The 57,671-nt window shown below is 47.4% G+C and carries 52 protein-coding genes and 1 tRNA gene (1 of these 53 running past the window's edge); 39 read left to right on the top strand and 14 right to left on the bottom strand.

Annotated elements, in window-relative coordinates; translation table 11 throughout:
- Positions 1–2,137, bottom strand: partial view of a DUF3857 domain-containing transglutaminase family protein gene (locus tag MHM94_RS17970; RefSeq protein ID WP_235420113.1) — the 5' portion only. The gene continues 827 nt to the left of window position 1, outside the view; only the first 2,137 of its 2,964 coding nucleotides appear in the window; it begins with the start codon at positions 2,135–2,137; the stop codon falls past the left edge of the window.
- A gap of 127 nt (positions 2,138–2,264) precedes the next feature.
- Here MHM94_RS17970 and MHM94_RS17965 point away from each other — a divergent pair, with 127 nt between their 5' ends.
- On the top strand, positions 2,265–5,711 hold the full coding sequence (locus MHM94_RS17965) for a PAS domain-containing hybrid sensor histidine kinase/response regulator (protein WP_235420114.1): 3,447 nt from the start codon (positions 2,265–2,267) through the stop codon (positions 5,709–5,711).
- A gap of 188 nt (positions 5,712–5,899) precedes the next feature.
- Here the strand turns inward: MHM94_RS17965 and MHM94_RS17960 are convergent, their stop codons facing one another.
- Together MHM94_RS17960 and MHM94_RS17955 are read right to left on the bottom strand one after the other, a co-directional pair.
- A complete protein-coding gene (locus MHM94_RS17960) occupies positions 5,900–6,556 on the bottom strand; it encodes a response regulator transcription factor (RefSeq protein ID WP_235420115.1) in 657 nt (218 codons plus the stop codon).
- Positions 6,557–6,686: 130 nt separating this feature from the next.
- A complete protein-coding gene (locus MHM94_RS17955; protein WP_235420116.1) occupies positions 6,687–8,966 on the bottom strand; it encodes a TonB-dependent receptor in 2,280 nt (759 codons plus the stop codon).
- A 285-nt stretch (positions 8,967–9,251) separates the two neighbouring features.
- Here MHM94_RS17955 and MHM94_RS17950 point away from each other — a divergent pair, with 285 nt between their 5' ends.
- The 6 genes from MHM94_RS17950 to MHM94_RS17925 all read left to right on the top strand — a co-directional run bounded on the left by MHM94_RS17950 (position 9,252) and on the right by MHM94_RS17925 (position 14,747).
- Positions 9,252–10,556 (top strand): SLC13 family permease, encoded by a 1,305-nt coding sequence (locus MHM94_RS17950; RefSeq protein ID WP_235420117.1) that lies wholly within the window; start codon positions 9,252–9,254, stop codon positions 10,554–10,556.
- Positions 10,557–10,568: 12 nt separating this feature from the next.
- A complete protein-coding gene (locus MHM94_RS17945; RefSeq protein WP_235420118.1) occupies positions 10,569–11,747 on the top strand; it encodes a homoserine O-acetyltransferase in 1,179 nt (392 codons plus the stop codon).
- A gap of 2 nt (positions 11,748–11,749) precedes the next feature.
- Positions 11,750–12,508 (top strand): 3-hydroxybutyrate dehydrogenase, encoded by a 759-nt coding sequence (locus MHM94_RS17940; protein ID WP_235420119.1) that lies wholly within the window; start codon positions 11,750–11,752, stop codon positions 12,506–12,508.
- An 8-nt stretch (positions 12,509–12,516) separates the two neighbouring features.
- Positions 12,517–13,215 carry a CoA transferase subunit A gene (locus tag MHM94_RS17935; RefSeq protein ID WP_022944325.1) on the top strand — a complete coding sequence of 233 codons (699 nt, stop codon included), beginning with the start codon at positions 12,517–12,519 and terminating at the stop codon, positions 13,213–13,215.
- Between the two features lie 4 nt (positions 13,216–13,219).
- Complete coding sequence (locus tag MHM94_RS17930; protein WP_235420120.1) at positions 13,220–13,879, top strand: CoA transferase subunit B; 660 nt, start codon at positions 13,220–13,222, stop codon at positions 13,877–13,879.
- Between the two features lie 79 nt (positions 13,880–13,958).
- Positions 13,959–14,747 (top strand): TIGR00266 family protein, encoded by a 789-nt coding sequence (locus MHM94_RS17925; RefSeq protein WP_235420121.1) that lies wholly within the window; start codon positions 13,959–13,961, stop codon positions 14,745–14,747.
- 13 nt (positions 14,748–14,760) lie between these two features.
- Here the strand turns inward: MHM94_RS17925 and MHM94_RS17920 are convergent, their stop codons facing one another.
- On the bottom strand, positions 14,761–15,222 hold the full coding sequence (locus MHM94_RS17920; RefSeq protein ID WP_235420123.1) for an EVE domain-containing protein: 462 nt from the start codon (positions 15,220–15,222) through the stop codon (positions 14,761–14,763).
- A gap of 84 nt (positions 15,223–15,306) precedes the next feature.
- Here MHM94_RS17920 and tesB point away from each other — a divergent pair, with 84 nt between their 5' ends.
- A complete protein-coding gene (gene tesB / locus MHM94_RS17915) occupies positions 15,307–16,164 on the top strand; it encodes an acyl-CoA thioesterase II (RefSeq protein ID WP_022944321.1) in 858 nt (285 codons plus the stop codon).
- 262 nt (positions 16,165–16,426) lie between these two features.
- On the opposite strand, the gene MHM94_RS17910 is transcribed toward tesB, so the two are convergent.
- Both MHM94_RS17910 and plsB read right to left on the bottom strand, forming a co-directional pair.
- On the bottom strand, positions 16,427–17,836 hold the full coding sequence (locus tag MHM94_RS17910; RefSeq protein ID WP_235420125.1) for a S41 family peptidase: 1,410 nt from the start codon (positions 17,834–17,836) through the stop codon (positions 16,427–16,429).
- Positions 17,837–18,284: 448 nt separating this feature from the next.
- Positions 18,285–20,723: a glycerol-3-phosphate 1-O-acyltransferase PlsB gene (gene plsB, locus MHM94_RS17905; protein ID WP_235420127.1), complete on the bottom strand. Its 2,439-nt coding sequence runs from the start codon at positions 20,721–20,723 to the stop codon at positions 18,285–18,287.
- 633 nt (positions 20,724–21,356) lie between these two features.
- Here plsB and rpsJ point away from each other — a divergent pair.
- From rpsJ to MHM94_RS17835, 14 genes are all read left to right on the top strand, one after another.
- Positions 21,357–21,668 carry a 30S ribosomal protein S10 gene (gene rpsJ, locus MHM94_RS17900; RefSeq protein WP_010376390.1) on the top strand — a complete coding sequence of 104 codons (312 nt, stop codon included), beginning with the start codon at positions 21,357–21,359 and terminating at the stop codon, positions 21,666–21,668.
- A gap of 27 nt (positions 21,669–21,695) precedes the next feature.
- The gene (gene rplC / locus MHM94_RS17895) at positions 21,696–22,331 is read left to right on the top strand and encodes a 50S ribosomal protein L3 (RefSeq protein WP_022944317.1); all 636 of its coding nucleotides are present in this window, start codon (positions 21,696–21,698) and stop codon (positions 22,329–22,331) included.
- 17 nt (positions 22,332–22,348) lie between these two features.
- Entirely contained in the window at positions 22,349–22,954 is a 606-nt protein-coding gene (gene rplD, locus MHM94_RS17890) for a 50S ribosomal protein L4 (RefSeq protein ID WP_022944316.1), read from the top strand.
- Positions 22,951–23,253, top strand: coding sequence for a 50S ribosomal protein L23 (gene rplW, locus MHM94_RS17885; protein WP_022944315.1), 303 nt, complete (start codon positions 22,951–22,953; stop codon positions 23,251–23,253). The genes rplD and rplW overlap by 4 nt, the downstream gene beginning before the upstream one ends.
- Before the next feature lie 17 nt (positions 23,254–23,270).
- Positions 23,271–24,095: a 50S ribosomal protein L2 gene (gene rplB, locus MHM94_RS17880; RefSeq protein ID WP_022944314.1), complete on the top strand. Its 825-nt coding sequence runs from the start codon at positions 23,271–23,273 to the stop codon at positions 24,093–24,095.
- Positions 24,096–24,111: 16 nt separating this feature from the next.
- Positions 24,112–24,390 carry a 30S ribosomal protein S19 gene (rpsS, locus tag MHM94_RS17875; RefSeq protein ID WP_010367084.1) on the top strand — a complete coding sequence of 93 codons (279 nt, stop codon included), beginning with the start codon at positions 24,112–24,114 and terminating at the stop codon, positions 24,388–24,390.
- Positions 24,391–24,400: 10 nt separating this feature from the next.
- A complete protein-coding gene (gene rplV, locus MHM94_RS17870; protein WP_022944313.1) occupies positions 24,401–24,733 on the top strand; it encodes a 50S ribosomal protein L22 in 333 nt (110 codons plus the stop codon).
- Between the two features lie 12 nt (positions 24,734–24,745).
- On the top strand, positions 24,746–25,447 hold the full coding sequence (rpsC, locus tag MHM94_RS17865; RefSeq protein WP_022944312.1) for a 30S ribosomal protein S3: 702 nt from the start codon (positions 24,746–24,748) through the stop codon (positions 25,445–25,447).
- Positions 25,448–25,459: 12 nt separating this feature from the next.
- A complete protein-coding gene (gene rplP, locus MHM94_RS17860) occupies positions 25,460–25,873 on the top strand; it encodes a 50S ribosomal protein L16 (protein ID WP_022944311.1) in 414 nt (137 codons plus the stop codon).
- A complete protein-coding gene (gene rpmC / locus MHM94_RS17855) occupies positions 25,873–26,064 on the top strand; it encodes a 50S ribosomal protein L29 (RefSeq protein ID WP_022944310.1) in 192 nt (63 codons plus the stop codon). The genes rplP and rpmC overlap by 1 nt, the downstream gene beginning before the upstream one ends.
- A complete protein-coding gene (gene rpsQ, locus MHM94_RS17850) occupies positions 26,064–26,321 on the top strand; it encodes a 30S ribosomal protein S17 (RefSeq protein ID WP_022944309.1) in 258 nt (85 codons plus the stop codon). Before rpmC ends, rpsQ begins: the two co-directional genes overlap by 1 nt.
- A 137-nt stretch (positions 26,322–26,458) precedes the next feature.
- Complete coding sequence (locus MHM94_RS17845) at positions 26,459–27,052, top strand: hypothetical protein (RefSeq protein ID WP_235420129.1); 594 nt, start codon at positions 26,459–26,461, stop codon at positions 27,050–27,052.
- Between the two features lie 101 nt (positions 27,053–27,153).
- Positions 27,154–28,035: a hypothetical protein gene (locus MHM94_RS17840; protein ID WP_235420131.1), complete on the top strand. Its 882-nt coding sequence runs from the start codon at positions 27,154–27,156 to the stop codon at positions 28,033–28,035.
- Positions 28,036–28,104: 69 nt separating this feature from the next.
- The gene (locus tag MHM94_RS17835) at positions 28,105–28,932 is read left to right on the top strand and encodes an arylamine N-acetyltransferase (RefSeq protein WP_235420133.1); all 828 of its coding nucleotides are present in this window, start codon (positions 28,105–28,107) and stop codon (positions 28,930–28,932) included.
- 17 nt (positions 28,933–28,949) lie between these two features.
- Here the strand turns inward: MHM94_RS17835 and acnA are convergent, their stop codons facing one another.
- Both acnA and MHM94_RS17825 read right to left on the bottom strand, forming a co-directional pair.
- Positions 28,950–31,688 (bottom strand): aconitate hydratase AcnA, encoded by a 2,739-nt coding sequence (gene acnA / locus MHM94_RS17830; RefSeq protein WP_022944305.1) that lies wholly within the window; start codon positions 31,686–31,688, stop codon positions 28,950–28,952.
- A gap of 142 nt (positions 31,689–31,830) precedes the next feature.
- A complete protein-coding gene (locus MHM94_RS17825; RefSeq protein WP_045979796.1) occupies positions 31,831–32,181 on the bottom strand; it encodes an RNA-binding S4 domain-containing protein in 351 nt (116 codons plus the stop codon).
- Between the two features lie 243 nt (positions 32,182–32,424).
- Here MHM94_RS17825 and MHM94_RS17820 point away from each other — a divergent pair, with 243 nt between their 5' ends.
- Both MHM94_RS17820 and MHM94_RS17815 read left to right on the top strand, forming a co-directional pair.
- Complete coding sequence (locus tag MHM94_RS17820) at positions 32,425–32,727, top strand: hypothetical protein (RefSeq protein WP_022944303.1); 303 nt, start codon at positions 32,425–32,427, stop codon at positions 32,725–32,727.
- 96 nt (positions 32,728–32,823) lie between these two features.
- Positions 32,824–33,471: a hypothetical protein gene (locus MHM94_RS17815; protein WP_235420134.1), complete on the top strand. Its 648-nt coding sequence runs from the start codon at positions 32,824–32,826 to the stop codon at positions 33,469–33,471.
- A gap of 8 nt (positions 33,472–33,479) precedes the next feature.
- Here MHM94_RS17815 and cysQ read toward each other — a convergent pair whose 3' ends face one another.
- From cysQ to cysG, 6 genes are read right to left on the bottom strand one after another with little or no spacing between them, the layout of a single operon-like run.
- Positions 33,480–34,250: a 3'(2'),5'-bisphosphate nucleotidase CysQ gene (gene cysQ / locus MHM94_RS17810; RefSeq protein WP_235420136.1), complete on the bottom strand. Its 771-nt coding sequence runs from the start codon at positions 34,248–34,250 to the stop codon at positions 33,480–33,482.
- A gap of 3 nt (positions 34,251–34,253) precedes the next feature.
- Entirely contained in the window at positions 34,254–34,850 is a 597-nt protein-coding gene (gene cysC, locus MHM94_RS17805) for an adenylyl-sulfate kinase (RefSeq protein ID WP_022944300.1), read from the bottom strand.
- 15 nt (positions 34,851–34,865) lie between these two features.
- The gene (locus MHM94_RS17800) at positions 34,866–36,584 is read right to left on the bottom strand and encodes an SLC13 family permease (RefSeq protein ID WP_235420137.1); all 1,719 of its coding nucleotides are present in this window, start codon (positions 36,582–36,584) and stop codon (positions 34,866–34,868) included.
- A 3-nt stretch (positions 36,585–36,587) separates the two neighbouring features.
- Entirely contained in the window at positions 36,588–38,009 is a 1,422-nt protein-coding gene (cysN, locus tag MHM94_RS17795; RefSeq protein ID WP_151173562.1) for a sulfate adenylyltransferase subunit CysN, read from the bottom strand.
- Positions 38,009–38,908 (bottom strand): sulfate adenylyltransferase subunit CysD, encoded by a 900-nt coding sequence (gene cysD / locus MHM94_RS17790; protein WP_045979801.1) that lies wholly within the window; start codon positions 38,906–38,908, stop codon positions 38,009–38,011. Before cysD ends, cysN begins: the two co-directional genes overlap by 1 nt.
- A 46-nt stretch (positions 38,909–38,954) precedes the next feature.
- Positions 38,955–40,376: a siroheme synthase CysG gene (gene cysG, locus MHM94_RS17785; protein ID WP_235420139.1), complete on the bottom strand. Its 1,422-nt coding sequence runs from the start codon at positions 40,374–40,376 to the stop codon at positions 38,955–38,957.
- 255 nt (positions 40,377–40,631) lie between these two features.
- Between cysG and deoC the strand changes: the two genes are divergently transcribed.
- The 15 genes from deoC to MHM94_RS17710 all read left to right on the top strand — a co-directional run.
- Positions 40,632–41,363, top strand: a complete 732-nt coding sequence (gene deoC / locus MHM94_RS17780; protein WP_235420141.1) for a deoxyribose-phosphate aldolase — start codon at positions 40,632–40,634, stop codon at positions 41,361–41,363.
- The gene (locus tag MHM94_RS17775; RefSeq protein ID WP_235420142.1) at positions 41,360–41,869 is read left to right on the top strand and encodes a hypothetical protein; all 510 of its coding nucleotides are present in this window, start codon (positions 41,360–41,362) and stop codon (positions 41,867–41,869) included. The genes deoC and MHM94_RS17775 overlap by 4 nt, the downstream gene beginning before the upstream one ends.
- 92 nt (positions 41,870–41,961) lie before the next feature.
- Positions 41,962–42,038: transfer RNA gene (locus MHM94_RS17770), tRNA-Trp, on the top strand.
- A gap of 122 nt (positions 42,039–42,160) precedes the next feature.
- Entirely contained in the window at positions 42,161–42,538 is a 378-nt protein-coding gene (gene secE / locus MHM94_RS17765) for a preprotein translocase subunit SecE (RefSeq protein WP_235420144.1), read from the top strand.
- A 4-nt stretch (positions 42,539–42,542) separates the two neighbouring features.
- A complete protein-coding gene (gene nusG / locus MHM94_RS17760; RefSeq protein WP_022944292.1) occupies positions 42,543–43,100 on the top strand; it encodes a transcription termination/antitermination protein NusG in 558 nt (185 codons plus the stop codon).
- A gap of 179 nt (positions 43,101–43,279) precedes the next feature.
- A complete protein-coding gene (rplK, locus tag MHM94_RS17755; RefSeq protein WP_022944291.1) occupies positions 43,280–43,708 on the top strand; it encodes a 50S ribosomal protein L11 in 429 nt (142 codons plus the stop codon).
- A 4-nt stretch (positions 43,709–43,712) separates the two neighbouring features.
- Positions 43,713–44,417 (top strand): 50S ribosomal protein L1, encoded by a 705-nt coding sequence (gene rplA / locus MHM94_RS17750; protein ID WP_022944290.1) that lies wholly within the window; start codon positions 43,713–43,715, stop codon positions 44,415–44,417.
- Positions 44,418–44,701: 284 nt separating this feature from the next.
- Positions 44,702–45,196 (top strand): 50S ribosomal protein L10, encoded by a 495-nt coding sequence (gene rplJ / locus MHM94_RS17745; protein WP_022944289.1) that lies wholly within the window; start codon positions 44,702–44,704, stop codon positions 45,194–45,196.
- Between the two features lie 81 nt (positions 45,197–45,277).
- Complete coding sequence (gene rplL / locus MHM94_RS17740) at positions 45,278–45,640, top strand: 50S ribosomal protein L7/L12 (RefSeq protein WP_022944288.1); 363 nt, start codon at positions 45,278–45,280, stop codon at positions 45,638–45,640.
- A 274-nt stretch (positions 45,641–45,914) separates the two neighbouring features.
- Positions 45,915–49,940, top strand: coding sequence for a DNA-directed RNA polymerase subunit beta (gene rpoB, locus MHM94_RS17735; RefSeq protein ID WP_053911724.1), 4,026 nt, complete (start codon positions 45,915–45,917; stop codon positions 49,938–49,940).
- Between the two features lie 88 nt (positions 49,941–50,028).
- Positions 50,029–54,207, top strand: coding sequence for a DNA-directed RNA polymerase subunit beta' (gene rpoC / locus MHM94_RS17730; protein ID WP_022944286.1), 4,179 nt, complete (start codon positions 50,029–50,031; stop codon positions 54,205–54,207).
- Between the two features lie 191 nt (positions 54,208–54,398).
- On the top strand, positions 54,399–54,773 hold the full coding sequence (gene rpsL / locus MHM94_RS17725) for a 30S ribosomal protein S12 (RefSeq protein WP_022944285.1): 375 nt from the start codon (positions 54,399–54,401) through the stop codon (positions 54,771–54,773).
- A 98-nt stretch (positions 54,774–54,871) separates the two neighbouring features.
- Complete coding sequence (rpsG, locus tag MHM94_RS17720) at positions 54,872–55,342, top strand: 30S ribosomal protein S7 (protein WP_022944284.1); 471 nt, start codon at positions 54,872–54,874, stop codon at positions 55,340–55,342.
- A gap of 27 nt (positions 55,343–55,369) precedes the next feature.
- Positions 55,370–57,487 carry an elongation factor G gene (gene fusA / locus MHM94_RS17715; protein ID WP_022944283.1) on the top strand — a complete coding sequence of 706 codons (2,118 nt, stop codon included), beginning with the start codon at positions 55,370–55,372 and terminating at the stop codon, positions 57,485–57,487.
- Positions 57,488–57,544: 57 nt separating this feature from the next.
- Positions 57,545–57,671 (top strand): GTP-binding protein (locus MHM94_RS17710; protein WP_228553369.1); only part of this gene is annotated, 127 nt, incomplete at its 3' end.

Below are 57,671 nucleotides of genomic sequence, written 5' to 3'. Positions count from 1 at the left end.
GCGAGTAAAGGCAAAATTTCACAGTCGAAACAGGGTAGTAACGTTGTTCGGAGAATGTCGGTCGCTTGCCTGCTTCAACGCGCCACAGGGTAACAAAGGCGGTGATAACAACTAAAGCAAGAATGCAATAGCCTATAACGGCGTAGCCGAGTAATAGGAAATTATCCTGCTCGGCTTCATTTACATGGCTGTAAGCTTGGCGGATACCATATTGGGTGGCATCGAGAAGTTGCTCTCGTGCGTCAAGGTAGGCCTGCATTTCTGCAACTGGCACATGGTCTGTTTTGCTGCGGAACTGATATGTAAGAGTCAGTGTATTTGAGCTAAAGCGCACTTGCGAAGCCAATGAAAAATAAGGGTTATCAATAGAGCTCTTACTATTATTAAAGTACCAGTCACGCTCATTTAACTTTACCTCTATGGTGTAATTAACGTTATAAGGGTGCTGCAGATAGAGCGGGCTGATACGGGTTTTAGTATCGGGTTGATAGATTGCATTTTGAATATCATCAGCGTAAAAGTAAGCTGTCTGGCCATTCTCCTCATCACTCCAAAAGTCGTCAATTTGATAAAATTCAGTGACTTCGATTGCGCCCTTTTGCGGGTGCTCGCGAACTTGCGGTAGCCGGGTGTGCTGGGTGCCAGCAAAGTAGTCTTGGTAGTAATTGGTATAGTTTTCTTGGAGTGTTTGCAATGCCGTGGTTGCCAGCTCTTGGCGTTTACTGATGGCATCGGCGTCGCTGAATATGCTTTGCACACTGAATAGTGCCAATGGTTCGCTGGTATTAGGAAGCTCGTAGCGCTCGGTGATGTCACGGTGAATACGCTCTACCGGTTTGTGCATGCTGGTGAGAGTATTTTGCGAGGGTTTGACGATTAACGCATAACCAAAGTCGGGCTCACTCAATGCTAACAGTGAGCCAGTTTGATAACTGGTGGTCGGGTCAAGCCAGTAGCGCTCGTCATCGTGCTCCAGCGTAACCAAAACGTGGTTGAAGCGTGCCGATGAGGGGGATGTCTCGGCTAAGCCTTTATCTAATTGCGTGTTTACAAGCGCAGGGTGAGACTCCACTCCCAGTGCGCGCAGTATACTTATTAATAGTACGGTTTTGTCTTTGCAATCGCCATAGCGGTTTTGCAGAGTTTCTTGGGCAGGAGTTGGCAGGTGAGAGTTGCTGCCCATTTCCAAGCCTAAATAGCGAATTTCATCTTGTGTATACTTTAATGCTGCACCAATCTGCGCTGGCAAAGTAGGGTGCTGTTGGCGTATTTGTTCAGCAATGGCAGTGATATCATCGCCTGTGGAGAGCGCCTGCTGATACATTGGCAACGCCCAGTCTACGACCTCTTGCCAACGATTAAACTCGCTAAAAAATACCATATGATAAGGGTCGTGCCATAACGGTGTTTGCGAGTCATAGCGCTGCATGTCTGGGGAAGTGATATACAGACTATACTCTTTGCCGTTCGCCGTATCTGTTACGTTTATCTGGGCATCGCCATTGTTTTGTTGAATATGTAATGGTTGTGGTTTTTGCCAATCGATACGGATATATTGCTCGGCGACCGGCACACTCCAGTCTAATTGCGCTGAATAGCTAAAGCGGCCTTGGTAGATAGGATTACGACCAATGCGCGTGAAAGCATAATCCAAAGAGTCACCTGGACGCACATCATCAACAATAATATTCAGTGTTTGCGTACCATCATAAATTAGTTGCTCCGCTTCAGTTTCTCGCTGCAACACTTTTAATTGAGCTGTAGGGATTTTATCTATTACTTGCCCATCGCGTATCACTCGAAGGTGGTTCAGCTCAATGCGCTGGTAGCTGGGATCATAATCCAAGTTCAGCTGAGAGATGTTCTCGACACCGCTTTGGTTGGTGGCGTGCATAACATAGCGGATGTAGTGGCTGACGGCATCGGGGTTATCGCTTGGAATCTGAATCTGATCTTCCAACAGGCGATAGTAAGTGCCATCAGAGAGTTGCTCTGTGGGAATTGTTTCTGCAACCAAAGGGGGCAGTTTAGTTGGTGCAACCCAATCAGCTGCAGGCGTTATCTGATAGTTGGCTAAGGCCGTATTAGGGGTAAGGGTGCAGGCTAATAGCCAACATAAAAGCAGTATTCTTATCATTATAATTTCTCAGTTGCATACATCCATGATGCTAGGTGGGTAGCCTGCAGGGGTAGCACTAAAGTCAGTGATGTTTTTATAAGCAGATATCGTTATGCTATCAGAAAATAATAAAAAATGATCTCTGATGTTTTCGATTGGTGTTATTAGCCTGATTGCTTTGGCGTACCTAGGCGTGCTTTTTGCTGTTGCTTGGTATGCCGATAAGCACACAACGAATCACTCGAGTGGTTGGATTTATGGCCTTTCGTTGGGGGTGTATTGTACCTCTTGGGCTTTTTATGGCACCACTGCTCAGGCCGCTAACAATGGTTGGTGGTTAGCACCGACCTACGCCGGCACCATTTTGTTGTTCACCTTTGGTTGGGCCATCTACCGCCGTATTGCTCATGTTTGTCGGCAGCAACAGCTGACTTCCTTGGCCGATTTTCTTGCCACCCGTTATGGTCAGTCGTCGCAGCTCTCCGGGTTAGTGTCATTGATCTCGGTAATAGCCATCGTGCCTTATATTGCGCTGCAACTTAACGCAACCAGTGCCAGTATCGCTATGCTCACCGATAGGCCGATACAAGGTGGTTATTTTTGGCAAGATAGCACCTTCTTCATTACCGCCTTGTTGGCGCTTTTTGCCATCTTATTCGGTGCTCGCCGGGTACGTCCCAGTGAGCATAACCCCGGGTTGATGGCTTCTATTGCTTTTGAGTCGGTGGTTAAACTGTTGGCTTTTTTAGGAGTGGGGCTGTTTATTTGTTTTGAGATTTTCGATTCTCCACACGCCCTGTATTCGGCCGCTCAGCAGCAAAACATTTCAGCCCAGGTTGCAGCGACAGCAAGCCCTACCTACGTGTATTGGGTACATGTAGGTCTGGGTTTTTTAGCAACCCTGTGCTTACCTCGTCAGTTTCATACCGCCTTTATTGAGCACGACAACGAACATCAACTCGTTACTGCTCGCTGGTTATTTCCGATTTATTTGTTGTTGATTAATCTGTTTATTCTGCCCATCGCCTACGCTGGCTTAGTTTATTTTCAAGATCAGAGTGTGGGCTATGACACCTTTGTGTTAGCACTGCCTATTGCAGTGCAGTCGCCAAGTTTCTCATTGCTGGCCTTTCTAGGTGGGTTTTCTGCTGCGACCAGTATGGTGATTGTCTCTACCATTGTTTTGTCGATTATGATCACCAACGACTTCATCAACCAATTCTTATTACGGCGCTCACAACTAAGTTCATCTCATCGCGGTCTCTCGAAGTTTAAGCTACTGCAAGCACGGCGGGCCGTGATTGTCGCGGTGTTGTTACTAAGCTACGCCAGTCACCGAGTATTGGCGGAGGGCAATACTCTAGCCAATATGGGCCTGATGTCATTCACGCTCGTTGCGCAGTTTGCGCCAGCGATGATTATCGGCTTGTGGTGGTCTAAAGCGTCATGTCGTGGAGCGCAGTGGGGGATTATCGCGGGTTTTGCAATTTGGTTTTACACCTTGCTGTTACCCAATTTGTACGCCGCATTGTTTGGCGAGGCATTGTGGCTATCAACTGGGCCCTGGGGCATAGAGTGGTTGGCGCCGCGAGATTTATTTGCATTGGGGCTCGATGAGCTTAGCCAGGCGGTATTGTTATCTCTTGGGGTGAATACGCTGGTATACATTAGTGTGCCTTTACTGAGTTCAGCGCAGCTTGCCGAGCGCTTACAAAGTAATAAATTTATCATCACAGCAAGCCCACAGCGTAGCGGGCATATTGCCCTAAGTTATCAAGACTTGGCGCTGCTGTTGCAGCGCTTTAGTGAGCCAGAACGAGCTAAAGCACTGGTAAGCCATTATTTCCCTGCAAGCTCCAGTCGCTGGAAAGAACAAGCCCCAGAACATATTGAGCAACGAGTTGAACGCGAGATGTCGGCGTTAGTTGGAGGCGCATCAGCACGGCTTATACTCGATGTGGCCAAGGATGAGAAACGTCAGCCTTTTGAGCAAGTCGCCGATTTCGTTGACGAAGCCTCCCAAGTACTGCGATTTAACCGTGATTTACTGCAAGCGACTATCGAAAACATCGAGCAGGGGATCAGTGTGGTTGATAGTGACCTTAAGTTGGTTGCATGGAACCAAGGTTATCAAAGTATGTTTTCGTATCCTGACGACTCACTGGTCGTTGGTCGCCCGGTTGCAGAGTTGATCCGTTTTAATGCCGAGCGTGGACTATTCGCCTATCAAGATATTGATACTGAGGTTGAGAAGCGCATAGCCCACTTGCGTCGCGGCAGCGCCTACAAGTATCGACGTCAGCACAATGATGGACGGGTATTTGAAATGCAGGGTAACCCATTACCCGGTGGCGGCTTTGTGACCACGTACACCGATATTACCGATTTTATAAACCAGCAGCGTGAGCTTGAGCAAGCCAACTTAAATCTAGAAGAAAAAATTGCAGCGCGCACCCAGCAACTGGTGGCGACTAATCATGCCCTAGCAGAGGCAAAACGCGAGGCCGAGCAAGCCACCGAGAGCAAAACGCGTTTCTTTGCTGCCGCCAGCCATGACTTGCTGCAACCGTTCAATGCCGCAAGTTTGTTCTGCTCGTTGATGAGTGAAAAAGCCAGCAATACAGAGCTGAGCGAGCTAGCCAATAATATACGCAGCTCATTGGCAAGTGCGGAAGACCTGTTATCAAGCATATTGCAGCTAACCAAGCTAGAGTCCGGCTCTTTTAAGGTTAATAGTAGTGATTTCTCTCTTTCGAGCTTGCTGCAACCTTTGGCCAATGAATACGGTGCTCTAGCCCGAGACAAAGGGCTCGCCTTTCAAATGCAAGGCGCTGAAGTAATGCTCAAGACTGATAAAGCCTTGCTTAAACGGGTATTGGGCAATTTGCTTAGCAATGCCATTCGTTACACTGAGCAGGGTGAAATACGGTTACTGTGCGAAAGTCATCAAGGCCAGCTGTCGATTATGGTGGAAGATACTGGCTCCGGTATTGCTCAGCAAGATCAAGAACTTATTTTTGAGGAATTTAAACAACTGCAAGGCAAAGAGCAGGCGCAGGGGTTAGGCTTGGGCCTTGCTATTAGTAAGCGCATTTGCTCGGTATTAGCCATTAACCTCACACTCGGCTCGCAACTTGGTAAGGGCACGCAATTTACTCTTACCTTACCTTGTTTTGAGCTGACTGGCTTAGAGACCTCCTCCCCGGTGGAGACGCGGCATGTCGATAACCAGCTTGAAGGGCTGCGTATTTGGCTATTAGATAATGATGACAATGTACTCAGTGCGCTCTCGCAAGTGCTAGAGAACTGGGGCTGCAAAGTACAAGTGGCGCGTAATCAAGCGCAGCTGCGTGATGTGCAAGCTCATAGCGAAGCCGATATTTTAATTGCTGACTATCAACTTGACGATGGTGTCACCGGCTTAGAGGTGATCAGTGCGCTGAATTTAACGACTATGGCTATTGTGATTAACACCGCTAATCACGATGAGAATATTCGTGAGCAAGTGAGCGATTGCGGTTATCCACTGCTCTACAAACCACTGAAAACGCCCGCGCTTAAACGGATGCTGAAACGTTTAAAGCCGAAATAGCTTTTGCATAGCGTATCTTCAACGGGAGTTAAGGTTGTATTGGAAAAGGGGGTCTAATGGGTTTTGATATGGCTATAGAGGATAATTTCGCGTCATTTTTTTTACGCTTTATTAGCTCGCATTTAGATTATGACTAAAGAAACTGTGCGTCAGCTTAAAGAGTATGGAAGCTGACGATTACACTATGATTAGTTCTCCATATTATCTGCCACAGTGGCCATTTGCTTAAATAAGATACCCGCTTGAGTGCGGTTGTACACATTAAGTTTTTTTAGGATTGCTGAGACATGTTGCTTGATGGTGGTTTCTTGAATCGACATCGCATAGGCGATTTGTTTATTCAGCATGCCATCGGCAATCATACTCAATACTCGATATTGTTGCGGGGTTAGCTTCTCTAAGTTACGAGCAAACTGGGCTTGTTCGGTATTACTTTCGGTGCAAACATCGGCTTGTGGTGGCAGCCAGTTTTCCCCCTCAATTACTTGGGCAATAGCTTCACTGATGACATCCAAAGACGACGACTTGGGAATATAAGCACTGGCACCAATTGCCATGGCTTGTTCAATAATCTGTGCTTGCTCGTTGGCAGAAACCATAATCACCAAAATATCTGGGTATTGATTACGCAGCCGGGCAAGACCCTCCAGCCCCTGGGCTCCGGGAATCGTTAAATCCAGAAACACCAGTTCTATTTCCGGGTGCTCTGTTAAAGCGCTAAACAGTGCATCAAGGTCGCTGGCCTCTAAAATAGGCTCATCAGCCATGGCTTGCGCTGCGGCTTGCTTTAAGGCGCTGCGAAATAACGGGTGGTCATCGGCAATAATTGCTTGCACACTGGACATCCTATATAAACTCCGTGTTCCTCGTTATAGGGGATTTTTCCTTCCGCAGCAAGAGCATACGGTGAGTGACTAAGAATAAAAAGGTGGCCATATGACCGGGGGAAGGCCGGCCACCTATACTAGCTGAACATTAGAAGCGATAGCCAACGGTTAACGATACAGTGCGAGGGTCACCATAGTAACCGATCAATGTATTATCACCGCCTAAGCCTGGCGTGTATTTACTCACATCACTGGGGTCAGTGGGATCAGGCGTAACAAATTGATAGCCGCCAATCATGTACTCTTCGTCAGTTAAGTTCTTTGCATGCAGACCCACTCGCCACTGGCCGTCTGGGCTATACCAGTTAACGCTTAGATTGAGCAAGCCATAGCTGTCTTGGCTTAGCAGACTGTCTTCTTCGAACAGCACGTAATCACCACGATGGTAATAGTTACCGTTTATGACCCAGTCGCCATGTTCGCTGTAAAGGCGGTAAGTCGCGCCTAAATTAAAGGTTAAGTCTGGGGTGTTAGAAATACTAAAGCGGTCTGACTTATCAAACACTTCACCAGTCTCTGGGTCCGTGTCGAGTACTTCTTCAAAGTCAGCATCAATATAGCCCAGTGAGGCATCAAAACTCAGTGCATCGGTGGCTACATAGTTAAGCTCGAGCTCCACACCGTTTGCAGACGATTTACCAATATTTCCTAAGCGCTGATTTAAATCGGCAGAGGTGTCTCCTGGGAGTACCGAAATGTATTGACGATCTTCATGATCTAAGGTGAATAAGGTGACATTGGCACGCAGGTTATTGTTCCATTCGCTTTTCATACCGAGCTCAAAGGAGTCAACAATCTCCGGGTTGGCGGCTGGCTCGGCGGTGCTGGCACGAGGGTTAAAGGTGCCCGATTTAAAGCCCTGCGCATAGCTGGCAAAGAACATAATATCGTTATTGTATTGATACTCTACGCCTACCCGGGGAGTAAACCGTGACCAATCTTTGTCATCATCGAGCACTGTCGGCACCAACTGACCTTCTGGGCGCACATAGCCTGGGATCCAGCCAGACTCAGGGTACACAGTGTCAAACACCAGGCCGTTGTTAACAATGGCTTCTTTACTGTCGCGGGTGTAGCGCGCTCCGAGGGTCATTGACCACTGTTCACTTAAATCCACACTGCCTTGAATATAAGCTGCTTTGCTGGTGGAGTTGTTGCAACCACTCACCTCACGAGTGAGCCCCGGTGCTCCTAAGCTTTGTCCGAGTACTTCCAAAATGGCCTGGAATTGCCCGCAAGACTCACCATCGAAGTAATAGAGACCGGAAACAAGCTTGTAATTGTCGCCCTCGTGATTGAGCTGCAATTCATGGGTAGTTTGCTCGTCATCATAGATGGCCGGCACGTCAAAAATGCGCACTGAGGTATTATCAAAGTCGATATTGGTCGGCGAGTAGCTATCGCGCTGCGCACCAATGTACTTTAATGAAGTGCTGTTATTGAGATACCAGCGTGCGGTAAGGCTGTAACCTTCTAATTCAACCTTATTCCATGTTGGTAAGCTGGTGTAAGAATCATAAACGCTATCTGGCACTGGAGCATCGGTGAGCAGGCTTGGCAGTAAGCGGTAGCCCCCTTTGGAGTTCGACTCATCGTCGGTTTTATCCCAAGCGAGGCGGAAGAACAAATCGTCGCTAGGGCGGTACTCTAAGGTCACCCGAGCTGCGGTTAGGTCTTTATTGTAGTTCTCACGGTCTTGGTCGGGCTGCGCTGAGGTTAAGAACTCCCCGAAACCATCGCGGTTTAAGGTGGCAAAGCCATAGCCTAGATAAAGCGTGTCATCCACTAAAGGCAGTTGCCCGGTGATCTTCAAGTCGCGCTGATTATAGCTGCCTACCGTACCTTCAACATCAAAGGTCATATCGCCAGTCATTTCTTTGGTAACGTATTTTATCGCTCCGCCAATGGTATTTTTACCGTAAAGTGTGCCTTGGGGGCCGCGTAATACTTCAATTTGTTGTACATCAAGGAGATCTAAAACGGCACCTTGTGGGCGGGCCACGTACACATCATCGATATAAATACCGACCCCAGGTTCATAACCCCACAGCGGGTCTTGCTGGCCGACGCCACGAATAAATGCGGTAATCGTTGAGTTAGTGCCGCGACTCGCTTGTAAGGTGGTATTGGGTGAGAATTGTTGCACTTCTGTCATTACCGAAATGCCGTTTTCTAATAACTCGGTCTCACCGATGGAGGTAACCGCCACCGGCACCTCTTGTAAGTTTTCCACCGATTTACGCGCAGTCACCTCAATGCGTTCCAACTCCGCTTTTTCGCCACCACCGCCAGCCAGTGCTGCGGTGCTTGTGAGTGCGGTACTAATGGCTAAGGCGATGCTTGAATGCCTTAAAGTTAGTGTGTTCATCCTGTGTCCCCTGTTGTTGTCGTTATGGGTGGCTGTGCTCACCCTATGGGTTGTTGGCAAAATGTCAATTAACTGTGAATGTAGGGGAAAAACATCTCCTTGGGGTTAGTACCTTAGTACTAATGCGTTTCTAGGCCTTATAGATCAAGGCCTGGCGTCTTTCTATAACCTTAGTACTATGTATTTTATGGCACACTCTAGCCAGACTGGGACTAGCTTTGTTAACACATCTAGGTGCTATGCTGGATGCAGTTAATAGAAAAATAATAACGAAGGAGCGCATTTATGCTCAGTATGGTTGGCCTAATCGGTGGCTTAGTTTTACTTATAATTCTGACTTTGCGTGGCATGAACTTGTTTATCGCCGCGCCTTTGTGTGCGCTGCTTGTTGCTCTAAGTGGCAATATGGCGTTGTTTCCAAGCAGTAGTGTTGAGCTGGATTTTGTCAGCACCTACATGGGTGGCTTCGCAGGGTTTTTAAGCGCCTGGTTTTTCATGTTCTTATTGGGTTCGTTATTCGGTAAGTTTATGGAAGACAGCGGTGCCGCCGACAGCGTTGCCCGTGCCATAGTGAATAAACTGGGTATGAAGCACGCGGTCTTGGCCGTGGTTATTGCCTGTGCGGTATTAACCTACGGCGGCGTCAGTGTATTTATCGTCGCCTTTTCGGTTTATCCAATGGCTCTTAGCTTGTTTAAAGATGCCGACTTACCACGACGCTTTATTCCCGCTACGCTCGCGTTTGGCTCGGTGACCTTTACCATGACCTCGGCGGGTTCACCAGAGATCCAAAACTGGATCCCCATTAAGTACCTCGGCACCTCACCCTACGCCGCATGGGAAGTCAGTTTAGTGATTGCCGTGTTTATGGCCATTACTGGCTACTGGTGGCTGAAACGGATGATCACCAAAGCGGTAAATAATGGCGAGCGCTTTGAAAGTCGTGATGATGACCCGGAAATACCAGAGCGTGACTATCCGCACCCCATTACCGGTGTTATTCCCTTGCTAGTGGTGCTCGCGCTGTCTTTTAGCTTGCACGATGTCCTACAGCAAAGTGCTTTGATAGTGGCATTACTCGGCGGTGTACTCGCACTGCTGATTATCAACTTTAAACACTTTCACAATCTCAGTGGTGCTATCAACTTAGGCACGACCGGCGCGCTGGTGGCTATCGGTAATACCAGTGCCGTGGTTGGTTTTGGTGCGGTGGCGAAAAACACCGAGGCCTTCCAATTGGCGGTCGAAGTCATGACTAATATGCCAGGTAATGAGTTATTAGGTGCAGCTGTGGCAGTAAGCGTTATTGCTGGGCTGACCGGTTCAGCCTCCGGTGGGCAGGCCATCGCCTTACCTTTAGTCGCTCCTCATTACCTTGATGCTGGCGTCAATCCTGAACAATTACACCGGGTGGTGGCAATCAGTTCAGGGGCGCTCGATACCCTGCCGCATAATGGCTATGTGGTCACCACCATCCGCGCAATTTGTAAAGAAACCCATCAACGCGCGTACTGGTCAATGGCGGCACTGACAGCGGTGATCCCATTAATTGGCGTGGCGCTAGCGCTGGCCTTATTTATCTTGTTTTAAGGAGTGAACACCATGTCCATGCTAAAAGTCATTGGCGTTGTTTTAATTATTGCGAGCCATTGGGCGAGTGCGCAAAGCGACCCTATGCTAGTGGAAAAGCAGCGCTTTGCCTTTACAAACTACACCACTGAATCGGGCGAGACCCTGCCCGAGGTGCAGGTCGGTTGGGAAAGCTATGGCACCCTTAACGAAGCCAAAGACAACGTTATTCTGATCACCCACTTTTTCTCCGGGACGTCTCATGCTGCGGGTAAATACAGTGTTGATGATGCCCAGCCCGGGTATTGGGATGCGATTATCGGCCCAGGCAAGGCCATTGATACCAACAAATATTATGTGATTAGCTCTGACACCTTGGTAAACGCCAATTGGCATAACGAACAGGTGATCACCACCGGTCCGGCGTCTATCAACCCTAAAACCGGAAAGCCCTATGGTTTAGACTTCCCGGTGGTAACCATTGGCGATTTTGTGGAAGTACAAAAGCGCCTGCTGGATAGCTTGGGGATCGAAAAATTACACGCCGTTATAGGTGCATCAATGGGCTCATTTCAAGCCTTAGAGTGGTCGGTGCGCTACCCCGATATGGTCGAGCGGTTGGTGCATGTCATTGGCGCTGCGAAAATGGATGCTTGGACGGTCCCTGCATTAGAGAAGTGGGCATTGCCTATTCGTCTTGACGCCAATTGGAACAACGGCAATTACTACGACGGAGAACGCCCACTGGCTGGGGTGACGGCCACCATGTTGAATATCACCCAAGATGCCATGCATCCAAAAATTTACCAAGCGAGCTTCCCTAATTTTACAGTGCAGGATGAAGGTGCCAAGCAAGATATTCGTACTTTACCGGCCATTAGCCAAACCTTACATCAACGTGCCGCTGCCCGCGCTCAGACCCAAGATGCAAACCATATCTTGTACTTAGTTCGCGCCTCTCAGCTCTACAGTGCCGGTATGCAAGAAGACTTAAGCGCTGCTGCACAGAAAATCAAAGCAGATATCTTATTGATGCCGGCGAGCAATGACTTACTGCTGCGCCCCGGCTCAGTACGGGCGTTTGCGCAGCTGCTAAAAGCACAAGGGAAAAACGTAAAAATAGAAGAAATAGACGGTATTTGGGGGCACCTTGACGGTATTTTTTCGATTCAAACAAAAGCGCCTGTCATTGCCGAGTTTTTAGCGGAGTAACCATGAATAAGCGAATTTTAATTACCGGCGCGGCCAGTGGCATTGGTCGCTACGTAGCCGAACACCTTGGCAACCAAGGGCATGAAATATTACTTACCGACCTGGACGGTGAACGCGCAAAGACTGAGGCTAATCGACTCAAAGAGCAGGGCATTCGAGCCCAAGGACTTGCTTTGAATGTGGCAGACTTACCAGCGTTAGAGCACTTTATCGCCAATCAGCCAGCAATTGATGTGCTAATTAATAATGCGGGCATTCAGCATGTGGAGCGCTTAGAGGATTACCCTTTAGATAAATGGCAGCTCCTGCAAGATGTGTTGCTTAATGGCCCAGCGATGCTCACCAAAGCGGTGTTGCCGGCAATGCGCGAACAAAATTTTGGCCGCATCATTAATATTGGCTCTATTCACGCTCAAGTGGCGTCCAAGTATAAGTCGGCGTATGTCGCTGCCAAGCATGGTTTGATTGGCCTTGGCAAAGTGTTGGCATTGGAAACAGGAGATGTGGATATTACCGTCAACACCATTTGTCCTGCCTATGTGAAAACACCGCTGGTGGAGGCGCAAATCGCTAGCCAAGCTAAGCAACATGGCATTTCCGAGCAGCAAGTGATCGATACCATTATGCTCGCGCCGATGCCGAAAAAGGCCTTTATTGGTTTAGATGAAATAGCCCATACCGTTGATTTTTTAATGGCCGACGCGGCGCGCAATATCACCGCTCAAGCCATCGCCCTTGATGGCGGTTGGACCGCGCAATAGGAGAGCACATGGCAGGTTTTAATAAAGTTGTAAGCAGCTACCAAGAAGCAATGGCAGGGTTAGAAAATGACATGACCGTGATTGCCGGTGGTTTTGGTTTATGTGGGATTCCCGAGGGCCTGATAAAAGCAATTAAAGAAAGAGGCACAACTGGACTCACTGTGGTTTCCAATAACTGTGGCATTGATGGTTTTGGCTTGGGTATTTTGCTGGAAGACCGACAAATTAAAAAAATGGTGGCCTCCTATGTGGGTGAGAATGCACTGTTCGAGCAGCAATTGCTCAGCGGTGAATTGGCTGTGGAATTAACGCCGCAGGGCACCCTAGCGGAGAAGATGCGCGCCGGTGGCGCCGGCATTCCCGCCTTTTTCACCGCCACTGGGGTGGGCACTGTGGTGGCCGAAGGTAAAGAGATTAAGCAATTTAACGGCCGTGACTATGTGCTGGAGCCGAGTATTGTCGGTGATTTTGCCATTGTTAAAGCATGGAAGGCAGACCGCTATGGCAATTGTGTGTACCGCCATACGGCGATGAACTTCAACCCTATGGCGGCAACGGCAGGTAAAATCACCGTGGTTGAAGCGGAAGAAATTGTTGAGCCGGGTGAGCTGCAGCCCAGTGAGATCCACACTCCAGGTATTTATGTGCAGCGGGTGATCAAAGGGCAATTTGAAAAGCGCATTGAAAAACGCACGGTAAGAGGATAACAGCATGGCATTAACGCGAGAACAAATGGCGCAGCGTGTGGCTCAGGAATTACGCGATGGCTACTATGTAAACTTAGGCATAGGTATTCCTACCTTGGTTGCCAACTATGTGCCACAAGGCATTGATGTGATGCTGCAATCGGAAAATGGCTTACTGGGAATGGGTGAGTACCCAACAGAAGAGACGGTCGATGCCGATATGATAAACGCGGGTAAAGAAACGGTGACTGCGCGCACCGGCGCGGCTATTTTTAATTCCGCTGAAAGCTTTGCTATGATCCGAGGTGGCCATGTCGATTTAACCGTGCTCGGAGCCTTTGAAGTGGACCAAAATGGCAATATTGCTAGCTGGATGATCCCCAAGAAGTTGGTTAAGGGCATGGGTGGTGCCATGGACTTAGTTGCCGGTGCTAAAAACATTATTTGTACTATGACCCATGCCAGCAAGCATGGTGACTCGAAATTGCTAAAGCAATGCGCGCTTCCCCTAACCGGTGTAGGTTGTATAAACAAGGTGATCACCGATTTAGCGCTACTAGAAATAAAAGATGGAGCCTTTCATCTGCTAGAGCGCGCACCGGGTGTGAGCGTGGAAGAAATCAAAGCCAAAACTCAAGGTCAGTTAGTCTGTCCCGATGAAGTGCCAGAGATGGCCTTGGCGTAAAACTTACTTACATTTTCATGGCTGCATAAGGCGGTATTTTGCGGCATGCTAAAGCAGTTAATGCAAAGGAGAAAGTGCAATGCAATGTCATGAAATTGATTACGAAATTATCGGCGAATCGATGCAAATGGTGGAGGTCGAACTGGATCCCAGTGAAACAGTTATCGCCGAAGCGGGCGCCATGAATTACCTCGAAGAAGGGATCAGCTACGAGGCGAAAATGGGCGATGGTTCGCAGGTAAACCAGGGCTTTATGAGTAAGCTGTTCAGTGCGGGTAAGCGCATGATCAGTGGTGAGTCCTTGTTTATGACCCACTTTACCAACCAAGGAGAGGGCAAAAAACGTGTGGCTTTCGCGGCGCCTTTCCCTGGCTCGATTATCCCTTTAAATATGGCCGAACTAGGCGAGCAAGTGTACTTGCAAAAGGATTCGTTCCTGTGTGCGGCGATGGGCACCGAGGTGAATATCGCCTTTCAGCGCCGCCTAGGAGCAGGCTTTTTTGGTGGTGAAGGGTTTATCTTACAGCACCTCAAAGGTGATGGTATGGCCTTTGCCCATGCCGGGGGCACGGTAATTGAGAAGCGTCTAAATGGCGAAACCCTGCGCTTAGACACCGGTTGTGTAGTCGGCTTTAGCGGCGATATCGACTTTGATATTGAGCGCGTGAAAGGACTTAGGTCAATGTTCTTCGGCGGCGAGGGGCTATTTTTAGCCACGCTGCGAGGCCATGGCACGGTGTGGGTGCAAAGCTTACCATTCTCCCGACTTGCCGACCGCGTGCTAGAGCATGCCCCGAGAGCGGGCGGTTCGCGCCAAGGTGAAGGCTCTATCTTAGGTGGCCTTGGCGATCTTATTGACGGTGACTAAGGGCTCAGCTGGATTACGGTTTGGCAAGGCCGCACAGGTATTGCCATTCTTGTTCGCTCACCGGCATGACCGATAAACGCCCCGACTTTTTTAAAGCCAGCTCGGCGATAGCGGGGTCTGCCTTAATTGCTTTTAAGGTTATCGGCTGCTGAAAGCTTTGCCGGTATTGCACATCGACACTAAACCAGCGTGGTGACTCTGGTGTGGCCTCAGGGTCATAATAATCACTACTGGCATCGAACTGCGTGGGGTCTGCATAGGGACCTCGTGTCACTTCACCGATACCGACAATCGCGGGCACCTTGCAACTAGAGTGATAGATAAAGACCTTGTCACCCACTTGCATGCCATCGCGGATAAAATTACGGGCTTGGTAATTGCGTACCCCATCCCATACTGTAGTGCCGTTTTCGGCGGCTTGTAAGTCTGCCAGCGAAAACGCGTCGGGCTCTGTTTTTAATAACCAGTAAGCCATGCTCTATCCTGTGCTGAACTAGGTAATCAGGTTCATTGTATAGTATTATCATTGTATTAGCTGCAATGTGGTAATGAGGACGCAATGAGCCAAGCATTAGATAAATTACTTTCCTTACTCAAGTTAGAAGAAATCGAACTCGGTCTTTATCGCGGTGCCAGCCAAGACCTTGGCTTTAAAGCGGTATTTGGTGGCCAAGTAATGGGCCAAGCGCTGTCGGCTGCGAAGGAAACTTTGCCAGAGGGGCGCGTTGTTCACTCATTGCACTCGTACTTTCTGCGCCCTGGCGATGCCTCTCGCCCCATTGTTTACGATGTCGAAAATATTCGCGATGGTCGAAGTCTAAGTACGCGGCGCGTCAGCGCTATTCAGTATGGTAAGCCCATTTTCTACATGACGGCGTCATTCTCCGGTGAATCTCAAGGGCTTGAACACCAAAGCGCCATGCCGGATGTGCCAGCACCTGAGGGGCTGCGCCCAGCACTTGAATTTTATCAGGAGCACGCTCATCAGATCCCCGAGCCAATCCGCAATAAATTTATCAGTGAAAAGCCTATTGAAATGCGCCCGGTGAACTTCCAAAACCCCTTTAAGCCAGAAGTTTCTGAGCCAGTGAAGCACATTTGGTTTAAAGCCAATGGCGAGATGCCAGATGACCAGCGTATTCACAATTATCTGCTAGCCTACGCTTCTGACTTCGAGTTTCTACCTACGGCGCTCCAGCCCCATGGTAAATCATTTATGCACCCGAGCATGCAAGTGGCGACCATCGATCACGCCATGTGGTTCCACCGCCCATTTCGTATGGACGAGTGGATGCTGTATAGCGTCGACAGCCCCAGTGCCAGCGGCGGACGCGGCCTTGTGCGTGGGCAGTTCTTTAATCGTGCCGGCGAACTCGTAGCCTCGACCATTCAAGAAGGGGTGATGCGCGAGCGCTAGGCATCAAACTGCTGCGCTCATCAGCACGGCGTTATAAATCGCTTCAAAGCCCACAGCGCGCCTGTAGGTCAGGCTTCAACCTGACAATGATTGTCGGGTCGTCGACATTGATGGCCTCTTTTCGGAGGCACTCGTTGTAGGTCAGGCTTTAGCCTGACAATCTATTCGAACAGGTTACCCATAGGTTGGCCTTTGCGCCAAGGACGGCGGTACTCGGGTAACGCAGGAGCAGTTACCTGAGCGCGAATCAAAACGGGAAAGATCACATCTCTTCTAACATGTTACGCGTGTAAGAAACCCATTGGTAAGCAGGAATACTTGAATCAAGATAGAAATCAGGTTGAATGCCTTTACCATCAATTGTCATTTCTGGAATTCGCAGGCTTTTACTAAGGCTGTAGTGCAGCGTTAGATTCTTACTTGGGGAATCGACTTGGTGCATATTAGAGATATCCAAAACACCACGCGTTGGAGCGCCTAATAGCTTCACTTTATAGCTTTGTTTTGCGGCAAGTAAAAACTGCTCTGCTGTGCTGCCATTACGCTCATCGATTAAAATACCCACCTTCTTTGGTAAAGGATTAACGTTTTCTAATTTCTTTACGCTAACTGATTGTGCATCCAAATTAACAAATTGACCTAAGCGTTGTTGCAGCGTCTTGTAACCCTCTTTGGCCCATTTTTTATCGTCGTCACTGAAATTCTCATCGTCGATAAACTTTAGCATTCTTGAATTATTCAGCGGTGTTGATAAGAACTCAACTCCTACATTGCGTATAGGGTTGGTGTAGATGATAGGCAATATTTCTTCATAACTGATATCACTACCACCGCCGTTGCCGCGTATATCTATGATAAGATTTTCGGTACTTAGAATGGTTTCTAGGTTGTCTCGAATGACGGTATCAATGTGTTTTTTATCGGTATATGAAAATGATGGAATTCTAAGTAAGGCTGTTTCCTTACTTAATTGTTTAACCAATGGTGTTTTAGACTCCATAAGTTGAACATATTGAAGAACTTCAGCTCTGCTCTCTTCTTTGGGGTTCTGTCTTGATAAGGTTAGCCAATTATTTCCCAAGCTAAGATGGTTTTGATCTATAAAGTCTACTGAATCTACATGGCGTATAGAATGGTCAGCCATATAATAGGTGGCTTTATAAGTACCATCATTCTCCTCATTGAGGATGAGTTTCAGCTGGCCTGGTTGCCACTTTGGATTTGTCGACTCAATCACATAGCCATTATAATCACTGCCTTCTTTTTTTAGTCCAACTGTATAGCTCGGCAAGCGCCATATGCCCTCTATACCCTCTTTACTTTTATTATTTAAATGCTGTTGGAACTCTGTTTTATTAAAGTTGTGCACCGAAGCGTTATTCTCTTTTTTTACATTGAGGCTGAGCCCTATATGACCCTCACGGAAAAATAACAACCATTGTTGAAGTCTTTGGTGGCAGTCACTTATGTCGTCAGCATTTTTTATAGCCTTAAGAGATGCTTTATTATGTTCGAGGTAGTTTCTTTCGCCTTTTTGAGATAGCGCATACTGAAAGCCCGCATCGTTGTTCTCAAAAGTTTTCTTTAGCCAATTAAATTCCTGTTCACAGCTATAGTCACTGGCGGTAGATATCAATGGAAAAAATGACAGTAAAAATGCTAACTTTTTCATAGGTGGCGAAGTCCTTTCATATATAAGTAGGTGGGTATGTCAGTACTATACCCTAAGAAATATTAAACCTAGAGCTATCTTTTATATCTATTTGCGTTGGTAGCAGGGCTATTTCCCGGCGGATTAAGTGCTATATGTACAATCAGCAGCTTTAGGGCGTTATTTGTCTAAGTGGCGATTTAGATTATTGTAGGTGTAGCACTACGCTGGCACCTTTTGATACTGCGATGTCTATGATTGCAGTTATTCTTTATAGGGCAGGGCACGTCCACATAGGGTGTGATTAGTTGTAGGTCAGGCTTTAGCCTGATAACTGTGTAAGTTAATCTCGAGATTGTCAGGTCGCCAACAGTATCTAAACTATTTCACTGAGTTGTCAGGTTAAAACCTGACCCACAGATAACTAATTCAAGCGAGGCTGTCGGTCAGGCTTGCACCTGACTCTTCGTTAGCGTGTTGCTGCCACCGTATCACTAATCGATTGCCAAATCCGTGCGGGTAACAGCTGATGTAAATCCTCATTGAGAATAAGCAGGGCATCACTGTGTATTAGTTTATTGTCATCTTGTTTGCTGATTAATTGTTGCTCGCTTAGGTTGGCAATAAAGCTGGAAAGCACTTTTTTGTCAAAGAACTCGGGGCTCTTAATGCCATGCAAAGTGCCCAAACGCTGCGCCACGGCGGTGCTTTCTTTTTCCAATTCTGCTGGACTTAAGCTTTTATCTTCACTGAGTAAGCCAATGACTAAGGCGTAGCGCATCAAGGTGTGGTGTACCACTTTACCCAGCATTTCAAGCGTTGCTGGGTTATCGCCGTCTTTAAGTACTTCAAGCTGGTCGCCCTGTTCGCGGATCAGCCCTTGGTCAACAAAGCTACTAAGAATATTGTCGATATACTCATCTTTTAGCTCCAGTAAGAACCATTCTTTGGCAAACAGCGGGTATAGACGTTTAACCTGAGCTTTGCATTCACTGCGGGTAATTCGATGGTTGTTAAACAGTTGTTGTGCAATAACGCTAGGCACAGCAAATAAGTGCAGCACATTGTTACGGTAGTAATTAAATAAGGTGCGCTCTTTTTCGGTTATGGCAATGATGTCGCCGAATTGGTCTTTAAGCACATCAAACTTGTTGAGTGTCAGTGCATGTTCCAGTAATTGCTCGGCGTTTTGTTCGGGTAAGGTTATTTGTTCGCTTAATGGCGCATCGCTGAGCATGCGCAGATAAAAGTCCATTTGCTCAATTAGCTGCACTTTACTGAGCGCAAACTGGTCGTTAGTCAGTAAAATGGTAGCTAATAGGTTGACCGAGTTGATGGCGGCAGCACTATTAATATTGACCATAATTTCATCGGCTAGCTTGCTTACCTGAGAGCCTAGCCATGCTGGTTTTTGTACATCGGTAGGGTGAATGGCGTCGCGCCAATCAGGCTGTTGCTCATTAAGGAATTGATTAACGTTAATGGGGGCGCCAAAATTCACATTGCCACGGCCATAGTTCTTCAGGTTCTTGATGGCTTTAAACACCCCAAAGACCGATTCGTTCTTTTTATTATTACCCGCCAATTCTTTTAGGTAGGTGTTAATTTCCATGACGTGCTCGTAACCAATGTACACCGGTACAATAGAAATTGGGCGGTCAATCCCCCTTAGCATCGCTTGCAATGTCATTGCCAGCATTCCGGTTTTTGGGGGAAGTAAACGGCCAGTACGGCTGCGTCCACCCTCGGTATAAAACTTCACCGAGTAGCCTTTAATAAAGAGTTGACTGAGGTACTCTTTGAATACCGCTGAGTAGAGTTTATTACCGCTAAACGAGCGACGAATAAAGAACGCACCACTGCGACGGAATATCGGCCCTGCAGGGAAAAAATCCAGATTAATGCCGGCGGCAATATGCGGCGGTACTAAGCCTTGATGATAAATTACATATGTGAGCAGTAGATAATCCATATGGCTGCGATGACAGGGGACATAAATGACTTCGTGGCCTTTGTCGGTGAGCTCACGCACTTGTTCGGCGTAACGTACATCAATACCGTTATACAGCTTGTTCCAAAGCCAAGTTAAGATTCTATCGGCAACACGAACCATGGCGTCAGAATAATTGGCAGCGACTTCATCGAGTAAACGTAAGGCGTTTTGCCGTGCTTCTTCATGACTTAAGCCTTTCGCTTTGGCTTCATCAGCAATGGCCTTTTTGATCGTCGGTGAGGCCAACAGTGAGTTAAAAAGCTGTTCTCTCGAGGGGAGTTTAGGCCCGGTGGCGGCTAACTTTTGACGGCGAAAGTGCACTCGAGCGACGCGAATAAGTTTGTGAGGTAGCTCGTCTTTATCCCCTTTTTCATGCACTAGTTGGGTTAAATCCAGCGGTTGGCTAAAGCGAATAAAGTTGTCGCGCCCGGAAAAAAGCACTACAAATATTTTGCGAAACCAGCTCGGTGTGAGCGAGTGAGAAATTAACGTTCCTAAACCAGGCTTTTCTTTTCCTGGATTACGACCCCATAAAATGGTCACCGGTATTATTTGGATTTTCTGCTCTGGAGCTTGCTCTAACGCGGCGAAAATACGCTTGCCTTGTTCGGTGGCGTCACTGGGTTTACTCGTTGAGCCGAACAATGGCGGCGGGTTTTGGATACCAATAAAGCGTGGTAACGACTTTGAAGCCAACAATTGTTCTTTGGTTGGATCCGGGAGGTTTAGGCGTCGACATACCTTGGCTAAGGCGGCGATATCGGTGCGCGAATTGAGTCGACCAATATAAAAGGTCGGTACGTTCACATCAAGCTCGTACTCTGTCACAGGCTCCTTGGGGAGCACCTTGGAGTTCACGCTCAAGGCGTTGAGGATGCGCGCTAAGAAATCTATACCACGGCTTAACACTTTCATGGAATGGGTCACTCACTAAAGCACTTTATCACTTTGCCACCATTGGCAATGGATAAGAAAACACAAAATAGTGCGATAGGATACCAAGTTATCACTGGACTGACCATTTTTGGGCAAGAAGCTGAAGGCTATTCATATTAGAAATCTTCACGTTAGCTTTTCTAATAAGGGGTTACTAATACGTTGGTTATAAAATAACCTGGCTTTAAGCTTGTTGTCAGTTCCCAAAACGGATAATACGAACAATGGCGCTTACATCAAGCATCAGGCTAGGTAATAAGTCGTATCCCTGGGACTGATTACCTCGTTACGAAGGACATGAAGAGGGCGTTTGCATAGCAGCAGCACCCTTGCTCTGTAGGCGTACTTCTTCTTGTCTAACGTACTTCTTTTATTATGCAAATAGTTGTTGCATTTATCACCAATCTCTCTATAATACGCAGACTTCCTTTGCCGTAGGCTCGCCTAGGTAGAAGGAAGTTAAATATAGGCTTGGATTTCAAGCAATAAACAGGAGTTCCGATTTGGAACTCAACGTAGATATAAGAGAACAACCGACTCCTTAAAATATTAGGGATGCTTCGGCGGTTTTTTTATGCTCTTTTTAAATGCTCTTTTAATTGAGGTTTTAGAATGTCAAATCAACGCATTCGCATTCGCCTAAAAGCTTTTGACCACCGTTTGATTGACCAATCAACGGCGGAAATTGTGGAAACTGCGAAACGCACAGGTGCTCAGGTACGTGGTCCAATCCCACTTCCTACACGCAAAGAACGTTTCACTGTATTGATCTCTCCGCACGTTAACAAAGACGCGCGTGATCAGTACGAGATCCGCACCCACAAACGTCTGATCGACATCGTAGAGCCAACTGACAAGACTGTAGACGCACTTATGCGCCTAGACCTTGCTGCTGGTGTTGATGTTCAAATCAGCCTGGGTTAATCGGAAGATTAGAGAGGTTTTAGGAAAATGGCATTAGGTCTAGTCGGTCGTAAAGTGGGTATGACTCGCATCTTCACTGAAGATGGCGTATCTATCCCTGTGACAGTTATCGAAGCGACTCCTAACCGTGTTACGCAGATTAAATCTGACGAAACAGACGGTTATAACGCGCTTCAAGTAACCGCAGGCGAGAAAAAAGCTAGCCGTGTAAACAAACCAGCAGCGGGTCACTTCGCTAAAGCTGGTGTTGAAGCGGGTCGCGGTCTGTGGGAATTCCGTCTTAATGGCGGTGAAGGCGACTTTGAAGTAGGTAGCGAAATCACTGTTGATGTATTCAACGAAGTGAAAAAAGTAGACGTTACTGGTACTTCAAAAGGTAAAGGTTTCCAAGGTGGTGTTAAGCGCTGGAACTTCTCCATGCAAGACGCGACTCACGGTAACTCAATTTCTCACCGTGCTCCTGGTTCAATCGGTCAAAACCAATCACCTGGTAAGGTGTTTAAAGGTAAGAAAATGGCTGGTCAAATGGGTAATGTGCAATCCACAACTCAGAACCTTGAGCTAGTACGTGTTGACGCTGAGCGTAATCTGCTTCTAGTTAAAGGTGCAGTACCTGGCGCTATCGGCGGTGACGTTATCGTTAAACCTGCTGTTAAAGCATAAGTCCTGGAGATTTAGTGATGGAATTAGCAATTAAAGACGCGTCAGGCGCTCTTGAAGTTTCCGAAGCTACTTTTGGACGTGAGTTTAACGAAGCCTTAGTACACCAAGTAGTTGTTGCTTATGCAGCAGGTGCTCGTCAAGGTACTAAAGCTCAGAAGACACGTTCTGAAGTAAGCGGTGGCGGTAAGAAGCCATGGCGTCAAAAAGGTACTGGCCGTGCTCGTGCTGGTACAATCCGCAGCCCAATCTGGCGCAGCGGTGGTGTGACTTTTGCAGCTAAGCCGCAAGATCACAGCCAAAAAGTTAACCGTAAGATGTATCGCGGTGCGATTAAGAGCATCTTGTCTGAGCTTGTTCGTCAAGAGCGTTTAGTTGTCGTTGAGAACTTCGCTGTTGAAGCTCCTAAGACAAAAGAGCTTGTAGCTAAGCTTAAAGAGCTTGAGCTTAAAGACGTGCTTATCGTGACTGAGGAAGTAGAAGAAAATCTATTCCTTGCTGCACGTAACCTTTATAAGGTTGACGTCCGTGATGTAGCTGGCATTGACCCTGTAAGCCTAATCGCATTCGATAAGGTTCTTATTACTAAGGGTGCTGTTAAGCAACTTGAGGAGGCGCTAGCATGATCCGTGAAGAACGTCTTTTAAAAGTAATCCTTGCTCCACACATCTCTGAGAAGAGCACTGTATCTGCTGAAGAAAACAACACCATTGTTTTCAAAGTAGCAAAAGATGCAACTAAAGCTGAAGTTAAAGCAGCTGTAGAGAAGCTTTTCGAAGTAGAAGTAACTGGTGTTCGCACACTGAATGTTAAGGGTAAATCAAAGCGTACTGGTATGCGTTTCGGCCGCCGCAGCGACTGGAAGAAAGCCTACGTTACTCTTAAAGAAGGTAGCGAGCTAGACTTTGTCGGCGGCGCCGAGTAATAAGGGGAGTTAGAATTATGGCACTTCAAAAGTGTAAACCAACTTCTGCGGGTCGTCGTCACGTCGTTAAAGTGGTAAACCCTGATCTACATAAGGGTAAGCCATACGCTCCGCTTCTAGAGAAAAACTCTAAATCTGGTGGTCGTAACAACAAAGGTCGTATCACGGTTCGTCATATCGGTGGTGGTCACAAGCATCACTATCGTGTAATTGACTTTAAACGCACTAAAGATGGCATCCCAGCTAAAGTAGAGCGTCTAGAGTATGATCCAAACCGTAGCGCGAACATCGCGTTGGTTTGTTATGCAGACGGTGAGCGTCGTTACATCATCGCTCCAAAAGGTCTTAAGGCCGGTGATTCAATCCAATCTGGTGTAGATGCACCAATCAAGGTTGGTAATACATTGCCTATGCGCAATATGCCGGTTGGTTCGACTGTACACAACGTAGAGCTTAAGCCTGGTAAAGGTGCCCAGATGGCACGTTCAGCAGGTGCATACGTACAAATCCTAGCACGTGAAGGTCAATACGTGACTCTACGTCTTCGTTCAGGCGAAGTTCGTAAAGTTGAGTCAGACTGTCGCGCCACACTAGGTGAAGTAGGTAATGCTGAGCACATGCTACGTTCACTAGGTAAAGCTGGTGCTAACCGCTGGCGCGGTGTTCGTCCGACCGTTCGTGGTGTTGCCATGAACCCGGTAGATCACCCACATGGTGGTGGTGAAGGTCGTACTTCTGGTGGTCGTCACCCTGTATCTCCATGGGGCACGCCTACTAAAGGTTACAAGACCCGTAAGAACAAGCGTACTGATAAGTTCATCGTACGTCGTCGTACTAAATAATAGTTGAGGAATAGCCATGCCACGTTCTCTCAAGAAAGGTCCTTTTATTGACCTGCACTTGCTGAAGAAGGTAGAGAAAGCGTTGGAAAGCGGTGACAAGAAGCCAATTAAAACTTGGAGCCGTCGTTCAATGATCATACCTAACATGATCGGATTGACCATCGCTGTCCATAATGGTCGTCAGCACGTTCCTGTGTTTGTCACAGACGAAATGATCGGTCACAAACTAGGTGAGTTTGCACCTACACGTACTTATCGCGGCCATGCTGCTGATAAGAAAGCGAAGAAACGTTAAGGGGTTGAAGATGGAAGCATTAGCTAAACACAAATTCGCCTCTGGTTCGGCGCAAAAAGCACGTCTAGTTGCTGATCAGATCCGTGGACTACCGGTCGATCGCGCGCTAGAAATCCTGGCGTACAGCCCTAAAAAAGCGGCTGTGTTAGTTAAAAAAGTACTTGAGTCTGCTATCGCGAACGCGGAGCACAACGAAGGTGCTGACATTGATGAGCTTGTAGTAGCGAAAGTATTTGTAGACGAAGGTCCTACAATGAAACGCATTATGCCTCGTGCTAAAGGACGCGCAGACCGCATCCTTAAGCGTACAAGCCACATCACTGTTGTGGTTTCGGATAGCTAGGAGATATAAGTAATGGGACAAAAAGTTCATCCTACTGGTATTCGCCTAGGTATCTCTAAACCTTGGGTTTCTACCTGGTACGCGAATACAAAAGATTTCTCTGAACAGCTTTTTGGCGATCACAAAGTACGTTCTTTCCTTACTAAGGAACTTAAGAACGCTTCTGTGGCTAAAATCGTTATCGAGCGTCCAGCTAAATCAATCCGTGTAACAATTCACACAGCTCGTCCTGGTGTTGTTATCGGTAAAAAAGGCGAAGACGTTGAAAAGCTACGTCAAGCTGTAACTAAAATCGCTGGTGTACCTGCGCAAATCAATATTGCGGAAGTACGTAAACCAGAACTTGATGCACAACTAGTTGCTGACGGCATTGCCTCACAGCTAGAGCGTCGTGTTATGTTCCGTCGCGCAATGAAGCGTTCGGTACAAAATGCAATGCGCTTAGGTGCAAAAGGTATCAAAGTTGAAGTAAGCGGTCGTCTAGGCGGCGCAGAAATCGCACGTGCTGAGTGGTACCGTGAAGGTCGTGTACCTCTACACACTCTACGTGCTGATATCGATTACGCAACTTCTGAAGCTTCAACCACTTACGGCATCATCGGTGTTAAAGTATGGATCTTCAAAGGCGAAGTAATTGGTGGTCTTCCACTAAACGCTGAGCAAGAGAAGCCTGCTAAACGCGGACCGAAGAAAGCCAAGAAAAGTGCTAAGTAGGAGTAGCGAGTAATGTTACAGCCAAAACGTACAAAATTCCGTAAGGTGCACAAAGGCCGCAACCGTGGTCTTGCACAAAACGGTAACAAAGTAAGCTTCGGTACTTTCGGTCTTAAAGCCACTGGCCGTGGTCGTATGACTGCACGTCAAATCGAAGCAGCTCGTCGAGCTATGACACGTCACATCAAGCGTCAAGGTAAAATCTGGATTCGTGTATTCCCAGACAAGCCAATCACTGAAAAGCCGCTTGAAGTTCGTATGGGTAAAGGTAAAGGTTCTGTTGAATACTGGGTTGCTGAAATTCAGCCTGGTAAAGTACTTTACGAGATGGAAGGTGTTTCAGAAGAGCTTGCTCGCGAAGCATTTAACCTAGCTGCTCGTAAATTACCTTTCAAAACCACTTTTGTAACTCGGACGGTGATGTAATGAAAGCTAGCGAACTTAAAGACAAAAGCGTAGAAGAGCTTAACGCTGAACTTATCGAGCTTCTTCGTGAGCAGTTCAACCTGCGCATGCAAGCAAGCACTGGTCAGCTAGCTCAATCTCATATGCTACGTAAAGTACGTCGCGATATCGCGCGTGTTAAAACGGTTATCAACCAGAAGGCAGGTGCATAATGAGCGAGAAGATCCGTACTCTACAAGGCCGTGTAATTAGCGACAAGATGGACAAGTCTTTCACTGTTGCTGTGGCACGTTACGTGAAGCACCCGGTATACGGTAAATTCATGAAGCGTACAACCAAGTTGCACGTGCATGACGAGAACAACACTGCTCAAACAGGCGATACAGTTACTATTCGTGAATGTGCGCCTATCTCTAAGACTAAGTCTTGGACTTTGGTAGACGTTGTTGAGCGTCCTAAGAAAGCTTAACTTTATTAAGTTTGATTAGACGACTGAAAAGCCCCGGCATATGCTGGGGCTTTTTGTTGTTGGCGACCTTAAACCTTGGTGTCATAATGGGTTCACTTACCTAGTTTTCTCTAGCCCAGCTCGAAAAAGGGGCCGCAATGAGCACCTCAATACAAGACGTATTAATCCTTGGCAATGCGCCAATCAAAGACAATTTAGCTGCGCAGGTCGATGCCTTTGAGCGCGTAGTACGTTTTAACTTTTGTGCCGGAATGCCCGTAAATTTGGGTAGCAAGTGCACTGACTTATGGTTAACTGGACGCGGACGTCAGGCTGCAAAACTGTTGCAACAGCCTATCGCTGTAGACCCTGAGCGATTACAAAATGTGGTGATCACTGACCCGCCTGCACAGCCTGTTGTGCAATCACTATTTCGACTGATCCGTCGTCAAGGAAAGTATGATCATGGTGCGGCACTGCTGGCTAAATTTGCATCAAGCCAGTCTGGTTGGCGTGTTAGCAAAGAGACTCGCAAGCAGTTACTAAAGCGTTTGCATACTTATGGTAAACCGCAATATAAGCCAGTTTGTCCGAGCTCTGGTACCTTAGCGATTGACCACTTCTTACAGCAAGGCCACCGCGTTACTATCACCGGGTTTGGTTTTCAGGGTTGGAAGCGACATCCTTGGGACTTAGAGCAGCGTTATGTTGCCGAACTTGTCGATACTGGCAAGTTACAGTGGTTAACCTGAACACAAAGCGTCGAGACGACATAGCCTCAGATATCGCTTAACTTGGCATTATGCCATGGTACTTCTAAACTGAGTTTATCAATCACAGCTGTGTCGTGTAGATGAAAAGTGCAGTACCTATTTTCTTAATCCTGTTTTTGCTCTGTGGCAGCGCCAGCGCCAAGACGGTGCGATATATCGAGCCCTTTTTTGGCGATGCGACCAGTGATAACAGTTTTCATATCCAAGTTCTCAAACGTGCACTTAGTTTGTCAGAGGCCAAGTTTGGTGCAATTTCTGCGCAAGCAATAGATACACCTATGTTGCAGGGACGGCAATTTCGCGCATTGGCGCGTGCCGATATTGACGTATTGTGGTCGATGACGTCCCGTGCCCGTGAGCTTGAAGCCCGACCTATTCGCATACCACTTACTATGGGACTCATTGGCTATCGTGTCTTTGTTATTAAGCAGCGAGATCGCCATCGCTTTGCCACATTAACTAGCAAAGCACAACTACAGCAATTACTTGCGTTGCAAGGCCATGATTGGCCGGATACGGAAATTATGAGTAGTAATGGTTTTAAAGTGCGTGGCGTAAGTTGGCATCAAAGTATGTATAAATTACTGGCCGAAGATAAGTTTGATTATTTTCCTCGGGGCGTCCTTGAAATTGGCGCTGAGGGGGAAGGGTTAGCGGCCTATGAGCTGACTATAGACTCCAAATGGGTGCTTCATTACCCCGCCGCAAGCTATTTTTTTGTGCGTCATGAAGATGCCTCATTAGCGCAGCGCTTAGAGTATGGTCTGGTGGCCATGCTGCAAAGCGGCGAGCTAAAAGCTATGATTCTCAATAATCCACACCATATTAATGCGTTGCGTATGCTTAACTTCTCTGATCGCGAGTTTATTCGCTTGGATAATCCGCTCCTTCCCGATAGTACACCCACGCTGGATCCGAAATATTGGCTCACGCCACAAGAATTAACTGAATTAGTGTATTAAGCGCTTGACCTTAAGCTAGGTTCAGGTTTTACAGTTTTGCTATCACACTGATAGTAAAGGAACTTAAGCATGACCCCTATGAACCAATATCTACAGGCGCTAAGTGTTCGCAACTACGAGAATTCATTCGCGCAAGTTAACCAGTTGATCCGCTCTCATTTGCAGCAATTTGCCTTTAGCAGTATCAATTCGCTACTCGGTCGAACGCTGAGTTTAGCGCCTGATGATTTAACCGAAAGAGTGGTTATCAAGCGCCAAGGAGGCTACTGCTTCGAGCACAATAAGCTGATGTACACATTGCTACAGCTCTTGGGTTATGACGTTCGTCCAGTGATTGCAAGGGTCATGGTTAATGGTCGCAATGACAACCCCCGTTCCCATCGCTTAACCGTATTACGGTGGCAGCAAAAAACCTTTCTAGTTGATGTCGGCTTTGGCGTATTGACGCCGGCTGTAGCAATAGAGCTCGATAACACTGCTATACAGTCTGCCTTTGGGCGGCAGTATCATGTAGAGGTGCGAGGTGGTGAATATTTAGTATGGCAGGTTGCTCCCGAGCAAGTGTGCTTATATCAGGTTTCTTTGGCGAGATTTTACGAACAGGATTGTGAAGTCGCTCACTTTTATAGCCACCGGCATGATAAGGCGGCGTTCGTCAATAACCTAGTGGTGTCTCGTATTACCGCTGATCAACGGTGGTTGTTGCGCAATGACAGCTTTACTCACTTTGAGCTTCAACAAGGACAATGGCAACAACACCAGCAGGCTATACGCAGTGTTGATCATTTGCACTGCTTGCTGAGCAATCAACTGCAGGTCAATATTAGCTTGGCAGATTCACAGCTGCTTTTTCAGCGCTTTGTGAATCAAGTCGAGGCAATAAAAAGCCGCGCATAATGCGCGGCTTGATACATTTAAGCAACCATCTGTCGCAGCACGTATTGCAAGATTCCACCGTGCTTGTAGTAATCCCACTCTTTGGGCGTGTCTATTCTTACATCGGCTTTAAACTCGGTTTTATTGCCATCCTCGTCGGTGGCTATAATCTCAAGTTCATCGGCTTTATCGAATAGGCCATTAATATCGAAGGTTTCTTTGCCGGTAAGCCCCAGCTCTTCGTGCCCTTCGCCTTCTTTAAATTGCAGGGGTAGCACGCCCATGCCGATTAGGTTCGAACGGTGTATACGCTCGTAACTTTTTGCAATCACGGCTTTTATGCCTAGCAATAAAGAGCCCTTTGCAGCCCAGTCACGCGAAGAACCTGTGCCGTACTCCGCGCCAGCAAGCACGACCAATGGCGTGCCTTGCTCTTGGTACTGCATCGCGGCATCGTAAATACTGGCAATGTCATCCTCGGGTTGAGTGCGAGTAATACCGCCCTCGGTGCCGGGGGCAAGCTGATTGCGCAGACGGACATTAGCGAAGGTGCCACGCATCATTACTTCGTGGTTACCGCGACGTGAGCCGTAGGAGTTAAAGTCGCCTTTAGCTACGCCATTTTCAAGTAAATACTGACCTGCGGGAGCATCGGCTTTGATGGCACCTGCTGGTGAGATATGGTCGGTCGTTACTGAATCGCCTAACTTGGCAAGACAGCGCGCGCCTTCAATCGTTGGAATACCTGGGGCTTCCTTACTCATGTTGTCAAAGAAAGGCGCTTTACGGATATAGGTTGAGTCGTCGCTCCACTCATAACGCTTTGCCTCTGGCACCTTAATATTGCGCCAGCGTTCGTCGCCTTTGTAAACGTCGGCGTAGCTCTTAGCAAACATTTCTTTGGTGACAGTCGATTTCACCAAATCAGCCACCTCGCTAACCGATGGCCAAATATCTTTTAGATAGACATCTTCGCCATTGCTATCTTGCGTCAGGGGCTCGTTGTATACATCTATATCGGTGCGCCCGGCAATAGCATAAGCGACGACTAAGGGCGGCGAGGCCAAAAAGTTCATCTTCACATCTTGGTGAATGCGACCCTCGAAATTACGGTTACCGGAAAGAATCGAGCTTACCACGAGTTTATGCTGAGAAACGGCTTCCTGAATCTCATCAGGTAGCGGGCCAGAGTTACCGATACAGGTTGTACACCCGTAGCCCACTAGGTTAAAGCCAAGGGCTTCCAAGTCGTCCATTAATTCAGCTTTTTTCAGGTAATCAGTGACCACCTGAGAGCCAGGCGCTAAAGACGTTTTCACCCAAGGCTTAACGTTTAGCCCCATCTCTTTGGCTTTTTTCGCTACCAAGCCCGCAGCAAGAATGACACTGGGATTAGAGGTATTGGTACAGCTAGTGATCGCGGCGATGACGCAGGCACCATCGTTTAACTCGAATTCTTCACCCTTGTAGTTTACTTTGGCAACACCGGTGACCTCAGGTTCAGTTTTAGACTGCTTCGGCTGGCCGCCTTCGGAAACGATGCGAGCTTCGTCTTCAACTTCCAATGCTTTCTTCTCTGCACGTTCATCTTGAAAGCCGCGCAGGTGTTTGGTGATGGTGTCACCCGCTTCATTGAGCGGAATGCGGTCTTGTGGGCGTTTTGGCCCTGCTAAGCTGGGTACAACATCACCTAAGTCAAGCTCCAAGGTGTCGGTGTACATAGGTTCGTCGCCTGGCTCTCGCCACATGCCTTGATGTTTGGCGTAAGACTCAATGAGTTCGATTTGCTCATCGCTGCGATTTGTGAGCTTAAGGTACTCCAGTGTTTCTTGGTCAATCGGGAAGATACCGCAGGTGGCGCCATACTCTGGTGCCATATTAGCGATAGTCGCGCGGTCAGCGAGCGGTAAATCTGCTAGGCCGTCACCGTAGAACTCCACAAATTTACCTACGACGCCTTTCTCTCTGAGCATCTGTGTCACTGTGAGTACTAAATCGGTAGCGGTGGTGCCCTCGGGTAGAGCGCCTTTGAGTTTGAAGCCAATCACTTGTGGGATCAGTAGACTTATTGGCTGGCCTAACATCGCTGCTTCGGCTTCGATACCGCCCACACCCCAACCTAATACACCTAGGCCATTAATCATGGTGGTGTGTGAATCGGTGCCCACGAGGCTATCGGGGTATGCTACGCGTTGGCCATTATCCTCTTTGGTAAACACCACACGTGCTAAATATTCGAGGTTAACTTGGTGAACAATACCGGTTGCCGGTGGCACAACTTTCAAGTTATCAAAAGCAGTTTGTCCCCAACGTAAAAATTCATAGCGCTCTTTATTGCGCTCGTATTCAAGTTTGGCATTCAGGTCAAAGGCACCGTCTTTACCATAGCTATCAACTTGGACCGAGTGGTCAATGACTAATTCAGCCGGCGATAACGGGTTAATCTTGCTGGGGTCGCCGCCTAATTGCTCCATGGCATCGCGCATGGCCGCTAAGTCGACGATAGCCGGTACGCCAGTGAAGTCTTGCATCACTACCCGAGCGGGTGTGAACGCGACTTCTTTACTTGGCTTGGCACTAGGGTCCCAATCAAGCAGAGCTTGGATGTCGTCTTTGGTAATGTTTTCGCCATCTTCATGGCGCAGGAGGTTTTCGAGTAAAATTTTCAACGAAAATGGTAAACGTTTCGCAGCATTACCGAGCGGACGAAGAGAGTGGATATGATATTGCTCAGCATTAACAGTAAGCTGTTCAAGCGTTTTGAAGCTGTTGTTCATTGTGACCCCTTTTATTTTTCCATTATTCCTTCATGGGTAACGCAAGATGCGATCCAACATGAATAATGCCCTTGGTTATGACTAAATTTTAGTCATAAATTAGAAGTGGGGTAGAAAAGGATGTTTTCAAGGGGTCTTAGGGTTATCCAAAAGAAATAGGCTTGCGTCCGGTGCGCTCATCCCGTTGTGGCTTTTTGGCTTTTTGTTTTTTTGCAGGAGTGTGAGTTTTAGCTTCTGGATGGGGCTTAGGTTGTCGTTGCACCATATTCTCTGCCGCGCTTAGCGCAAATAGCTCGCCATTGAAATATAAGGTGTCTCCTGCACGCATTTTCTTGCGCTTTTGTGTGCAGACCTCTCCGTTAACACCTACGTAGCCGTCGGCGATAAGTAGTTTAGCATGGCCACCACCTTCAGCTAAGTCGAGCACTTTTAAGAGCTTACATAGCTCAATAGGCTCTTCCTCTAATTGCACTTCAATCATGTCGTCATTCATAGTTGAACCAAAGCGAATCGTTATTACGTACAGTATACCCGATAGGCTGCACCACAATGAGAAAATTTGCACTGAACTCATGCAAAATTTACCACTCTAATTGCTGTGACCTTCATGAAAGTGCCATTGAGGCCTATTAAAATAGCGCTTTGAGATTTTGGCGCAGTATTTGCTGGTAAGTGCCAGCCAAATATTTCAGGTAGGTGTAATGGCCCACCAACTTTAACAAATGGAGCTAAGAAAATGGGCGCAAGACAAGCTGTATTCGAAGAGCTTTTAAGTAGTAAATTTGCAGACCATTGCAGTGCAGAGCAAGTCCGTACATCGTTAACACGTGCTATTAAGGCTAATTCGCCACAACGTGAGTTGCTCTTCACTTTGTTATCTCGTTTTAATGACAATCATAACCGCATTCTGTACCAAGGGCACAGTGGCGAAGCTGAGCTTACTTATTGCCACCATAAGTTGTTCAAAGAAGTGACTTATCACAAAGACAGCATCAATAAGTGGTTGGCGAATCACGGTGTAAACACAGTAAACCTTTAGCCACTACAATAATGAGTTTATATACGAGCAGCACCTTGTGCTGCTTTTTTAATTGCTGTAAATTAATTGATTACAAGTGTAATCAATTGGTGAGTAATGAAGGAATTATTACTATTTATCGGTATTTTCGTTTTGGCAGGCTGCCAAAGTGCTCGCATTCATATAGTCGCGCCGAGTTTTGATAAGCAGCAAAAGCAGCAGCTAGCACAGCATTTTGCTGATCAAAACTTGAAGGTTAACTTTGCTCAAGGAGTGCTTGCCCCGAGCGAGTTCAATGAGGCAAGCATCACCATGAGCCCAACATTTGCTGACTTCAAGTTATTGGGCTTAGTAAAGGATGCACTGCGCAGCGCAGGTTATTACAAGGTGGACGAACTGCGTTTTGCTCAGCAGCAACAGTTTTATTATGAAGGGCACATCGGTGTCTATTTATTGTTACCTAAAGAGCAAAGGTTGCCTTTATATGTGGAGAGCGAGGATTGCACCCCTTATCGCACGTTAATGCTAACGCCAGAGGGTCGATGGCAGCTTGATGATTTTGTCTCAAAACCTCTCGCTGGTACTTGGCGTCGCCAAGGTGACCGTGTGGTGTTAACTAGCGATAGCGGCGTTGATACCCACCTTCATTATGAGCGTACCACGCGGATAACCTACCGGGGTGAGCGCCCGGCGCATGTACTTAAAGCGTTGCCAGGCGCACAAGGTGCATTCAAGTGCACCTTTGTTGCTATTAATATGAATTAAAGACGATATTAGTCGTTTAATGCGCTAACGATGAAGTACGGATTGAGGTAGCTGTCTTTTTGGTTGTAGCGCAGTGGCTCACCTTCAATCGTTGTGATCCGGGCTCCGGCAATTGCGGCAACCGCGTGCCCGGCGCCGGTATCCCACTCCGATGTCGGCCCTAAACGTGGATATATATCAGCTTCTCCTTCGGCGACTAGGCATAGCTTGAGCGAACTGCCTTTAGCGACCATATCCACCTCATCGAACTGAGTAAGGTATTGCGCTAACTCCTCAGATGGGTGCGAGCGACTGCCGACCACTCTTATTAACCCTTGGTTTTGCTTTGCCGTCACTTTAAGCTCAATGCGCTCTTCGCCCTGTTGTTTAAAGGCGCCAATCTCTTTTGCGGCAAGATAGCTGACTCCAAGAGCGGGTGCATCAACAACACCCAGTACCGGCTCACCCTTGTCAATCAGCGCAATATTGACTGTAAACTCACCATTTTTCTTTATAAATTCTTTGGTTCCGTCGATAGGATCAACGAGCCAGTAACGTTGCCACTGCTGGCGCTGTTGCCATGAAATACCCGCGTTTTCTTCACTGAGAATGGGAAGCTCCGGAGTCAGTGCTTGAAGCCCTGCGACGATCACCTTGTGAGCCGCTAAATCGGCATCAGTGACCGGGCTTTTATCATCCTTATACTCCACGGCGAAATCTTTGTTATAGATTGTCATCGCAGCTTGGCCTGCGTCACGAGCAAGGTCGAGGATACTTTCTAGCAACTCTGGAGGGTTCATACTCTAGCCTATGATATTTCGGGTACGTAAATGGGCAATGAGCTGGGCGACACATGCTTGTACATCCAACTCAGCGGTATTTAGTGTGAGCTCGGGATGCTGCGGAATTTCATAATCGGAGTCAATGCCTGTAAAGTGGGCAATTTCTCCAGCACGGGCCTTTTTATATAAGCCTTTTGGATCGCGCTGTTCGCAGGTTGCCAATGGCGTATCAAGGTATACCTCAATAAACTCATGCTCTTGCACTAGGTTACGAACCATATCACGCTCAGCTTGAAAGGGAGAAATAAAGGCGGTCAGTACCAACAAACCCGCATCTACCATGAGTTTGGCACTTTCGCCGACACGGCGGATATTTTCCTTACGATCAGCATCGCTAAATCCTAAATCACCACACAAACCATGGCGAACATTATCACCATCCAGTAAGTAAGTATGATGACCTAAATGATAAAGCGCTGACTCTAAGGCTCCGGCGATGGTGCTTTTTCCTGAGCCTGAAAAGCCAGTAAACCAAATAATGCAACTTTTATGCTTGTTAAGCTGTTGGCGCTTGGCTTTATCGACACCATGGTGGTGCCACACAATGTTTTCGTCCATTTCTCGGTCTCGATATTAAAACGGAAAGACATAAGTAATGAGGCTGAGCACTACCACCGCATAGGCGATAGACATGATCACGCCTATGCGGGCAAAATCGGCAAAGCGATACTGCCCCGCATTCATTACAATCATATTGGTTTGATAACTATAGGGGCTTATAAATGCGGCACTAGCGCCATAAGCAACAGCCATGGCAAAGGGCATCAAATTCACCTCCAAGGAGCTGGCTAAGCCATAAGCCAATGGAAACATCAGCGCCGCAGCGGCATTATTGGTGATGAGCTCAGTCATCACCACGGTGATCACATACACCACTATAAGCGCGACAAACGGTGTGAGTGCGCTGTAGCCAGCCAACCATTGTTGTAAGGCTTGCTCTGCTCCGGAGCCACTGAAAGCGTGAGCTAAGCCCAGTGCTGAGGCAATAATAATGACTAACTCAAAAGGAAAGCGCCTTTTGAGCTCTTGACCATCAAGCACCTTAGTGGCTAACAGCAAGGCAATAAATAGCAATAGCCCTTGCACCAAGGCAATCGTCCCCGTCGCCGCCAGGGCGATAACAGTGGCAAACCCTACCAATAAAGTGGCTTCACTTTTACGGCCATAGGTTTTATCAACCTCATGTTCACTGACGAAGTAAAAGTTTTTATCCAGGTTGGAGCGATTATGAAAATCATGACCGACTGCGAGCATAAAGCGATCGCCCGGGCGGATTGTCACTTCGCCAAGCTTACCGGAGAGGCGCTCACCATTGCGGTGAATAGCCACGACAGCGGCGTCGAACTTCGCACGAAAGCCCGTTGCTTTTAAGGTTCGTCCCACAAGCGTTGAGGTGTGTGTGACAATCACTTCTTGTAGGTTCGAGCTCAATAGTCCATTGCTGTCGGCAAATAAAGTTAAGCCCGGGATGCGCTGTAAGGCGGCGACGCTGTGCACATGACCGGTAAAAATAAGCTTATCGCCAGCCCGCACTTTATTCTCTGGCCGTACGGGGCTTATCAACCGTCGCTCGCGGACAATCTCAACCAGAAACAGGCCATCAAGATCTCGCAAGCCATTTTTTTCTATGGTTTTACCAATGAGTGGTGAGTCTGCATTGACCTTTGCTTCAAGGAGATACTCTTTGTGCTCACCTTCTACCCTTGGGTAGTTTGGCAGTAGTCGCCGACACAAAATCAGCACGGCTATTCCACTTAAGGTCACTGCGATACCTATGGGTAAAAAGCTAAACATGGCGAGGTTGAAGCCGTCATACTGCTGCGTAAAGCTATTCACAATGAGGTTTGTTGAGGTACCAATAAGCGTGGTCGTCCCTCCTAAAATGGCAGCATAGGATAGCGGGATAAGTAGCTTAGAAGGTGCGTGATACTTATTGCGAGTAAGGGGCCCCACCAATGAAGCGACTACGGCGGTGTTATTCAAAAAAGCCGAGGCGGCAGCGGTCACGGTGCTTACTTTAACAATACTGGCTCGCAATGATGGGCTGACGATACCTTTAGCAACGTGCTGTAACAGCGACGTGCGTTCCAAGGCGATAGACACCAACATTAACAACACCAGAGTGACTAAACCAGTATTAGTAAAGTTGCCAAGTAATGTTGGGGTATCAATATACCCCAACACATAGCAGCCTAATAATGCAGCGAAAAAGAGTGTTGCTGGGCGTACATGAGTCAGTACCAACCCGGCAAACAACGCGACTATAATTGCTGCATAAAAGACCACATCCATCGTTTATTTCAACTTGCTAATATCGATGGCTTGCCAATGCGGGAAGTGCTTACGTACTAAGGCATTGAACTCGATTTCAAAATCGCTGTACTGAGCGTTATGCTGAGACGTTTGAGCCGCTAGCACTTGCTCGACCATTCCCGCTCCCACGGTCAGGTTACTGAGACGATCAATAAGAATAAAGGCGCCGGTTTCGCGGTTATCACGATAAATATCGGCCATCATCGGCTCGGTCAACTCCAACGTGACAATGGCAATTTCGTTGAGCTGTAAGCTCTCAGCTTGACCCTTTTCTAGCGTGTTGACGTCAATGGTGTGGTCAATGCGTGACACCACCGCTGCGGTTTTTTTAGTACCTAGCTTGAAATTATAGGTTTTACCCAGCTCTAAGGGTTGCTCGTGCATCCATACCAATTTTGCTTGCAATTGGTTGGTTGCTTGCGCACTTGAGTGCGCAGGCACAATGACATCCCCACGGCTTACGTCAATTTCATCGTTCAAAGTCATAGTGATAGCTTGACCTGCCTCAGCATGATCAAGGTGACCATTGAAAGTGACCAGCTCCTTGACGCTGGATATTTTACCTGAAGGCAGCACTTTTACGGCATCACCGACTTTAAATTGTCCTGACGTAATGGTTCCTTGGAAACCCCTAAAGTCAAGGTTCGGGCGTACTACATATTGCACCGGTAACCGTGGCTCAAAGCCGTTATCGGTCGCTGCTGCAGGCGAGTCTTCTAACAGCTCTAGTAGCGGTTTGTCGGTGTAGTAAGGAGTATGCTCTGAGCGGGTAACCACGTTATCGCCTTTAAGCGCCGACATTGGTACGAACTTAATGTCTTTAACATTAAGTTGCTCAGCAAATTTTAAGTAGTCCGCCTTAATTTTTTCATAAACAGTTTCATCAAAGTCGACAATATCCATTTTGTTAATCGCGACTACGAACTGTTCAATGCCTAGTGAGTCACAGATAAAGCTGTGGCGTTTGGTTTGAACTTGCACGCCATAGCGAGCATCAACCAGAATGACAGCAAGATCGCTGGTTGATGCACCCGTTACCATGTTGCGGGTGTACTGTTCATGCCCTGGAGTGTCGGCAATGATGAACTTACGCTTGGCGGTAGAGAAGTAACGATAGGCCACGTCAATGGTAATACCTTGCTCGCGCTCAGCTTGCAAGCCATCGACTAACAGCGCTAAATCAAGCTCTTCACCCGCATTCCCAACTTTCTCATTGTCTTTATGCAGTGCGGCTAACTGATCTTCATAGATTTGGTGACTATCATGTAGCAAACGACCAATTAAGGTTGATTTACCGTCATCGACACTGCCACAAGTTAATAAACGCAATAAACTTTTGTCTTGTTGACGTGCTAGATAGGCTTCGATGCCTAGCTCTTTGACTTCATTAGCAGTTGCTGACATTAGAAATACCCCTCACGTTTCTTCTTCTCCATAGACCCTGCTGAATCATGGTCAATGACCCGACCCTCACGCTCTGATGAGGTTGATAGCAGCATCTCCTCGATGATCCCCGTTAGTGAGTCAGCCGTCGACTCGACTGCACCAGTTAGAGGGTAGCAGCCTAAGGTACGGAAACGGACCGACTTCATTTGTGGCTGTTCACCTTCATTAAGAGGCATACGTTCATCGTCCACCATGATTAGGGTGCCGTCACGTTCGACCACCGGACGCTCTTTTGCTAGGTACAGCGGCACAATCTCGATGTTTTCTTGGTAGATATATTGCCAAATATCCAGCTCAGTCCAATTTGAAAGTGGGAATACACGAATACTTTCACCTTGGTTTACTTCACCATTGAAAGTGCTCCATAGTTCTGGGCGCTGGTTTTTTGGGTCCCATCTGTGATGCTTGTCACGGAATGAATAAACTCGCTCTTTGGCACGCGATTTCTCTTCATCACGGCGAGCGCCACCGAAGGCGGCGTCGAATCCATATTGATTCAAAGCTTGTTTCAAACCTTGAGTCTTCATTATGTCAGTGTGCTTGGCTGAACCGTGCTCAAAGGGGCTGATATTCATCGCCAAGCCCTCAGGGTTTTTATGCACTAGCAAGTCAAAGCCATATTCTTTGGCCATGCGATCGCGAAAGGCAATCATTTCCCGAAACTTCCAGTTGGTGTCTACATGCAGCAAAGGGAAGGGGATCTTGGCTGGATAAAACGCCTTACGTGCTAAATGGAGTAACACCGATGAGTCTTTACCAATGGAGTAAAGCATCACCGGGTTGTCAAACTCAGCCGCAACCTCGCGGATGATTTTGATACTTTCAGCCTCAAGTTGCTGAAGATGGGTTAAAGCCATAGCTTCCGTCCTACTAATTTCTAGATAAACCTGTTAATACCAAGGGTTAGGCCACATCAGTGAGAGGCTGAGCAAAACTGCTAGTCTGCGTTGTTTTACCGAACCACGCAAGTTGCTGATGTAGCGAAGCGACCTCGCCAATTATTAATAATGCTGGGGATTGAATCGCATGTGTTTCAATTAGTTCGCTGAGCTGCGCCAGCTGCCCGGTGATTACACGCTGATCTTTGCGCGTGCCATTTTCTACTATCGCCACAGGAGTAGTAGCACTGCGCCCATGAGCCAGCAACTGGCTTTGAATATGCGGTGACTTAATCACACCCATATAGATAGCCAAAGTTTGATAGGGTTTAGCCAAAGAGGGCCAATCCAGTTCTTGACCATCTTTTTTGCAGTGCCCGGTGACAAATTGGATGGCCTGAGCATGGTCGCGATGTGTCAGCGGGATGCCCGCATAGGCGCTGCACCCTGCTGCTGCAGTGATACCAGGTACAATTTGGTAGCTTACACCGTGACTGGCTAGCACCTGTACTTCCTCACCACCACGACCATAAATAAAGGGGTCACCGCCCTTAATGCGGCAGACCTTCTTACCTTGTTGTGCCAACTCAACGAGCAGCTCATTAGTGCGCTCTTGTGGCACACTGTGGTCGCCTGCGCGTTTGCCCACGCATATGAGCTCAGCGTCGCGCCGCACAAGCTCCATAATTTCATCTGATACCAAGTAGTCATATACCACCACATCGGCTTGCTGCATCAATTGCAGAGCTTTGAGGGTCAATAACTCAGGGTCGCCAGGGCCTGCGCCAACTACAAATACTTCGCCTTGAGGTGGTAGGTTGTCATCAAGCATAGTCGTGAGCTCGTCACTGGCCTGTTCTATGTTGCCTTTTTGCACGGTGCTTACGACATTGGAATCAAACACCCGTTCCCAAAATTGACGGCGATCATCAAAGCTTGTAAAACGTTGCTTTACTTGTTTTCGGAAACTACCTACTAATTTGGCCAATGCGCCTATATGCTGAGGAATTAACGTTTCTAACTTTTCCCGTAGTCGGCGAGCCAATACTGGCGCAGTTCCTGCACTGGAAATAGCAATGGTGATTGGATGTCTATCCACGATAGAGGGGAAAATAAACCGGCATTTAGGTTGATCGTCGACAACATTGACGAAAATATTATGCTGTTCAGCGGCTTCGAATACTTGGGTATTTACGGTATCGTTATCAGTAGCAGCAATAATCAACATATAGCCAAGCACTTGCTCTGGCTGAAAATAAGCTCGTTGTAACGTTAATTTTTGCTGCTTTGCGAGGGCTTCAAGTTCAGCGCAAAACTCAGGTGCAATAACCGTAACTTTAGCGCGTGCTTTGAGGAAAGCTTGTGACTTACGCAGTGCGACCTCGCCGCCGCCGATCACGAGTACCGGCTTGTCATCAAGTTTTGTAAAAATGGGTAAATATTGCACCGCGCACCACCTAATTTGTTAACACCGAAAGCGACAATGTTTTATTGAGCTTGGAGAATGCAAGGATATAGGCAGCATTAACGGTTAAAAAATAATTTGTTCCAAGCTTATATATCTAAAAGTTATATGCCGACTTGTGAAATGGCTTAAGGCAATGAAAATCAATATTAAGGCGCTATTTTAAGTAGATTAAAGTGATAAAATTGAAAGCGATAACGGCGATATAATCACTAAGCGCAGGACCAGGAGATGACCATGAGTGACGTTCACGATGCGCAGTTAGCGCTCGCTTGTTTAGATTACACCCGATTGCAAGAGCACGACAGTGAGGATGCAATGTGTCAATTCGTGGCGCAAATTAATACCGCTTATGCACTGCCTGCAGCGCTGTGCGTCTACCCACAATGGTTGCAGCTAACCCGTCGCGAGCTCGATAATCGCAACTTACAACAAATTCCGTTGGCCACAGTGACCAACTTTCCAACTGGTGACGAGGATTTGACCACTGTTTTGGCGCAGACGCGCGAAGCGCTGCAATTGGGCGCCAATGAAATTGACTTGGTGCTACCTTATCGAGCGTTGCAGCAGGGCGACGAGCAAAAAGCTTTGGAATATATACGTCAAAGCCGTGAACTCTGTGCCAATAAAGCGAAGCTAAAGGTGATTATTGAAAGTGGCGAATTGAGCTTGTCGCAAGTACGTATTGCCAGTCGCATTGCCATAGCTGGCGGTGCCGACTTTATTAAAACCAGCACCGGGAAAGTGGCGATTAATGCGACGCCAGAGGCCGTCGCGGTGATTTTTGACGAAGTTGCGCACAGTGAACGAGCAGTGGGTGTTAAGGTCTCTGGTGGCGTAAAAAACCTAAGCCAAGCGCAGTTATATCTGGATATGGCGGTAAACACTATGGGTGGAGCATGGTTGACGCCTTTTAACTTTCGTTTCGGGGCATCATCATTACTGGGTGAGTTGTACAAAGTGTTATGAGTGACAGTGAAGCGGAAAAAATAGCGCTAGAGCATGATGCTGCGCGACGCTTTCTGCGCGCCTATGAGCGCTATTATCATATTCCGATGCGCCATATTTGGCACAATCAACCAGCGAAGCCCGATGTCAGTTGCTACATGAAAAGTGAGCGCTTAGATATAGAGATTGCGCATTTGTATGCCAACGAGCATGAAGCGATGGCCGTGCTTGGTCGACCTTTGAGCCTTGATATACAACGCCAACTGGCGCAGTTGGCACTAAACCCAGATACAGAGCAGCTGCGCTATGCACTCTCTAAACTACTCAGTGCCAAGGCCGCCAAACGTTATGACAGCAAGCGCGTATGGCTGCTAATTCGTAATGCTAGCACGCTTTGGCATCATCAAGACTTTCTTGAAGTAAAGCCGCAGTTGGTCCTTGCCCCTGGTCATCCATTCGAACAAATTTGGCTATTAACCGACTGGCAAGGCACGCATGAGCCACTACAGCTTTATAGCGCTAAATAAATCACAGCCACGACCACTAAATTAATTTTCGGTGGCCTTTGTTTTGCTCTTGTTTTAGCGTCACTGGTCAGTATAATGGGCATCCACTTTGCAGGGGCGTAGTTCCAATTGGTAGAACAGCGGTCTCCAAAACCGACGGTTGGGAGTTCGAATCTCTCCGCCCCTGCCACTTTTCACAGACAAGTCTAAGTCTAAAAATCTGTTTTAAAGCATGTTTTTAAGGTTAGATTTGGATAGATTTACCCTGTCGTGTGACGGGGTTGTTGTGTCTGTATTTAAGGTATTAGGATTATGAGTGCAAATGTAGAAAACTCGTCAAGCCCGATGGACTTGGTAAAATGGCTTATCGCCATTGCGTTGCTGGCAGCAGCAGTAGTAGGCAACACCGTGTATGGTGAAGAGTCTGCGTTAATTCGAGCTATTGGCGTGGTTGCTGCAATCGCCGTTGCCCTGGGTATTGCGGCAACGACAGGCAAAGGTCGCTCCTTCATCTCGTTTGCGAAAGAAGCTCGCATCGAAGTACGCAAAGTTGTTTGGCCAACACGCCAAGAAACCACACACACAACATTTATCGTGATGATCGCGACAGTGATTATGGCGCTTATCTTGTGGGGATTGGACGGAATTTTATTCCGCCTAGTGGGCTTTTTAACTGGATTGGAGATCTAATCCCATGACGGATGAGAACAAAGAAAAGAAATTACGTTGGTATGTAATCCAGGCTTTCTCAGGTTTTGAGAAGCGTGTTGCGCAAACCATCAAAGAGCACATCAAAATCCAAGGCCTTGAAGATAGCTTTGGAGAGGTGTTGGTGCCAACTGAAGAAGTAGTGGAAATGCGCGCCGGTCAAAAGCGCAAATCAGAACGTAAATTTTTCCCAGGTTACGTACTGGTAGAAATGGACATGAATGATGAGAGCTGGCACCTAGTGAACAGCACCCCTCGCGTGATGGGTTTCATTGGTGGTACTTCTGATCGTCCAGCACCAATCAGCAAGCGCGAAGCCGACCGTATTCTTAATCGTCTCGAAGAAAATGCTGAAGCGCCGAAGCCAGCCACCTTGTTTGAAGCAGGTGAAGTGGTTCGTGTTATTGATGGCCCATTTGCTGATTTCAACGGTGTGGTTGAAGAAGTGGATTACGAGAAAAGCCGCTTGAAAGTATCAGTACTTATCTTCGGTCGTTCTACCCCTGTTGAACTTGAATTTGGTCAGGTTGAACAAGACAAGTAAGTTGCTCGTAAAACACGCAAACTAATGTTGAAAAAGGCCGCTGACTAACTTATAATCAGCGGCCTTTTTGTAGCAGCTGAAAATGCTGGCTGCAAAATAGGTTTTTTATTAATTGGGAAGCCGTTTGAGTACGCGTCCTCGCGCGCACGAGGCTAAGACCCACCTAACGAGGTATAATCATGGCTAAAAAAGTTGAAGCTTTAATCAAGCTACAAGTTGCTGCTGGTATGGCTAACCCTAGTCCACCAGTAGGTCCTGCTCTAGGTCAACACGGTGTAAACATCATGGAATTCTGTAAAGCGTTCAACGCTCGTACAGAGTCTCTAGAGAAAGGCGCTCCGGTTCCTGTAATCATCTCTGTTTACAATGACCGTTCTTTCACGTTTGACATGAAAACGCCACCTGCTGCTTACCTACTTAAGAAAGCTGCAGGCATTAAGTCTGGTTCAGGCCGTCCTAACACTGAAAAAGTGGGTACAGTTACTCGTGCTCAACTTGAAGAGATCGTTGAGATGAAGAAACCTGACCTTACAGCGGCTGATATGGACGCTGCGGTACGCACTATCGCAGGTTCTGCGCGTGCAATGGGCTTGAACGTAGAGGACTAAGATAATGGCAAAATTAACTAAACGTATGCGTACTATCCGCGAAAAAGTGGATGTCACTAAAGATTACGAAATCAACGAAGCTGTTGCACTTCTAAAAGAGCTAGCAACTGCTAAGTTCGTTGAAAGTGTTGACGTTGCTGTTAACCTTGGTATCGATGCACGTAAATCTGACCAAAACGTACGTGGTGCGACTGTACTTCCAAATGGTACTGGTCGTGACGTTCGCGTTGCTGTATTCACTTCAGGTGCTAATGCAGACGCAGCTAAAGAAGCTGGCGCGGATATCGTAGGTATGGAAGATCTTGCTGACAAAGTAAAAGCTGGCGAGATGGATTTTGACGTTGTTGTTGCTTCTCCAGATGCAATGCGCGTTGTTGGTCAACTAGGTCAAATCCTAGGTCCACGTGGTCTTATGCCTAACCCTAAAACTGGTACTGTAACACCTAATGTTGCTGAAGCAGTTAAAAACGCGAAAGCGGGTCAGGTTCGTTACCGCAACGACAAGAACGGTATCGTTCACTCTACCATTGGTAAAGTTGACTTCACTGCTGAACAGCTACAACAAAACCTTGAGTCTCTTATCGTAGCGCTTAAGAAGGCTAAGCCTTCACAAGCAAAAGGTACTTACATCAAGAAAGTAAGCATCTCGACTACTATGGGCGCAGGTGTTGCTGTTGACCAAAACTCACTAAGCACGCAAGTAGCGTAATTTAGGAGTTTACGTGGCGCGATTTTTATACTATAATTTCGCGCCATTTTGTTGAGTATTGAACTCAACAATCAACGAATTCGGGTTGAAGCCAACGTTGTTGGCTTCCGTCCAAGACCGTAGGTGCAGTCACGTATTGCTTAATTTCCTACGTAGACGGTGTGAATCCCAGCTAGATTTTTCCTAATCTTCTGGCTCTCGCCGTAACAAGCAGCTCCGTCATGATGATGGAGTAGAGTAAAACTGAGGTATTTCGGTATCTCACTGAACCAGGAGTAACACCCATGGCTTTAAATCTTCAAGACAAAAAAGCAATTGTTGCTGAAGTCAACGAAGCTGCCAAAGGTGCTCTATCTGCAGTAGTTGCAGATTCTCGTGGTGTAACTGTTGACGCTATCACTTCACTTCGTAAAGAAGCTCGTGAAGCAGGTGTATGGATGAAAGTCGTTCGTAACACTCTAGCTAAACGCGCTATCGAAGGGACTGATTACGAGTGTCTTAACGATTCACTAGTAGGCCCTAGCCTAATCGCTTTCTCTTCTGAGCACCCAGGTGCTGCAGCGCGTATCTTCACAGATTTCGCAAAGAGTAACGAAGCATTTGAGCTTAAAACGGCTGTATTTGACGGTGAAATCGTAGATGTAGATATGCTAGCTAAGCTACCTACATACGACGAAGCAGTTGCACGTCTAATGAGCGCTATGAAAGAAGCTTCTGCAGGCAAGTTGGCAAAAACTCTTGCTGCAGTTCGCGACCAGAAACAAGAACAAGCTGCTTAATTTTTATTTATAAGCTATTGTTCTTTATCGGTGTAATGAATTTAATGAACCCTCGGGTTCGAGAATATTAGGAAATTTATAATGTCTGTAACTAAAGACCAAATCCTTGACGCTATTGCTGAAATGTCAGTAATGGAAGTTGTTGAACTAGTAGAAGCAATGGAAGAAAAATTCGGCGTAACTGCAGCTGCTGCTGTTGTTGCTGCGGGTCCTGCTGAAGCTGCTGAAGAGAAGACTGAGTTCGACGTAATCCTAGCTGGCGCTGGCGGTAACAAAGTTGCTGCTATCAAAGCGGTACGTGGCGCAACAGGTCTTGGCCTTAAAGAAGCTAAAGCACTTGTTGAATCAGCTCCTGCACCTATCAAAGAAGGTGTTTCTAAGGAAGAAGCTGAAGCACTTAAGAAAGATCTTGAAGAAGCTGGTGCTGAAGTTGAGATCAAGTAATCTAGCGTATGCTAGGTTCGCTGCCTGAGTAATCAGGCAAGGGCTGGTGATTATTTAATCACCGGCCCTTTTGCGCTATAGAGCGAAAATTTGCTCCAGGGTGCTCTAAACCTAAATTTCACTTTTATTTTCAATTGGTTACGCAACTTCATTGGCAATAGCAGTGACATTTAGGAACAACAATTCTAAATGTTGTAAATATTGGCATAGATGCCAGTTATGTCTGTTCTTACAAGAACAGGTAGGGTCAAAGATCAGCAAGCTGAGGAACCCCATGGCTTACTCTTATTCTGAAAAGAAACGTATCCGTAAGGATTTTGGTAAACGTCCACAGGTTTTGGACGTACCTTTCTTACTGCAAATGCAGTTAGAATCGTTTAAAAAATTCTTAACTCCGGACGCTGACGGCGATTTCGGTTTGGAAGCTGCCTTCCGCTCCGTTTTCCCGATTAAAAGCTATTCGGGCAACTCTGAGCTTCAATACGTAAGTTATCGTATTGGTGAGCCAGTGTTCGATGTTAAAGAATGTCAAATCCGCGGTGTGACTTATTCTGCTCCACTTCGCGTAAAACTTCGTCTTGTGCTTATGGACAAAGAAGCACCCGGCACAGTTAAAGACATCAAAGAGCAAGAAGTTTACATGGGCGAAATTCCGCTCATGACTGACACAGGTACCTTTGTTATCAATGGTACTGAGCGTGTTATCGTTTCTCAGCTACACCGTTCACCTGGTGTATTCTTTGATAACGACCGCGGTAAAACGCACTCCTCTGGTAAGGTGCTTTATAACGCTCGCGTTATTCCTTACCGTGGTTCATGGCTCGACTTTGAATTCGACGCTAAAGATAATCTCTACGTACGTATCGACCGTCGCCGTAAGTTGCCGTCGTCGATCATTTTGCGCGCGCTTGATTACTCAACAGAAGAAATTCTTAATATCTTCTTTGAAACCACTACCTTTGAGGTGAGTGACGGTAAAGTTCTTATGGAGCTTGTGCCTGCGCGTCTACGTGGTGAAACCGCAGCCTTTGACATTAAAGGCGAAGATGGCGAAGTCTTGGTAGAACAAGGCCGTCGTATTACTGCGCGTCACATCAAGAGCATCGAGAAAAAAGGCATCAAGCAGCTAGAAGTACCGCATGAGTACGTCATCGGTCGAGTATTAGCGAAAAACTATGTTGATGAGTCAACAGGTGAAGTAATCGCCAATGCCAACGATGAACTATCGCTTGAGCTAATGGCTGAGCTTGTTAAAGCAGGTCACACCGAAATTGCTACTTTATATATCAATGAAGTAGACAGTGGCTCTTACATGTCAGATACCGTTCGTATCGACTCAACTACAAATCGCCTTGAGGCCTTGGTAGAAATCTACCGCATGATGCGCCCAGGTGAGCCGCCGACAAAAGAAGCTGCAGAAGCGCTATTTGAAAACTTATTCTTTACCGATGAGCGCTATGACCTATCAACCGTAGGTCGTATGAAGTTCAACAGCCGCGTTGGTTATGACACCGACGAAGGCCCAGGTACTTTGTCTAAAGAAGACATCGTTGCCGTGATGAAAGTGCTTATCGATATCCGTAACGGTAAAGGCGATGTTGATGACATCGACCACCTTGGTAACCGTCGTATCCGCTCTGTAGGCGAAATGGCAGAAAACCAGTTCCGTGTCGGTCTAGTTCGTGTTGAGCGTGCTGTACGTGAGCGTCTAAGCCTTGGTGACCTTGATGCTATCATGCCGCAAGACCTTATCAACGCCAAGCCAATTTCGGCAGCGGTGAAAGAGTTCTTCGGTTCATCACAGCTTTCTCAATTTATGGACCAAAACAACCCGCTATCAGAAGTTACGCACAAGCGTCGTATTTCTGCATTAGGTCCGGGTGGTCTTACGCGTGAGCGTGCAGGCTTCGAAGTACGTGACGTACACGTAACGCACTACGGTCGCGTATGTCCAATCGAAACGCCTGAAGGTCCAAACATCGGTCTAATTAACTCATTGTCTACGTATGCACGTACCAATGACTTTGGTTTCCTAGAAACACCTTACCGTAAAGTGGTTGATGGTGCGGTTACCGACGAGGTTGATTACCTTTCTGCTATCGAAGAAGGTCAGTTCGTTATTGCTCAGGCAAATGCTGACTTAAACGATGACAACGGATTTGTAGAAGAACTGATTACTTGCCGTCACAAAGGTGAGTCGACCTTGATGCCGCGCGATGACATCCAGTATATGGACGTTTCGCCACAACAGGTTATTTCAGTCGCTGCTGCGCTTATCCCATTCCTAGAGCACGATGATGCGAACCGTGCATTGATGGGATCGAACATGCAACGTCAGGCTGTACCGACACTACGTGCTGATAAGCCACTAGTAGGTACAGGTATCGAACTTACACTTGCGAAAGACTCAGGTGTAACTATCGTTGCTAAGCGTGGTGGTGTGGTTGATTACGCTGATGCGAGCCGTATCGTTATCAACGTAAATGAAGATGAGCGTGTACCTGGCGAAGCGGGTATCGACATCTACAACCTAACTAAGTACACCCGTTCTAACCAGAACACCTGTATTAACCAAAAGCCAACTTGTATGGTTGGTGAGCCAATTGTACGTGGTGACGTACTTGCTGATGGTCCGTCAACAGACCTTGGCGATTTGGCGTTAGGTCAAAACTTACGCGTGGCATTCATGCCTTGGAATGGTTACAACTTCGAGGATTCAATCCTCCTTTCAGAGAATGTTGTAAAAGAAGATCGTCTAACGACTATCCACATCCAAGAGCTACAGTGTATTGCTCGTGATACTAAGCTTGGGCCGGAAGAAATCACTGCTGACATCCCGAATGTGGGTGAGTCTGCACTGGGCAAGCTAGATGAGTCTGGCGTTGTTTACATCGGTGCAGAAGTGAAAGGCGGCGACATTCTCGTAGGTAAAGTAACACCTAAAGGTGAAACTCAGCTTACGCCAGAAGAGAAGCTACTGCGTGCCATCTTTGGTGAGAAAGCGTCTGACGTTAAAGACAGCTCGCTACGTGTACCAAACTCAGTATCAGGTACCGTAATCGACGTACAAGTCTTCACCCGTGACGGTGTAGAAAAAGACAAACGTGCGCTTGAAATCGAAGAAATGCAGCTTCGTGAAGCGAAGAAAGATTTCAACGAAGAGTTCAAGATCCTTGAAGAAGGTGTGTTAAGCCGTGCTCGTGGTCTATTGACCGGCGCAGGCATGGATGCAGCCAGCCTAGAAGGCCTCGCTGCTGATAAGCTATTAACACAAAGCCTTGCTGATGAAGGCAAGCAAGCAGAACTTGAGCAACTAGCAGCGCAGTACGATGAGCTTAAAGCTGAGTACGATAAGAAGTTTGAAACGAAACGTCGCAAGATCACTCAAGGTGATGACTTAGCGCCAGGCGTATTGAAGATTGTGAAGGTTTACCTAGCGGTTAAACGTCGCATCCAGCCAGGTGATAAGATGGCGGGTCGTCACGGTAACAAAGGTGTTATCTCGACTATCGTACCTGTAGAAGACATGCCTTACGATGAGAAAGGCCGTACCGTTGATATCGTATTGAACCCGCTGGGCGTACCATCGCGTATGAACATCGGACAGATCCTAGAGACTCACATGGGTCTTGCGGCACGCGGTATCGGTGAGCGTATTGAAGAAATGATGAAAGAGCAGCGTGAGCTTCACGAACTGCGTGAATTCATCAAGAAAGCTTACGAACTGGGTGAATGTCGCCAGCAAGTAGACATCGCTAGCTTCTCTGATGACGAAGTTCGTCGCCTAGCAGAGAATCTAAAAGGCGGTCTACCGATTGCTACTCCTGCATTTGACGGTGCTCGCGAAAGCGAAATCAAGGAAATGTTGGAGCTCGGTGGTTACCCATCAAGCGGTCAGGTAACGCTGTATGATGGTCGTACTGGCGATCAGTTTGAGCGTCAAGTAACGGTTGGTTACATGTATATGCTGAAACTGAACCACCTTGTTGATGACAAGATGCACGCGCGTTCTACTGGCTCATACAGCCTAGTAACGCAGCAGCCGCTAGGTGGTAAAGCACAGTTCGGTGGTCAGCGCTTCGGTGAGATGGAAGTCTGGGCACTAGAAGCGTACGGCGCGGCTTATACCCTGCAAGAGATGTTGACTGTGAAGTCGGATGACGTAAATGGTCGTACTAAGATGTATAAGAACATCGTTGACGGTAACCACAAGATGGAACCGGGTATGCCAGAATCATTCAACGTATTGTTGAAAGAAATCCGTTCACTCGGTATCAACATCGAGCTGGAAGAAGAATAAGCCGGTCGGGCGCAAGGCGCCCAAACCTGCGAACAAATAAATGGGCGGCTTGCCGCCCTCGAGATTAACCTCCGACAGGAGAGCTAAGGTGAAAGACTTACTTAAGTTTCTGAAGCAACAAAATAAGACCGAAGAATTCGATGCAATTCGCATTGGTCTTGCTTCGCCGGACATGGTGCGTTCATGGTCATATGGTGAAGTAAAGAAACCTGAGACCATTAACTACCGTACTTTCAAGCCTGAGCGTGACGGCTTATTCTGTGCCCGTATTTTCGGCCCAGTGAAAGATTACGAGTGTTTGTGTGGTAAATACAAGCGCTTGAAGCACCGTGGTGTTATTTGTGAAAAGTGTGGCGTTGAAGTAACGCTAACCAAAGTGCGTCGTGACCGTATGGGTCACATTGAGCTGGCAAGCCCAGTGGCACACATTTGGTTCCTAAAATCACTGCCATCGCGTATCGGCTTAATGCTTGATATGACGCTTCGTGACATCGAGCGTGTGCTGTACTTCGAATCATTCGTGGTAACCGAACCTGGTATGACGACGCTTGAGCGTGGTCAGCTTTTAGGTGAAGAAGAGTACCTTGATGCTCTTGAAGAGCACGGTGATGAATTTGAAGCGAAGATGGGTGCAGAAGCGGTACTTGATCTTCTTAAAGAACTCGACCTAGGTCAGCTGATTGCAGAAATGCGCGAAGAGCTACCAACTATCAACTCTGAAACTAAGCGTAAGAAAATTACCAAGCGTTTGAAGTTGATGGAATCATTCCACCAGTCAGGTAACAACCCTGAGTGGATGGTAATGAGCGTTCTTCCAGTGCTACCGCCTGATCTACGTCCACTTGTACCACTAGACGGCGGTCGTTTTGCGACGTCAGATCTAAACGACCTTTACCGTCGTGTGATCAACCGTAACAACCGTTTGAAGCGTCTTCTCGACTTAGCCGCGCCAGACATCATCGTACGCAACGAAAAGCGTATGTTGCAAGAAGCGGTCGATGCGCTCCTTGATAACGGTCGTCGTGGTCGTGCTATTACCGGTTCTAACAAGCGCCCACTTAAGTCGCTTGCAGACATGATCAAAGGTAAGCAAGGTCGTTTCCGTCAAAACCTTCTTGGTAAGCGTGTTGACTACTCAGGCCGTTCTGTAATTACCGTAGGTCCTACACTGAAACTACACCAGTGTGGTCTACCTAAGAAGATGGCTCTTGAGCTATTCAAGCCTTTCATCTACGGCAAACTTGAGCGCCGTGGTATGGCGACAACCATCAAAGCTGCGAAGAAGATGGTTGAGCGCGAAGTACCAGAGGTTTGGGACGTACTAGACGAAGTTATTCGTGAACACCCAGTGCTACTTAACCGTGCACCAACCCTTCACCGTTTAGGTATCCAGGCGTTTGAGCCGGTACTTATCGAAGGTAAAGCGATTCACCTGCACCCATTGGTGTGTGCGGCGTATAACGCTGACTTCGACGGTGACCAAATGGCGGTTCACGTACCATTAACGCTAGAAGCGCAGCTAGAAGCGCGCGCGTTGATGATGTCAACCAACAACATTCTTTCGCCTGCGAACGGTGAGCCAATCATCGTACCTTCACAGGACGTTGTTTTGGGTCTTTACTACATGACCCGTGACCGCATTAATGCCAAAGGTGAAGGCCTGGTATTTAAAGACGCGAAAGAAGCTGAAAAAGCCTATCGTACTGGTACTGCCGAGCTACATGCTCGAGTAAAAGTACGGATGACAGAAACGGTAATCGAAGAAGACGGTAGCACTGAAGAAGTGACCGGCGTTATCGATACCACTGTTGGTCGTGCTATTTTCTCGTTGATCATGCCTAAAGGCTTACCTTTCTCACTGGTTAACCGTGCGTTAGGTAAGAAGCAAATCTCAGGTATGCTTAATGAGTGTTACCGTCGTCTAGGCTTGAAAGACACCGTAGTGTTTGCTGACCAAGTGATGTACACCGGTTTCCACTATGCGATGAAATCGGGTGTATCAATCGGCATCAACGACATGGAAATCCCGCCGGTTAAAACGGAGATCATCGATGCAGCGGAAGCTGAGGTTGCCGAAATCAACCAACAGTTCCAGTCTGGTCTTGTAACAGCGGGTGAGAAGTACAACAAAGTTATCGATATTTGGTCACGTGTGAACGAAAACTTATCACGCGAAATGATGGCGAACTTATCGAAAGACACTGTTATCAATGCTGAGGGTAACGAAGAAGAGCAAGACTCATTCAACTCAGTGTTTATGATGGCCGACTCGGGCGCACGGGGTAGTGCAGCTCAGATTCGTCAGCTAGCGGGTATGCGTGGTCTAATGGCTCGTCCAGATGGTTCAATCATCGAAACGCCAATTACCGCGAACTTCCGTGAAGGTCTAAACGTACTTCAGTACTTCATCTCAACGCACGGTGCGCGTAAAGGTCTTGCCGATACCGCATTGAAGACAGCGAACTCGGGTTACCTAACGCGTCGTCTCGTAGACGTAGCGCAAGACTTGGTAATCAATGAGAGCGACTGTGGCACGGAAGATGGTCTAACTATGAAGCCACTTATTGAAGGTGGTGACGTAGTAGAGCCGCTACGCGAGCGTGTACTAGGACGTGTAGTTGCTGAAGACGTACTTAAGCCAGGCACTGAGGAAGTGTTGGTTGAGCGTAACATCATGCTTGACGAGAAGCTGTGTGACCTACTTGAAGAGCACTCAGTGGATGAAGTACGTGTTCGTTCTGTTATCACCTGTGACAATGACTTTGGTGTATGTGCTAAATGTTACGGTCGTGACTTGGCTCGTGGCCATATCATCAACCCAGGTGAAGCGGTCGGTGTTATTGCAGCACAGTCAATCGGTGAGCCAGGTACACAGCTTACCATGCGTACCTTCCACATCGGTGGTGCAGCATCGCGGGCATCTGCAGAGAACAGCGTACAAGTTAAAAACAACGGTCGTCTGAAGCTTCACAATGCGAAATATGTGTTGAATTCAGAAGGCAAGATCGTTATCACTTCACGTTCTACCGAGATCACCATCATTGATGAGCATGGTCGTGAGAAAGAGCGTTATAAAGTACCTTACGGTGCAGTGTTAACGGTACAAGATGGTGCCGAAGTGAAAGGCAACGACATCGTAGCGATGTGGGACCCGCACAGTCACCCAATCATCATCGAGCACGAGTCAAAAGTATCGTTCAGCGATATCGATGACTCTAACACCGAAGCTCAGACCGACGAGTTGACTGGTCTAACGCGTGTGGTTGTTAAAGACCTCGCTAAGGTGAATGCGAAAGAGCCTAAGCTTATCATTGAGAATGAAGAGCGCGGCCTGCAAGAGATTCGCCTACCATCATTCACCACCATTGAGGTGAGCGATGGTGCCACGGTGAACCCAGGTGATGTGCTTGCACGTATCCCGCAGGAAGGTTCGAAAACTCGTGATATTACCGGTGGTCTACCACGTGTTGCTGACCTATTCGAAGCGCGTAAGCCGAAAGATCCAGCCATCCTAGCGGAGATCTCAGGTACGGTAAGCTTTGGTAAAGAAACCAAAGGTAAGAAGCGTCTTGTAATCACCCCAGCGGAAGGGGATGCATACGAAGAGATGATTCCAAAGTGGCGTCAGCTTAACGTGTTCGAAGGTGAGACAGTGAGCAAAGGTGAAGTAATCGCCGATGGTCCAGAGTCTCCACATGATATCCTTCGTCTACGTGGTGTGACCGATGTTGCTAACTACATCGTTAATGAAGTGCAAGACGTTTACCGTCTGCAAGGTGTAAAGATTAACGATAAGCACATCGAAACTGTTATTCGTCAGATGCTACGTAAATGTATCATTCTTGACGGTGGCGACACTGAATTCCTAGCCGGTGAACAGGTTGAAGTCGCACGCGTAAGCATCGCAAACCGTGAACTTGAAGCCGAAGGTAAGATCCCAGCGAAGTATGAAATTCAGCTAATGGGTATTACCAAAGCGTCATTGGCAACCGAATCATTCATTTCAGCAGCCTCGTTCCAGGAGACGACACGTGTCCTAACTGAAGCCGCTGTAAATGGTAAGAGCGATGAACTTCGTGGTCTGAAAGAAAACGTAATCGTGGGTCGCTTGATCCCAGCCGGTACCGGCTTTGCGTATCACCAAGATCGCCAAAATCGTCGTAAACAGAATGCAGAGGAACTGCTTGAGCCAACAGTAAGTGCCGAGGAAGCAACCCAAGCACTGACTGATGCACTTAATGCAGATTTGTCTGGCGACCAAGAATAACCGCTTAATTTCATAATTAAGTCACGCTGAGGGCGGTATAATACCGCTCTCGGCGTTGTTTTGGTTGACAGGCTAAACTTTGCTCATTAAAATTCCGCCACCCTTTTACTCGCTGGTGTTATCGCAGTGTGTAAATTGGGCGGAATTTTTAATTTCAGTAGTAACTTTAATTTTTCATCAGGAGCTATTTGATGGCAACTATTAACCAGCTAGTGCGCAAGCCACGTCGCAGCAAGGTTACAACTAGTAACTCAGCCGCGCTTAAGGCATGTCCACAAAAGCGTGGTGTATGTACTCGTGTATATACCACTACTCCTAAGAAACCAAACTCGGCTCTACGTAAAGTAGCCCGTGTACGTTTAACAAACGGTTTCGAAGTAACATCTTACATCGGTGGTGAAGGCCACAACCTTCAAGAGCACAGTGTAATCCTTATCCGTGGTGGTCGTGTTAAAGACTTACCTGGTGTACGTTTCCACACTGTTCGCGGTGCACTTGACTGTGCCGGCGTAAATGACCGTAAACAAGGTCGTTCTAAGTACGGTGCAAAACGTCCTAAGGGCTAATGGTTCTCCGTTAGTAAGGCCAAGCACTTAAGTTTTAATTAAATATTAGTTTTGGGAATCTGTTCAAAAAACAGACCTGAAGAAATCGGAGAGATAAAATGCCTAGAAGACGCGTAATAGGTCAACGTAAAATTCTTCCAGATCCTAAGTTCGGATCAGAATTACTTGCAAAGTTCGTCAACGTAGTAATGCTTGACGGCAAAAAGTCTACTGCTGAAAACATCGTTTATGGTGCGCTAGACGTGGCTGCTGAGAAATCAGGCAAACCGCACCTAGAAATCTTTGAGTCTGCACTTGAAAACGTTCGCCCACAGGTAGAGGTTAAATCTCGCCGTGTAGGTGGTTCAACGTACCAAGTACCAGTTGAAGTTCGTCCAGTTCGCCGCAACGCACTAGGTATGCGTTGGTTGGTTGAAGCTGCACGTAAGCGTGGTGAAAAATCTATGGGCCTTCGTCTGGCTCAAGAGATGATCGACGCAGCTGATAACAAAGGCACTGCGGTTAAGAAACGTGAAGACGTTCACCGTATGGCTGAAGCGAACAAAGCATTCGCTCATTACCGTTGGTAATCTGTCCTTAACCTTTAAGAGGATTATATGGCACGTACAACTCCAATTGAGCGCTACCGCAATATCGGTATTTGTGCTCACGTAGATGCAGGTAAAACCACCACGACGGAACGTGTACTTTTTTACACGGGCCTATCTCACAAAATTGGTGAGGTACACGATGGTGCTGCAACTATGGACTGGATGGAGCAAGAGCAGGAGCGTGGTATTACTATCACGTCTGCTGCGACCACTTGTTTCTGGAAAGGGATGGACGCGCAATTTGACGACCATCGCATCAATATCATCGATACCCCAGGGCACGTAGACTTCACCATTGAAGTTGAGCGTTCACTGCGTGTACTTGATGGTGCTGTTGTCGTGCTTTGTGCTTCATCAGGTGTACAGCCACAGACAGAAACCGTCTGGCGTCAGGCCAATAAATACGAAGTTCCACGTATGATCTTCGTAAATAAAATGGACCGTATTGGCGCCGACTTTTTGTCGGTTGTAGATCAGGTGAAAACCCGTCTGGGTGCAACTCCTGTTCCGATTCAGCTGCCTATTGGTGCTGAAGAAGACTTTAAAGGTGTAATTGATCTTATCAAGATGAAAGCCATCAACTGGAACGAAGCGGACCAGGGGATGTCATTCACATTTGAGGAGATCCCGGCAGAGCTTCAAGACCAAGCCGAAGAATACCGCTCACTTCTTGTGGAAGCGGCGGCTGAGGCCAATGAAGAGCTAATGGACAAATATTTAGAAGAAGGTGAGCTCAGCGAAGCTGAGATCAAGCAAGGCCTTCGTGCTCGTACTCTAAGCAACGAAATTGTGCTGATGAGTTGCGGCAGTGCGTTCAAGAACAAAGGCGTGCAAGCGATGCTTGATGCCGTGATTGAATACATGCCTTCACCTACCGAAGTTAAACCGATTCAAGGTGTTCTTGATGATGGCGAGACTGAAGACACGCGTCCAGCAGATGACAAAGCGCCTTTCTCAGCATTGGCCTTTAAAATTGCTACCGACCCGTTTGTAGGCACGCTAACCTTCTTCCGTGTGTACTCAGGCACAGTTGCCCAGGGTGACACGGTATATAACCCAGTTAAATCAAAGCGTGAGCGCTTCGGTCGTATCGTCCAGATGCACTCAAACTCACGTGAAGAGATCAAAGAAGTTCGTGCCGGCGATATCGCCGCTGCGATTGGTCTCAAAGACGTAACAACAGGTGATACCCTGTGTGACGGGAATGCAATCATTACGCTAGAGCGTATGGAATTCCCAGAGCCGGTGATCTCTGTTGCGGTAGAGCCAAAAACCAAGGCAGACCAAGAAAAGATGGGTATCGCGCTAGGTAAACTAGCGGCAGAAGATCCTTCTTTCCGCGTACAAACAGACGAAGAATCTGGCCAGACTATTATCTCTGGTATGGGTGAATTACACCTAGATATTATCGTCGACCGTATGAAGCGTGAATTCAAAGTTGAATGTAACGTTGGTAAACCTCAGGTTGCCTACCGTGAGGCGATTCGTTCAGCCGTTAAGGTTGAGGGTAAGTTTGTTCGTCAATCGGGTGGTCGTGGCCAATATGGTCATGTTTGGGTCAAACTTGAACCGCTTGATATTAGCGATGAAGAAGCACCAACATTCGAGTTCGTTAACGAAATCGTTGGTGGTACTGTACCGAAGGAATATATTCCAGCGGTAGAAAAAGGTCTCCACGAGCAGATGGAGCAAGGTGTTCTTGCTGGTTATCCGCTTCTGGGCGTTAAAGCGACGTTATTCGATGGCTCGTTCCACGATGTCGACTCCAACGAAATGGCCTTTAAGATCGCAGGTGCAATGGCAATGCGTAATGGCGCGCTTGAAGCGAACCCCGTGTTGTTAGAGCCTATCATGAAGGTAGAAGTGATCACTCCTGAAGCAAACATGGGTGATGTTGTAGGCGACCTAAACCGTCGTCGCGGTATGATCGAAGGAATGGAAGAGGCACCAGGCGGCTTAAAACAAGTGAACGCCGAAGTACCACTTTCAGAAATGTTCGGTTATGCAACTGACTTACGATCAGCTACACAAGGTCGTGCCTCGTACTCGATGGAATTCCTCAAGTACGCAGAAGCGGCTAAAAATGTAGCTGATGGAATTATTGCAGCTCGCGCTGTTAAGTAATTTGAGTTCGGTCCGATCTTCGGGTCGGACTTTAATTTCTTTATAGGAATTTTGAAAATGGCAAAAGAAAAGTTTGAACGTTCGAAACCGCACGTAAACGTAGGTACAATCGGCCACGTTGACCACGGTAAAACAACTCTAACTGCAGCGATCACTAACGTACTAGCAAAAGTATACGGTGGTG

It is taken from the genome of Pseudoalteromonas sp. CNAT2-18.1 (genome assembly GCF_022347865.1).
GTDB lineage: Bacteria > Pseudomonadota > Gammaproteobacteria > Enterobacterales > Alteromonadaceae > Pseudoalteromonas > Pseudoalteromonas ruthenica.
The sequence above is the reverse complement of the archived record's forward strand: the minus strand, read 5'-3'. Positions and strand labels throughout refer to the sequence as shown.

Bases quoted from the DNA above. Each gene is read 5' to 3' on its own strand.
- rplC (WP_022944317.1), top strand. From the start codon at position 21,696: ATGGCATTAGGTCTAGTCGGTCGTAAAGTGGGTATGACTCGCATCTTC.
- rplD (WP_022944316.1), top strand. From the start codon at position 22,349: ATGGAATTAGCAATTAAAGACGCGTCAGGCGCTCTTGAAGTTTCCGAA.
- rpoB (WP_053911724.1), top strand. From the start codon at position 45,915: ATGGCTTACTCTTATTCTGAAAAGAAACGTATCCGTAAGGATTTTGGT.
- MHM94_RS17930 (WP_235420120.1), top strand. From the start codon at position 13,220: ATGGCATTAACGCGAGAACAAATGGCGCAGCGTGTGGCTCAGGAATTA.
- deoC (WP_235420141.1), top strand. From the start codon at position 40,632: ATGAGTGACGTTCACGATGCGCAGTTAGCGCTCGCTTGTTTAGATTAC.
- tesB (WP_022944321.1), top strand. From the start codon at position 15,307: ATGAGCCAAGCATTAGATAAATTACTTTCCTTACTCAAGTTAGAAGAA.
- rplL (WP_022944288.1), top strand. From the start codon at position 45,278: ATGTCTGTAACTAAAGACCAAATCCTTGACGCTATTGCTGAAATGTCA.
- rpsG (WP_022944284.1), top strand. From the start codon at position 54,872: ATGCCTAGAAGACGCGTAATAGGTCAACGTAAAATTCTTCCAGATCCT.
- MHM94_RS17960 (WP_235420115.1), bottom strand. From the start codon at position 6,556: ATGTCCAGTGTGCAAGCAATTATTGCCGATGACCACCCGTTATTTCGC.
- MHM94_RS17935 (WP_022944325.1), top strand. From the start codon at position 12,517: ATGGCAGGTTTTAATAAAGTTGTAAGCAGCTACCAAGAAGCAATGGCA.
- acnA (WP_022944305.1), bottom strand. From the start codon at position 31,688: ATGAACAACAGCTTCAAAACGCTTGAACAGCTTACTGTTAATGCTGAG.
- MHM94_RS17835 (WP_235420133.1), top strand. From the start codon at position 28,105: ATGACCCCTATGAACCAATATCTACAGGCGCTAAGTGTTCGCAACTAC.
- rplJ (WP_022944289.1), top strand. From the start codon at position 44,702: ATGGCTTTAAATCTTCAAGACAAAAAAGCAATTGTTGCTGAAGTCAAC.
- rplB (WP_022944314.1), top strand. From the start codon at position 23,271: ATGGCACTTCAAAAGTGTAAACCAACTTCTGCGGGTCGTCGTCACGTC.
- MHM94_RS17820 (WP_022944303.1), top strand. From the start codon at position 32,425: ATGGGCGCAAGACAAGCTGTATTCGAAGAGCTTTTAAGTAGTAAATTT.
- MHM94_RS17825 (WP_045979796.1), bottom strand. From the start codon at position 32,181: ATGAATGACGACATGATTGAAGTGCAATTAGAGGAAGAGCCTATTGAG.
- MHM94_RS17845 (WP_235420129.1), top strand. From the start codon at position 26,459: ATGAGCACCTCAATACAAGACGTATTAATCCTTGGCAATGCGCCAATC.
- rplP (WP_022944311.1), top strand. From the start codon at position 25,460: ATGTTACAGCCAAAACGTACAAAATTCCGTAAGGTGCACAAAGGCCGC.
- MHM94_RS17800 (WP_235420137.1), bottom strand. From the start codon at position 36,584: ATGGATGTGGTCTTTTATGCAGCAATTATAGTCGCGTTGTTTGCCGGG.
- rpmC (WP_022944310.1), top strand. From the start codon at position 25,873: ATGAAAGCTAGCGAACTTAAAGACAAAAGCGTAGAAGAGCTTAACGCT.
- MHM94_RS17910 (WP_235420125.1), bottom strand. From the start codon at position 17,836: ATGAAAAAGTTAGCATTTTTACTGTCATTTTTTCCATTGATATCTACC.
- plsB (WP_235420127.1), bottom strand. From the start codon at position 20,723: ATGAAAGTGTTAAGCCGTGGTATAGATTTCTTAGCGCGCATCCTCAAC.
- rpsL (WP_022944285.1), top strand. From the start codon at position 54,399: ATGGCAACTATTAACCAGCTAGTGCGCAAGCCACGTCGCAGCAAGGTT.
- MHM94_RS17940 (WP_235420119.1), top strand. From the start codon at position 11,750: ATGAATAAGCGAATTTTAATTACCGGCGCGGCCAGTGGCATTGGTCGC.
- secE (WP_235420144.1), top strand. From the start codon at position 42,161: ATGAGTGCAAATGTAGAAAACTCGTCAAGCCCGATGGACTTGGTAAAA.
- MHM94_RS17775 (WP_235420142.1), top strand. From the start codon at position 41,360: ATGAGTGACAGTGAAGCGGAAAAAATAGCGCTAGAGCATGATGCTGCG.
- rplV (WP_022944313.1), top strand. From the start codon at position 24,401: ATGGAAGCATTAGCTAAACACAAATTCGCCTCTGGTTCGGCGCAAAAA.
- rplW (WP_022944315.1), top strand. From the start codon at position 22,951: ATGATCCGTGAAGAACGTCTTTTAAAAGTAATCCTTGCTCCACACATC.
- fusA (WP_022944283.1), top strand. From the start codon at position 55,370: ATGGCACGTACAACTCCAATTGAGCGCTACCGCAATATCGGTATTTGT.
- MHM94_RS17925 (WP_235420121.1), top strand. From the start codon at position 13,959: ATGCAATGTCATGAAATTGATTACGAAATTATCGGCGAATCGATGCAA.
- MHM94_RS17965 (WP_235420114.1), top strand. From the start codon at position 2,265: ATGTTTTCGATTGGTGTTATTAGCCTGATTGCTTTGGCGTACCTAGGC.
- MHM94_RS17945 (WP_235420118.1), top strand. From the start codon at position 10,569: ATGTCCATGCTAAAAGTCATTGGCGTTGTTTTAATTATTGCGAGCCAT.
- MHM94_RS17950 (WP_235420117.1), top strand. From the start codon at position 9,252: ATGCTCAGTATGGTTGGCCTAATCGGTGGCTTAGTTTTACTTATAATT.
- cysQ (WP_235420136.1), bottom strand. From the start codon at position 34,250: ATGAACCCTCCAGAGTTGCTAGAAAGTATCCTCGACCTTGCTCGTGAC.
- cysC (WP_022944300.1), bottom strand. From the start codon at position 34,850: ATGGACGAAAACATTGTGTGGCACCACCATGGTGTCGATAAAGCCAAG.
- rpsJ (WP_010376390.1), top strand. From the start codon at position 21,357: ATGTCAAATCAACGCATTCGCATTCGCCTAAAAGCTTTTGACCACCGT.
- MHM94_RS17920 (WP_235420123.1), bottom strand. From the start codon at position 15,222: ATGGCTTACTGGTTATTAAAAACAGAGCCCGACGCGTTTTCGCTGGCA.
- rpsQ (WP_022944309.1), top strand. From the start codon at position 26,064: ATGAGCGAGAAGATCCGTACTCTACAAGGCCGTGTAATTAGCGACAAG.
- rpsS (WP_010367084.1), top strand. From the start codon at position 24,112: ATGCCACGTTCTCTCAAGAAAGGTCCTTTTATTGACCTGCACTTGCTG.
- rplK (WP_022944291.1), top strand. From the start codon at position 43,280: ATGGCTAAAAAAGTTGAAGCTTTAATCAAGCTACAAGTTGCTGCTGGT.
- rplA (WP_022944290.1), top strand. From the start codon at position 43,713: ATGGCAAAATTAACTAAACGTATGCGTACTATCCGCGAAAAAGTGGAT.
- MHM94_RS17955 (WP_235420116.1), bottom strand. From the start codon at position 8,966: ATGAACACACTAACTTTAAGGCATTCAAGCATCGCCTTAGCCATTAGT.
- cysD (WP_045979801.1), bottom strand. From the start codon at position 38,908: ATGGCTTTAACCCATCTTCAGCAACTTGAGGCTGAAAGTATCAAAATC.
- cysN (WP_151173562.1), bottom strand. From the start codon at position 38,009: ATGTCAGCAACTGCTAATGAAGTCAAAGAGCTAGGCATCGAAGCCTAT.
- nusG (WP_022944292.1), top strand. From the start codon at position 42,543: ATGACGGATGAGAACAAAGAAAAGAAATTACGTTGGTATGTAATCCAG.
- MHM94_RS17840 (WP_235420131.1), top strand. From the start codon at position 27,154: ATGAAAAGTGCAGTACCTATTTTCTTAATCCTGTTTTTGCTCTGTGGC.
- MHM94_RS17815 (WP_235420134.1), top strand. From the start codon at position 32,824: ATGAAGGAATTATTACTATTTATCGGTATTTTCGTTTTGGCAGGCTGC.
- rpsC (WP_022944312.1), top strand. From the start codon at position 24,746: ATGGGACAAAAAGTTCATCCTACTGGTATTCGCCTAGGTATCTCTAAA.